The sequence below is a fragment of the Rhodococcus sp. Eu-32 genome (assembly GCF_003336925.1).
In the GTDB taxonomy this organism is placed as follows: Bacteria; Actinomycetota; Actinomycetes; order Mycobacteriales; family Mycobacteriaceae; genus Rhodococcoides; species Rhodococcoides kyotonensis_B.
This window is the reverse complement of the sequence record NZ_QGNK01000008.1, coordinates 173,015-230,685: the sequence shown is the minus strand read 5'-3', so window position 1 is coordinate 230,685 and position 57,671 is coordinate 173,015. Positions and strand designations below refer to the sequence as shown.

49 protein-coding genes and 1 tRNA gene (2 of these 50 running past the window's edge) are annotated in these 57,671 nt (G+C 65.1%); 19 read left to right on the top strand and 31 right to left on the bottom strand.

Translation table 11 applies throughout. The features are described from left to right. The 5 genes from pheS to infC form a co-directional block, all read right to left on the bottom strand. Window positions 1-964, bottom strand: the 5' portion of a protein-coding gene (pheS, locus tag DK926_RS12535; protein ID WP_114330644.1) for a phenylalanine--tRNA ligase subunit alpha. Its footprint begins 107 nt before the window's first position; only the first 964 of its 1,071 coding nucleotides appear in the window; the start codon lies at window positions 962-964; its stop codon lies off the left edge, out of view. A 49-nt stretch (window positions 965-1,013) separates the two neighbouring features. Further along, complete coding sequence (locus DK926_RS12530; protein ID WP_068420868.1) at window positions 1,014-1,838, bottom strand: RNA methyltransferase; 825 nt, start codon at window positions 1,836-1,838, stop codon at window positions 1,014-1,016. 38 nt (window positions 1,839-1,876) lie between these two features. After that, window positions 1,877-2,266, bottom strand: a complete 390-nt coding sequence (gene rplT / locus DK926_RS12525; RefSeq protein ID WP_068420867.1) for a 50S ribosomal protein L20 — start codon at window positions 2,264-2,266, stop codon at window positions 1,877-1,879. 90 nt (window positions 2,267-2,356) lie between these two features. Then, entirely contained in the window at window positions 2,357-2,551 is a 195-nt protein-coding gene (rpmI, locus tag DK926_RS12520) for a 50S ribosomal protein L35 (protein ID WP_068420865.1), read from the bottom strand. An 88-nt stretch (window positions 2,552-2,639) separates the two neighbouring features. Next, entirely contained in the window at window positions 2,640-3,263 is a 624-nt protein-coding gene (gene infC / locus DK926_RS12515; protein ID WP_217266246.1) for a translation initiation factor IF-3, read from the bottom strand. A 467-nt stretch (window positions 3,264-3,730) separates the two neighbouring features. Here infC and DK926_RS12510 point away from each other — a divergent pair, with 467 nt between their 5' ends. Beyond that, complete coding sequence (locus tag DK926_RS12510; RefSeq protein ID WP_114330642.1) at window positions 3,731-4,102, top strand: DUF1844 domain-containing protein; 372 nt, start codon at window positions 3,731-3,733, stop codon at window positions 4,100-4,102. A gap of 64 nt (window positions 4,103-4,166) precedes the next feature. On the opposite strand, the gene uvrA is transcribed toward DK926_RS12510, so the two are convergent. Next, window positions 4,167-7,106 carry an excinuclease ABC subunit UvrA gene (gene uvrA / locus DK926_RS12505; protein WP_114330641.1) on the bottom strand — a complete coding sequence of 980 codons (2,940 nt, stop codon included), beginning with the start codon at window positions 7,104-7,106 and terminating at the stop codon, window positions 4,167-4,169. 242 nt (window positions 7,107-7,348) lie between these two features. Here uvrA and DK926_RS12500 point away from each other — a divergent pair, with 242 nt between their 5' ends. From DK926_RS12500 to DK926_RS12490, 3 genes are all read left to right on the top strand, one after another. After that, the gene (locus tag DK926_RS12500; RefSeq protein ID WP_114330640.1) at window positions 7,349-8,038 is read left to right on the top strand and encodes an MBL fold metallo-hydrolase; all 690 of its coding nucleotides are present in this window, start codon (window positions 7,349-7,351) and stop codon (window positions 8,036-8,038) included. Window positions 8,039-8,168: 130 nt separating this feature from the next. After that, window positions 8,169-9,341 (top strand): DoxX family protein, encoded by a 1,173-nt coding sequence (locus DK926_RS12495; protein WP_114330639.1) that lies wholly within the window; start codon window positions 8,169-8,171, stop codon window positions 9,339-9,341. A 226-nt stretch (window positions 9,342-9,567) separates the two neighbouring features. After that, on the top strand, window positions 9,568-11,802 hold the full coding sequence (locus DK926_RS12490) for an ATP-binding domain-containing protein (RefSeq protein WP_114330684.1): 2,235 nt from the start codon (window positions 9,568-9,570) through the stop codon (window positions 11,800-11,802). A 53-nt stretch (window positions 11,803-11,855) separates the two neighbouring features. On the opposite strand, the gene DK926_RS12485 is transcribed toward DK926_RS12490, so the two are convergent. Continuing rightward, window positions 11,856-12,308, bottom strand: a complete 453-nt coding sequence (locus DK926_RS12485) for a universal stress protein (protein ID WP_068420853.1) — start codon at window positions 12,306-12,308, stop codon at window positions 11,856-11,858. Window positions 12,309-12,491: 183 nt separating this feature from the next. On the opposite strand from DK926_RS12485, the gene DK926_RS12480 reads away from it, so the two are divergent. Continuing rightward, window positions 12,492-15,383: an alpha/beta fold hydrolase gene (locus tag DK926_RS12480; protein WP_114330638.1), complete on the top strand. Its 2,892-nt coding sequence runs from the start codon at window positions 12,492-12,494 to the stop codon at window positions 15,381-15,383. Continuing rightward, window positions 15,380-16,237 carry an ABC transporter permease subunit gene (locus DK926_RS12475; protein ID WP_068420849.1) on the top strand — a complete coding sequence of 286 codons (858 nt, stop codon included), beginning with the start codon at window positions 15,380-15,382 and terminating at the stop codon, window positions 16,235-16,237. The genes DK926_RS12480 and DK926_RS12475 overlap by 4 nt, the downstream gene beginning before the upstream one ends. Window positions 16,238-16,279: 42 nt before the next feature. Here the strand turns inward: DK926_RS12475 and DK926_RS12470 are convergent, their stop codons facing one another. Together DK926_RS12470 and uvrB are read right to left on the bottom strand one after the other, a co-directional pair. Further along, window positions 16,280-17,131 (bottom strand): hypothetical protein, encoded by an 852-nt coding sequence (locus DK926_RS12470; protein ID WP_114330637.1) that lies wholly within the window; start codon window positions 17,129-17,131, stop codon window positions 16,280-16,282. Between the two features lie 28 nt (window positions 17,132-17,159). After that, complete coding sequence (gene uvrB, locus DK926_RS12465) at window positions 17,160-19,325, bottom strand: excinuclease ABC subunit UvrB (RefSeq protein WP_114330636.1); 2,166 nt, start codon at window positions 19,323-19,325, stop codon at window positions 17,160-17,162. Between the two features lie 63 nt (window positions 19,326-19,388). Between uvrB and DK926_RS12460 the strand changes: the two genes are divergently transcribed. After that, window positions 19,389-19,925, top strand: coding sequence for a DUF402 domain-containing protein (locus DK926_RS12460; protein ID WP_114330635.1), 537 nt, complete (start codon window positions 19,389-19,391; stop codon window positions 19,923-19,925). Between the two features lie 3 nt (window positions 19,926-19,928). Here the strand turns inward: DK926_RS12460 and coaE are convergent, their stop codons facing one another. Then, the gene (coaE, locus tag DK926_RS12455; protein ID WP_114330683.1) at window positions 19,929-21,146 is read right to left on the bottom strand and encodes a dephospho-CoA kinase; all 1,218 of its coding nucleotides are present in this window, start codon (window positions 21,144-21,146) and stop codon (window positions 19,929-19,931) included. A gap of 130 nt (window positions 21,147-21,276) precedes the next feature. Between coaE and DK926_RS12450 the strand changes: the two genes are divergently transcribed. After that, window positions 21,277-21,483, top strand: coding sequence for a hypothetical protein (locus DK926_RS12450; RefSeq protein ID WP_068420840.1), 207 nt, complete (start codon window positions 21,277-21,279; stop codon window positions 21,481-21,483). A 229-nt stretch (window positions 21,484-21,712) separates the two neighbouring features. Here DK926_RS12450 and rpsA read toward each other — a convergent pair whose 3' ends face one another. Further along, a complete protein-coding gene (gene rpsA / locus DK926_RS12445) occupies window positions 21,713-23,185 on the bottom strand; it encodes a 30S ribosomal protein S1 (protein WP_114330634.1) in 1,473 nt (490 codons plus the stop codon). 360 nt (window positions 23,186-23,545) lie between these two features. On the opposite strand from rpsA, the gene DK926_RS12435 reads away from it, so the two are divergent. Continuing rightward, window positions 23,546-24,391: a class I SAM-dependent methyltransferase gene (locus DK926_RS12435; RefSeq protein WP_114330632.1), complete on the top strand. Its 846-nt coding sequence runs from the start codon at window positions 23,546-23,548 to the stop codon at window positions 24,389-24,391. On the opposite strand, the gene DK926_RS12430 is transcribed toward DK926_RS12435, so the two are convergent. The 4 genes from DK926_RS12430 to DK926_RS12415 all read right to left on the bottom strand — a co-directional run bounded on the left by DK926_RS12430 (window position 24,388) and on the right by DK926_RS12415 (window position 28,320). Next, a complete protein-coding gene (locus DK926_RS12430; protein ID WP_068420833.1) occupies window positions 24,388-25,149 on the bottom strand; it encodes an amino acid ABC transporter ATP-binding protein in 762 nt (253 codons plus the stop codon). The two genes, DK926_RS12435 and DK926_RS12430, sit on opposite strands and share 4 nt — an antisense overlap. Then, the gene (locus tag DK926_RS12425) at window positions 25,149-26,093 is read right to left on the bottom strand and encodes an amino acid ABC transporter permease (RefSeq protein WP_068420831.1); all 945 of its coding nucleotides are present in this window, start codon (window positions 26,091-26,093) and stop codon (window positions 25,149-25,151) included. Before DK926_RS12425 ends, DK926_RS12430 begins: the two co-directional genes overlap by 1 nt. Window positions 26,094-26,133: 40 nt before the next feature. Continuing rightward, window positions 26,134-26,982, bottom strand: a complete 849-nt coding sequence (locus DK926_RS12420) for an ABC transporter substrate-binding protein (protein WP_068420981.1) — start codon at window positions 26,980-26,982, stop codon at window positions 26,134-26,136. A gap of 231 nt (window positions 26,983-27,213) precedes the next feature. After that, window positions 27,214-28,320, bottom strand: coding sequence for an isocitrate/isopropylmalate dehydrogenase family protein (locus DK926_RS12415; protein ID WP_114330631.1), 1,107 nt, complete (start codon window positions 28,318-28,320; stop codon window positions 27,214-27,216). On the opposite strand from DK926_RS12415, the gene DK926_RS12410 reads away from it, so the two are divergent. From DK926_RS12410 to trxA, 3 genes are all read left to right on the top strand, one after another. Next, window positions 28,319-28,849 carry a 2'-5' RNA ligase family protein gene (locus tag DK926_RS12410; protein ID WP_114330630.1) on the top strand — a complete coding sequence of 177 codons (531 nt, stop codon included), beginning with the start codon at window positions 28,319-28,321 and terminating at the stop codon, window positions 28,847-28,849. The two genes, DK926_RS12415 and DK926_RS12410, sit on opposite strands and share 2 nt — an antisense overlap. Before the next feature lie 187 nt (window positions 28,850-29,036). Further along, window positions 29,037-30,044, top strand: coding sequence for a helix-turn-helix domain-containing protein (locus DK926_RS12405; RefSeq protein ID WP_114330629.1), 1,008 nt, complete (start codon window positions 29,037-29,039; stop codon window positions 30,042-30,044). A 61-nt stretch (window positions 30,045-30,105) separates the two neighbouring features. After that, window positions 30,106-30,483: a thioredoxin gene (gene trxA / locus DK926_RS12400; RefSeq protein WP_114330628.1), complete on the top strand. Its 378-nt coding sequence runs from the start codon at window positions 30,106-30,108 to the stop codon at window positions 30,481-30,483. Between the two features lie 64 nt (window positions 30,484-30,547). Here the strand turns inward: trxA and polA are convergent, their stop codons facing one another. Beyond that, window positions 30,548-33,289 carry a DNA polymerase I gene (gene polA, locus DK926_RS12395; protein ID WP_114330627.1) on the bottom strand — a complete coding sequence of 914 codons (2,742 nt, stop codon included), beginning with the start codon at window positions 33,287-33,289 and terminating at the stop codon, window positions 30,548-30,550. A gap of 304 nt (window positions 33,290-33,593) precedes the next feature. On the opposite strand from polA, the gene DK926_RS12390 reads away from it, so the two are divergent. The 4 genes from DK926_RS12390 to DK926_RS12375 are packed head-to-tail and all read left to right on the top strand — an operon-like array spanning window position 33,594 to window position 37,631. Beyond that, on the top strand, window positions 33,594-34,832 hold the full coding sequence (locus DK926_RS12390; protein ID WP_243636770.1) for a branched-chain amino acid ABC transporter permease: 1,239 nt from the start codon (window positions 33,594-33,596) through the stop codon (window positions 34,830-34,832). A gap of 6 nt (window positions 34,833-34,838) precedes the next feature. Further along, window positions 34,839-35,831, top strand: a complete 993-nt coding sequence (locus DK926_RS12385; protein WP_114330626.1) for a branched-chain amino acid ABC transporter permease — start codon at window positions 34,839-34,841, stop codon at window positions 35,829-35,831. Next, window positions 35,821-36,828, top strand: a complete 1,008-nt coding sequence (locus DK926_RS12380) for an ABC transporter ATP-binding protein (RefSeq protein WP_114330625.1) — start codon at window positions 35,821-35,823, stop codon at window positions 36,826-36,828. Before DK926_RS12385 ends, DK926_RS12380 begins: the two co-directional genes overlap by 11 nt. Further along, window positions 36,825-37,631, top strand: coding sequence for an ABC transporter ATP-binding protein (locus tag DK926_RS12375; RefSeq protein ID WP_068420815.1), 807 nt, complete (start codon window positions 36,825-36,827; stop codon window positions 37,629-37,631). Before DK926_RS12380 ends, DK926_RS12375 begins: the two co-directional genes overlap by 4 nt. Before the next feature lie 259 nt (window positions 37,632-37,890). On the opposite strand, the gene DK926_RS12370 is transcribed toward DK926_RS12375, so the two are convergent. Together DK926_RS12370 and DK926_RS12365 are read right to left on the bottom strand one after the other, a co-directional pair. Then, window positions 37,891-39,231, bottom strand: coding sequence for an ABC transporter substrate-binding protein (locus DK926_RS12370; protein WP_114330624.1), 1,341 nt, complete (start codon window positions 39,229-39,231; stop codon window positions 37,891-37,893). Between the two features lie 170 nt (window positions 39,232-39,401). Further along, a complete protein-coding gene (locus DK926_RS12365; protein ID WP_114330623.1) occupies window positions 39,402-40,019 on the bottom strand; it encodes a response regulator in 618 nt (205 codons plus the stop codon). Between the two features lie 158 nt (window positions 40,020-40,177). On the opposite strand from DK926_RS12365, the gene DK926_RS12360 reads away from it, so the two are divergent. Then, a tRNA-Leu gene (locus tag DK926_RS12360) sits at window positions 40,178-40,254 on the top strand. 50 nt (window positions 40,255-40,304) lie between these two features. Here DK926_RS12360 and DK926_RS12355 read toward each other — a convergent pair. Then, window positions 40,305-41,276 (bottom strand): AraC family transcriptional regulator, encoded by a 972-nt coding sequence (locus tag DK926_RS12355; RefSeq protein ID WP_114330680.1) that lies wholly within the window; start codon window positions 41,274-41,276, stop codon window positions 40,305-40,307. 115 nt (window positions 41,277-41,391) lie between these two features. Between DK926_RS12355 and DK926_RS12350 the strand changes: the two genes are divergently transcribed. Beyond that, entirely contained in the window at window positions 41,392-41,874 is a 483-nt protein-coding gene (locus DK926_RS12350; RefSeq protein ID WP_114330681.1) for an anthrone oxygenase family protein, read from the top strand. Here DK926_RS12350 and DK926_RS26460 read toward each other — a convergent pair. Beyond that, a complete protein-coding gene (locus DK926_RS26460; RefSeq protein WP_125833399.1) occupies window positions 41,871-42,059 on the bottom strand; it encodes a hypothetical protein in 189 nt (62 codons plus the stop codon). The two genes, DK926_RS12350 and DK926_RS26460, sit on opposite strands and share 4 nt — an antisense overlap. Before the next feature lie 84 nt (window positions 42,060-42,143). Between DK926_RS26460 and DK926_RS12345 the strand changes: the two genes are divergently transcribed. Continuing rightward, window positions 42,144-42,641 (top strand): DNA-deoxyinosine glycosylase, encoded by a 498-nt coding sequence (locus DK926_RS12345; protein WP_243636769.1) that lies wholly within the window; start codon window positions 42,144-42,146, stop codon window positions 42,639-42,641. Window positions 42,642-42,643: 2 nt separating this feature from the next. Here DK926_RS12345 and DK926_RS12340 read toward each other — a convergent pair whose 3' ends face one another. The 11 genes from DK926_RS12340 to DK926_RS12290 all read right to left on the bottom strand — a co-directional run. Then, window positions 42,644-43,555: an acyl-CoA thioesterase II gene (locus DK926_RS12340; protein WP_114330621.1), complete on the bottom strand. Its 912-nt coding sequence runs from the start codon at window positions 43,553-43,555 to the stop codon at window positions 42,644-42,646. Further along, entirely contained in the window at window positions 43,556-44,974 is a 1,419-nt protein-coding gene (gene pyk / locus DK926_RS12335) for a pyruvate kinase (RefSeq protein ID WP_114330679.1), read from the bottom strand. Window positions 44,975-45,083: 109 nt separating this feature from the next. Continuing rightward, complete coding sequence (locus DK926_RS12330) at window positions 45,084-46,586, bottom strand: glutamate synthase subunit beta (protein ID WP_068420802.1); 1,503 nt, start codon at window positions 46,584-46,586, stop codon at window positions 45,084-45,086. Further along, on the bottom strand, window positions 46,579-51,162 hold the full coding sequence (gltB, locus tag DK926_RS12325; protein WP_114330620.1) for a glutamate synthase large subunit: 4,584 nt from the start codon (window positions 51,160-51,162) through the stop codon (window positions 46,579-46,581). The genes DK926_RS12330 and gltB overlap by 8 nt, the downstream gene beginning before the upstream one ends. Before the next feature lie 262 nt (window positions 51,163-51,424). Next, window positions 51,425-52,252: a TM2 domain-containing protein gene (locus tag DK926_RS12320; RefSeq protein ID WP_068420798.1), complete on the bottom strand. Its 828-nt coding sequence runs from the start codon at window positions 52,250-52,252 to the stop codon at window positions 51,425-51,427. A gap of 57 nt (window positions 52,253-52,309) precedes the next feature. Further along, on the bottom strand, window positions 52,310-53,257 hold the full coding sequence (gene lgt, locus DK926_RS12315; protein WP_114330619.1) for a prolipoprotein diacylglyceryl transferase: 948 nt from the start codon (window positions 53,255-53,257) through the stop codon (window positions 52,310-52,312). Continuing rightward, on the bottom strand, window positions 53,254-54,054 hold the full coding sequence (gene trpA / locus DK926_RS12310) for a tryptophan synthase subunit alpha (protein ID WP_114330618.1): 801 nt from the start codon (window positions 54,052-54,054) through the stop codon (window positions 53,254-53,256). Before trpA ends, lgt begins: the two co-directional genes overlap by 4 nt. Then, complete coding sequence (gene trpB, locus DK926_RS12305; protein ID WP_114330617.1) at window positions 54,051-55,364, bottom strand: tryptophan synthase subunit beta; 1,314 nt, start codon at window positions 55,362-55,364, stop codon at window positions 54,051-54,053. The genes trpA and trpB overlap by 4 nt, the downstream gene beginning before the upstream one ends. Before the next feature lie 51 nt (window positions 55,365-55,415). Then, window positions 55,416-56,225 carry an indole-3-glycerol phosphate synthase TrpC gene (trpC, locus tag DK926_RS12300; protein WP_068420791.1) on the bottom strand — a complete coding sequence of 270 codons (810 nt, stop codon included), beginning with the start codon at window positions 56,223-56,225 and terminating at the stop codon, window positions 55,416-55,418. Between the two features lie 77 nt (window positions 56,226-56,302). After that, window positions 56,303-56,974: a TIGR02234 family membrane protein gene (locus DK926_RS12295; protein ID WP_068420789.1), complete on the bottom strand. Its 672-nt coding sequence runs from the start codon at window positions 56,972-56,974 to the stop codon at window positions 56,303-56,305. Then, window positions 56,971-57,671, bottom strand: partial view of an anthranilate synthase component I gene (locus DK926_RS12290; protein WP_114330616.1) — the end only. Its footprint extends 871 nt past the window's final position; the window shows 701 of its 1,572 coding nt (coding positions 872-1,572); the start codon falls outside the window, past its right edge — the gene reads right to left on this strand; its stop codon occupies window positions 56,971-56,973. The genes DK926_RS12295 and DK926_RS12290 overlap by 4 nt, the downstream gene beginning before the upstream one ends.

Below are 57,671 nucleotides of genomic sequence, written 5' to 3'. Positions count from 1 at the left end.
CGAACGCGAAGCCCGAGTACACCTCGGGGTCGATTCCACTGGCCTGCAACACCTTCGGATTGACCATGCCGCAGCCGCCCCACTCGACCCAGCCCGGGCCGCCCTTCTTCTTCGGGAACCAGACGTCGACCTCGGCGGACGGCTCGGTGAACGGGAAGTAGTTCGGGCGCATGCGCGTCCGAGTCTCCTCGCCGAACAGTGCCCGTGCGAACGCGTCGAGCGTGCCACGCAGGTTGGCCATCGTCAGACCCTTGTCGATCGCCAGACCCTCGACCTGATGGAATACCGGCGTGTGCGTCGAGTCGAGTTCGTCGGTACGGAACGTACGACCCGGGCACACGATGTAGATCGGAACCTCACGCGACAGCATCGACCGCACCTGAACCGGCGAGGTGTGCGTACGCAGGACCTGACGCGACCCCTCGGGCGCGATGTGGAAGGTGTCCTGCATCGTGCGCGCGGGATGATCGGGCAGGAAGTTGAGGGCGTCGAAGTTGAAGTGCTCGGCCTCGACCTCCGGGCCTTCCTCGACCTCCCACCCCATTCCGACGAACACATCGGCGACCTGGTCGGCGATGATCGTGATCGGGTGGCGAGCACCGGCGGGACGGCGGTTCGACGGCAAGGTCACGTCGATCGTCTCGGCGACGAGGATCGCGGCGTCGCGCTCGGCCAACAGGACCTCGCGGCGCGCGTCGAATGCCTTCTGCACACGATCGCGGGCAACCTTGACGCGCTTGCCCGCCTCCGCTTTCAGATCTCCCGGGATCGACCCGAGTGCGCGCTGCGCCAGGGCAAGAGGAGCACGGTTGCCGATGTGCTCGATCTTCACCGACGTCAGTTCGTCGAGATCCCGCGCGTCGGCGAACGCCTTCTCCGCCTCGTTCGTCGCGGCGTCGAGGGCAGATGCCTCGAGCACACTGGGATCGACGGGCTGGGCGTTTCCGCCTTCTTTCTTCGCCACGAGAGGTGCAACTCCTTGATGGTCTAGGTCGCTCGAGAACGTTTCGATCCTAGGCGAGGTGGCCGGATCGATCACGACGGGACTGCCGCTGGGCGCGTGCGCTCGCATACAGACAGATGGCAGCGGCCGTCGCGAGATTCAAGCTCTCCGCTCGCCCGTGAATCGGGATTCGTACGCGATGGTCGGCGTTCGCCGCGACGGACGGTGCGAGCCCGTGCGCCTCGTTGCCGAACAGCCACGCCGTCGGCCCGCTCAACAACTCGTCGGCATCGTCGAGGTCGACCTCACCGTCGGCGGCGGTCGCCAGAACGGTCAACCCGCGCGCGCGCAGGGCCTCGATACCCGTGTCGATCGAGCGCTCTCGCGCGATCGGCAGGTGGAACAGACTGCCCGCAGACGCGCGGACGCACTTGCCGTTGTGCGGGTCGACCGCGTCGCCGAGCAGCACGACCGCATCGGCACCGACCGCATCGGCGACGCGAACGACGGTTCCCGCGTTCCCGGGCTCGGACACCTCCACCGGGACGGCAACGAGCTGCGGCGTTCCGTCGAGCGCGGTCGGGACGTCGACGTCGATCGTTCGGCACACCGCGACGATGCCGGGCGGCGTGACCGTGTCGGACAGACCTTTCGCGGCTCGTTCGCTGATCGGGTACGTACGCACCCCTGCGGTGGCGGCGGCGTCGAGGACCAGGCGGTTGCGGTCGGCGGAGTCGTCACGGAAGAACAGCTGCTCGACGACCCCGGCCGCGAGCGCTTCGGTGACCGAGTTGCTTCCCTCGGCGAGGAACAGGCCCGTCTTGCGACGCTCGGCCGCACGCAGGAGCTTGACAGCCGAAACGACCCGTGGGGTGCGCTCGGTGAGCGTGTCCACGGGTCGTTTCGGGTCTGGATCGACGTGAGTCAACCTGCTCAGGCTGCTTCTCCGGCAGGAGCGTTGACGTCGGCAGGCAGAGCAGCCTTGGCCACTGCGACCAGGCCGGCGAATGCCGCGGCGTCCGAGACGGCAAGCTCCGCGAGGATCTTGCGGTCGACCTCGACGCCCGCAGCCTTCAGGCCCTGGACGAAGCGGTTGTAGGTGATGTCGTTCGCGCGAGCTGCAGCGTTGATGCGCGTGATCCACAGCTTGCGGAAGTCACCCTTGCGCGCCTTGCGGTCGCGGTAGGCGTAGGTCAGCGAGTGGAGCTGCTGCTCCTTGGCCTTGGTGTACAGACGTGAGCGCTGTCCGCGGTAGCCCTTGGACGCTTCGAGAATCGAACGGCGCTTCTTCTGGGCGTTGACGGCCCTTTTTACGCGTGCCACTGGTGAATCCTGTCGATCTGGGGGCTTCTACGAACCCCGGATGGAAAAAGGGAGGGGCCGACGGCTCGGCCGCCGGCTACGAAGTCCAGATCAGAGGCCGAGCAGGCGCTTGACCCGCGGCTCGTCGGCCTTCGTGACGACTGCGACACCGTCGAGGCGACGAGTCACCTTGGTTGCCTTGTGCTCCAGCAGGTGGCGACGGCCGGCCTTCTGACGCAGGATCTTGCCGCTGCCGGACACCTTGAATCGCTTCTTGGCGCCACTGTGGGTCTTCTGCTTGGGCATGGAGTCCTCGGTTTCTGTAGTGCTCTTCGGTCTTGCTCGGCTGTAACCCTGCCGACCGACGGTCGGCAGGGTTCTTACGTGTTCTGGTCTAGCTTGCAGGCGGCGTGGCCGGGGCGTCGCCGGATGCGGGCTGGGCAGGTGCCGGAGCACGCTGCGCCTGCGGAGCGGCGGCGCTTTCCTGCGCCTTCACTCGGGTCTTGGCGCCCTTGTGAGGAGCCAGAACCATGGTCATGTTGCGGCCGTCCTGCTTTGCGGACGTCTCGACGAATCCCAGATCGGCAACGTCTGCGCCCAGACGCTGCAGCAACCGGAAGCCGAGTTCGGGGCGGGACTGCTCGCGACCACGGAACATGATGGTGACCTTGACCTTCGACCCGGCCTCAAGGAAGCGGATGACGTTGCGCTTCTTGGTCTCGTAGTCGTGGGCGTCGATCTTCGGACGGAGCTTCTGCTCCTTGATCACCGTGAGGGTCTGGTTCTTGCGCGACTCACGCGCCTTCTGCGCTGCCTCGTACTTGAACTTCCCGTAGTCCATGATCTTGCAGACCGGCGGACGTGCGTCGGGAGCCACTTCCACGAGATCGAGGTCGGCTTCGAGAGCCAAGCGGAGTGCATCTTCAACACGCACGATGCCAACCTGTTCACCGCCGGGTCCGACGAGTCGAACCTCGGGAACACGGATGCGATCGTTGATGCGGGTCTCAGTGCTGATGGGGCCTCCTAGGTAGTGCGGTGTGGTGTCGAGCCGACCGCCTGCCTGTCGCACAGCCCGCCTGCCCGGGTCCTTCGACATCTCGCCGTCAGGACACGTCCCCGAAAGGACACTGCCCTCTACAACGAAAAAACCCTGCTCCAGCATTCCGCTGGCGCAGGGCCCGATGTCGACCGGTCGATCACACCCGGCTCACGCCGTATGGATCTTCTCGTACTGGACGAGAAAGCTCGGCCATCCGAGGCAATCGCCTGAATGCTGCGATCGAACTCCGATGTGTCGAGCGACCGGACCGGAAGCAACTATTGTGCTGCATGCCGGTGGGAGTCGGGCTCCACTTGCTGCCTCCGTACGAACGAACTCTTGCGAGTGCGCGCGTCGAAGACGGTCGGTGGAAGACTCTACCAGGGCACCCCGCCCGACGACGAATCGGCAGTGGTCCGTCGGCGCATCTTCGACGGCATGAAATGCTCGAAGACATGACAAGCACCCCCGAATCCGGCAACGACGCCGAGCACGACGTGCGCGAACTCGCCGACGTCCCCGCCGTCGAGGTCATCAGCCGCGCAGCCGTGATGCTCATGAGCTCCGCCGCCGAGAAGCTCGGCTTGTCCGAGGCGGATCCGTCGGAAAGCCCCTACCTGGATCTCGACGAGGCGCGACGCGTCATCACGGCTCTCGCAGGCCTCGTCACTGCGTCCGTCGAATACCTCGGGCCGCACGCAGGACCCATTCGTGAAGGTCTGCAGGCTCTGCAGAAGGCCTTCCGCGAACAATCGGCGCACCCGGACGAGCCGGGCAAGGGCCCGGGCGAGAAGTACACCGGCCCGGTGTACTGACCCCACCAGAGACGACTCCGCCCTCTACACACATGCGTGTAGAGGGCGGAGCGCTCGAACGAGGTCACACCGCAGCGGCTTTGCGGGGACCACGCTTCTTCGCCGGAGCCTTCTTCACCGCAGCCTTCTTCGGCTGAGCCACAGGCTCACGCGTCAGCGCCTCCTGCAGGAACTTGCCCGTGTAGCTCTCGGGCACGGCGGCGACATCCTCCGGATTACCCTGTGCCACAACCATTCCGCCGCCGGAACCACCTTCCGGACCCATGTCGATGATCCAGTCGGACGTCTTGATGACGTCCAGGTTGTGCTCGATGACGATGACGGTGTTGCCCTTGTCGACGAGGCCGTTGACCACACCGAGCAGCTTGCGGATGTCCTCGAAATGCAGACCCGTGGTGGGCTCGTCGAGGATGTACACCGTGCGGCCGGTGGACCGCTTCTGCAACTCGGAAGCGAGCTTGACTCGCTGTGCCTCACCGCCGGACAACGTCGTCGCCGGCTGGCCGAGCCGGACGTACCCGAGCCCGACCTCGACCAAGGTCTTCAAGTAGCGATGGATCGAGCTGATCGGCTCGAAGAACTCGGCGGCTTCCTCGATCGGCATGTCGAGAACTTGAGCGATGGTCTTGCCCTTGTAGTGCACCTCGAGCGTCTCGCGGTTGTACCGGGCGCCCTCGCACACCTCGCACGGCACGTAGACGTCGGGCAGGAAGTTCATCTCGATCTTCAGCGTTCCGTCGCCCGAACACGCCTCGCACCGGCCGCCTTTGACGTTGAACGAGAATCGCCCGGGCTGGTAGCCGCGCACCTTCGCCTCGGTGGTGGCGGCGAACAACGTACGAATCTTGTCGAATACACCGGTGTAGGTGGCCGCGTTGGAGCGCGGCGTCCGGCCGATCGGCGACTGGTCGACCCGCACGAGCTTGTCGAGCTGATCGAGACCGTTGATGCGGGTGTGTCGCCCCGGCACCTGACGCGCACCGTTGAGCTTGTTGGCCATGACGGTCGCGAGGATGTCGTTGACGAGTGTCGACTTGCCGGATCCCGAGACGCCCGTTACGGATGTCAGGACGCCGAGCGGGAAGCTGACGTCGATACCGCGCAGGTTGTGCTCACGCGCACCCACGACGGTGATCTGACGTTTCTTGTCCACGACTCGGCGGAAGTCCGGCAGTGGGATTTCCATCCGACCCGACAGGTAGGCGCCGGTGAGCGACTCCTCGTTGGTCAGCAAGTCCTGGTACGACCCGCTGTGTACCACGCGGCCGCCGTGCTCGCCTGCCATCGGCCCGATGTCGACGACCCAATCGGACGTCCGAATGGTGTCCTCGTCGTGCTCGACGACGATCAGCGTGTTGCCCAGATCGCGCAGACGCGTCAACGTGTCGATGAGGCGACGGTTGTCCCGCTGGTGCAGACCGATGGACGGTTCGTCGAGAACGTACAGAACGCCGACGAGACCGGAACCGATCTGTGTCGCCAATCGGATGCGCTGCGCCTCGCCACCGGACAGTGACCCCGCCGCGCGCGACAGCGACAAGTACTCCAGGCCGACGTCGAGCAGGAAGCCGAGGCGCGCCTGTACTTCCTTCAGCACCTGCCCTGCGATGGCCTCTTCCTTGCTACCGAGGGTCAGGCTGTTCAGGAAGTCCGCGGTCTCGGAAATCGACAACCGACAGACGTCGGCGATGGACTTCGGCCCGAAACCGCCGGCCTCGATGGTGACCGACAGGATCTCCGGGCGCAGACGGTCGCCGCCGCAAACCGGGCACGGCACCTCGCGCATGTAGCCGTCGTACCGCTCCTTCATCTGTTCGGACTCGGTCTGCTCGAGGCGACGGTGCAGGAACGGCATGACGCCTTCGAACTCGGCGTAGTAGGAGCGGGTCCGGCCGTACCGGTTCCGGTACTTGACGTGGACCTGGTGGTCGCTGCCTTCGAGGACGGCTCGCTTCACCTTTGCGGGCAGCTTGTTCCACGGCGTGTTCAGGTCGAAGCCCATGGCGTCGGCCAGACCGGACAGCAGACGTCCGAAATATTCGGATGTCTGGCCCATCGACCACGGAGCGATGGCACCCTCGCCGAGCGACAATTCGGGGTCGGGTACCACCAGATCGGGGTCGACCTCCTTGCGCACGCCCAGTCCGAGGCATTCCCCACATGCGCCGTACGGGGAGTTGAACGAGAACGACCGCGGCTCCAGATCGTCGATGGACAACGGGTGCGCGTTGGGGCACGCGAGCTTCTCGGAGAACCGACGTTCACGATCGAGGGCGTTCTCGTCGCGGTCGACGAAGTCGAGGACGACGATGCCGTCGGCAAGGCGCAGGGCGGTCTCGACGGAGTCGGTCAGACGCTGCTTGGAACTGGCCTTGACCGTGAGGCGGTCGACGACGACCTCGATGTCGTGCTTCTCCTGCTTCTTGAGCTTCGGCGGGTCGGTCAACTGGTGCACGACACCGTCGACGCGGATACGCGAGTATCCCTGGGTGTTCAGCGACTCGAACAGGTCGACGAATTCGCCCTTGCGGGTGCGCACGACGGGTGCCAGGACCTGGAACTTGGTGCCCTCCTCCATCGCCAGCACCTGATCGACGATCTGCTGCGGCGTCTGCTTGGCGATCTTCTCGCCGCACACCGGGCAGTGGGCCGTGCCTGCACGCGCGTACAGAAGGCGCAGGTAGTCGTAGACCTCGGTGATCGTGCCCACGGTCGATCGAGGGTTCCGGTTGGTCGACTTCTGGTCGATCGACACGGCCGGCGACAGACCCTCGATGAAGTCGACGTCCGGTTTGTCCATCTGACCGAGGAACTGGCGCGCGTAGGCGGACAAGGACTCCACATAGCGACGCTGGCCCTCGGCGAAGATGGTGTCGAACGCGAGCGACGACTTACCCGATCCGGACAGGCCCGTGAAGACGACGAGGCTGTCGCGTGGGAGGTCGATGTCGACTCCCCGCAGGTTGTGTTCGCGCGCACCCCGTACTACCAGGCGATCCGCCACTGTGTTCCCTTCTTTGTCGAACGAGCTGGCCTACCGACGTTCGTACCCGAACAGTCGAACCGAAACTCATGTAAAGCCTGCGCGAGGTATGACCTCACGCAGAAGCAATGCTAGGCCGACCCACCGACAAGTTCGGTGGACCGCTCGACCTACCTGGCTCTTCTCGCCACCCGCTGCCCGCCCGAACCGGCTCCCGAGGGGCGGGGCGGCGACGCGTCGAGGGCGACGGTAGCGTCCACCAAATGGACGAGCACCTCATGGTCATCGACGACCATTACACCGGCGCAGTGTCGCAGGAATCTGCCCCGCAACGGCGCACGATCACGGGTGGCACCATCACCAAGATTTCGGTCGGCCCGATGGACAACAACGCCTACCTCATCGTTTGTTCCGAGACGGGCCAGTCCCTGCTCATCGACGCGGCCAACGACGCAACGCGTTTGTCTCAGCTGATCGACGAGAACGCCCCGACCCTGGCGCTCATCGTCACGACTCACCAGCACGCCGACCACTGGCAGGCATTGGAAGACATCGCCGGAGGCACCGCGTCGCCCACCGCCGCGCACAGTCTCGACGCCGAACCACTGCCGGTCGCTCCCGACCGACTGCTGGCCGACGGAGACACCGTCGAGGTGGGCGAACTCACTTTCGACGTCATTCATCTCAGTGGTCACACACCCGGATCGATCGCCCTCGCGCTGACCGATTCGAAGTCCGGTGTCACGCACCTGTTCACCGGCGACTCCCTGTTCCCGGGTGGCGTCGGCAAGACGTCCGATCCCGAGAAATTCACCTCCCTGCTGAACGACGTCAGCACGAAGTTGTTCGACGAATACGGCGACGACACCGTCGTCTATCCGGGCCACGGCAAGGACACGACGCTCGGCGCCGAGCGTCCGCACCTGGACGAATGGCGCCAGCGCGGCTGGTGAAACACGCTCGCGCTTGAACTCCGGAACTCCCGGGTATGGATACGGTGGATCGACGCGGGTCGACGGGGGCGAGCTCCTGTCGGACGCGTCGTACATCGACGTTGTCCACGAACTACGCAGGAGGCTGTCAATGCTCGTCCGCCGAATCGCCCGTCCGCTGATGTCGACCATCTTCATCGCGGGAGGCATCGACGCGCTCCGGAATCCCGCTGGGAAAGCCAAGGCCGCGGCACCGTTGATCTCCCAGGGACAGGACGCGCTGCCGGACAGCGTCACCTCCAACGTTCCCGACGATCCCGAGACGCTGGTCCGTATCAACGGCGCGATCCAGGTCGGTGGCGGGCTGCTGCTCGCGACCGGCAAGGCGCCGCGTATCGCGTCGCTGGCTCTCGCCGGCAGCCTCGTTCCGACGACGGTCGCCGGTCACGCGTTCTGGAACGAGACCGACCCCGCGGCGAAGGCCGCTCAGCGCACCCAGTTCTTCAAGAACGTCAGCCTCCTCGGCGGACTTCTGATCGCCGCGGTCGACACCGAGGGCAAGCCGTCGCTCGCGTGGCGCGGCCGTCGTGCGGCTCGCAAGGCATCGGAGTCGATCTCGTCGGCACTCCCCGGCTCGCACGACACCGCCGACCGCCTCGGCACCGCATCCGATCGCGTCAAGGAACTCGCTTCGGTCGCGGCTGCTCGCAGTGCGAGCTTCGCAGATTCGGCGCAGCCGGTCGTCTCGCACTGGGCCGACGTCGCCGCCGAGAAGAGCTCGCAGTTCGCCGACACCGCGCAGCCGGTCGTCTCGCACTGGGCCGACGTCGCCGCCGAGAAGAGCTCGGAGCTCGCCGACACCGCGCAGCCCGTCCTGTCCCGATGGGCACACAAGGCAGCCGACCGTAGTTCCGAGATCGCCGACGTCGCTCAGAAGCGCGGATCCAAGCTGGCCGACAAGGCGGCCGACCGCAGTTCGGAGCTCGCGGAGATTGCGCAGAAGCGCGGATCGAAGCTCGCCGACCGGGCGGCCGATCGCGGATCCGATCTGGCCGACCTCGCTCAGAAGCGCGGATCGACGCTGGCCGACAAGGCACAGAAGCGTGGCTCCGAGCTGGCCGAGTTGGCGCAGGACCGCGGCAGCAAGTGGGTCGACATCGCCGCCGACCGCACCGAGGGCCTCAGCAAGCGCGCACGCAAGCAGGCCGAGAAGCAGAGCCGCGATTTCGACAAGGCAACCGAGAAGGCTCGCGCGAAGCTGGAGAAGAAGGTCGAGAAGGCTCGCAAGGACCTCGACAAGCGCGTGCAGAAGTTCTCCAAGTAGCACCTGGAGTTTCACCACCTGATCGATCGGGCCCCGTCCTGAACTGCGGTTCTGCGGCGGGGCCCGTTCACGTCGTAGACTGCTTGGGCGAATTTCGCGCCATCGAATTCTTCTGCCGAACTCCCGAGGAGACCCTTTGCCGGACGACGGCCACCCTTCCTCCGACCCCACGACCGTCACCGAGGAAGCACCGAGCGAGCAGGATCGTGAGCAGGCGTACGTCACGATGCTGTACGACCAGCTCGACGCACTGCGCAGGTACGCGCAGAATCGACTGAGCACCGTTCTTCTCGAAACCGGCGGCACCCCGCAGGCTCGGAGCGAACGAGAGTCGTTCAGTCAGCTCTACAACGACGACATCGCCAAGTACGACGCCGCCGAGAACGGTCTGTGCTTCGGCCGCATCGATCTGCAGCCGTCGGGCGACGACAACCCCGTCCGGTACATCGGCCGTGTCGGCATCCTCGACGAGGCCAACGACTACGAGACCCTGCTGCTGGACTGGCGTGCTCCGATGGCACGTCCGTTCTATCTCGCGACGACGGCGGCACCGGAGGATGTCGTCCGGCGCAGACACATCCGCAGTCGGAGCCGACGCGTCACCTCCATCGCCGACGAGTACCTCGATCTCGCGGCCGCGAAAGATGCAGGCCTCGATGCGTCGGCCACCGGCGTCGCTGGTGAGAGCGCTCTGTTGTCGGCTCTCGACGCGGCCCGCACCGGGCACATGAACGACATCGTCGAGACCATCCAGAGCGAACAGGACGCGATCATCCGCTCCGAGCATCGCAGCGTTCTGGTGGTTCAGGGTGGTCCGGGTACCGGCAAGACCGCCGTCGCGCTGCACCGCGCCGCGTACCTTCTGTACACCTACCGACAGCAGCTCGCGAAGAGCGGTGTGTTGATCATCGGACCGAACGCCACGTTCCTCGACTACATCGGGCAGGTTCTCCCGTCACTCGGTGAGACCGGTGTCCTGCTGTCGACGGTCGGAAACCTGTACCCGGGAGTGCGTGCGACGCTGGAGGATTCGATCACCGCGGCGCAGCTGAAGGGCTCGACCGACATGATCGCGGTGCTCACGAAAGCGGTACGCGATCGTCAGGAAGTTCCTTCCGCGCCGAAACGCCTGCGTTTCGACACGTACGAGATCGTACTCGACAAGAAGATCGTCACCCGGGCGCGAGGTCGCGCCCGGTCGTCGCGGCGGCCGCACAATCTCGCGCGTCCGCTGTTCGTCTCGTCCGTCATCGATCAGCTTGCGCAGCAGCTTGCAGACACGTTGGGCCAGAACCTCGTCGACGGCGGTAGCCTCCTCAGCCGCCACGACATCGCCGACATGCGCGACGAGATGCGCGACGACGCCGACGTGATGGCCGCGATCGACGAGTTGTGGCCGGATCTGTCCCCGCAGCAGGTGTTGTTGGAACTCTTCGCTTCCGAAGAACGGCTGGCGTCCGCGGCCCCGAACCTCACCGACGACGAACGGCAGGCGCTTCTGCGCGTCGGCAGACGGTTCAGCACGGGCGACGCTCCCCTGCTCGACGAACTGGCCGAGCTTCTCGGCATCGACGACGCCGCCGAACGCGAGCGCGCAAACCGGCAGTGGCGCAATCAGATTGCGGACGCGCAGGGCGCACTGGACATCCTCACCGGTTCGGCACCGCAGGATCTGGAGGACGAACTCGACCCCGAGATCCTCATGGCCTACGACCTGATCGACGCCAGTCAGCTTGCGCAGCGCCAGGATTCAGGTGCTCGGCTGACCACCGCGGAGCGCGCGGCTGGCGACCGAACCTGGACGTACGGGCATGTCATCGTCGACGAAGCGCAGGAACTGTCGGACATGGCGTGGCGAATGGTCATGCGCCGGATACCGAATCGATGGATGACCCTCGTCGGCGACGTCGCGCAGACAGGCGACCCGGCCGGAACGACGTCGTGGAGCGAAGTACTGGAACCGTATGTCGCACAACGGTGGAAGCGTACGGAACTGACCGTCAACTACCGCACGCCGTCGGAAATCATGACGGTGGCGCGTGACGTGCTCGCCTCGATCGACCCCGTGCAGGCGGTTCCCCGCTCGGTCCGCGACTCGGGTCGGCATCCGTGGTCGCTGCACGTGAACCCCGACGACTTGACGGACGTCGTGAAGGCACGCGTCGACGAGCATCCGCGGCCAGGTCTGAGCGCCGTACTCGTACCGCACACGCTCGTCGACGCGTTCTCGTCCTTGAAGTCCGAGTACGTGACGGTGTCGACGGTGAAGGACGCGAAAGGCCTAGAGTTCGACTCGGTGCTCATCGTCGAACCCGCGGCCATCGTCACCGAATCACCACGTGGAATGGGTGATCTCTACGTCGCGCTGACCCGTGCGACTCAGCGTCTCGGCGTCGTCCACACGGAACCGTTGCCGGACGAACTCGCCGCGCTGCAGCCCTTCGACGCAGCCGTGTCCTGACACGAGAACGGCACGGTGAGCGTGTGCTCACCGTGCCGTTCTCGGGCAGGACGTCAGCGAACGGTGTGCACGATCAGCACGTCCGACGTCGACTTGCGGGCAGCGTCCGACGGAACGGATCCGAGCAGACGACCCGTCAACGAGTTCAGACCACGGTTACCGACGACCAGCAGGTCTGCCTTCACGTCGTCGACCAACTGCAGCAGTGACTCGACCGGGGAACCGACGATGGCACGCTCCTCGATCGACTTCGCGCCCGCCTTCGTCGCATGCTCCCGTGCGGTGCGGAGAATGTCGTGAGTAGGAGCCGAACCGGTGATCTGGTAGGCGTCCTCGCGCAGGGCGTCGGCGGCCTGTGACGTCTCCTTCGGATCCGCCGGGTAGTAGGCGCAGGCGATGACGAGTTTCGCGTCGGCGTCACCTGCCAGTGCGGCAGCCTTCTCCACGGCCCGCAACGACGATTCGGAGCCATCGGTTCCGACGACTACGGTGCGGTAGGCACTCATTCATTCCTCCAGTTGTAGGTTGCGTCACATGCCGTGTGGCGCTTCGTTCCTGCTGTTTCGTGGTCTGTCACAGGCCCCGACGTGCAGGCCCCGCGATGTCTGCGATGACACTATCTGTATCCGGCTTTCCTGAGGCGAACTTCGCCGACAACACGAGTCGGTGGTCTCACCTAGATTGGTTTCATGCAGATCCCCCGGCCGCGACGGTCATCGAGGGCCGTCCTTCTCGCGGCCCTGACGATTGCCGCCGTGGTAGGCATTGCCGTCATCTTCGTCGTACGCCCCTTCGACTCGGCACCGGACATCGCCACCCTCGACACGACGGTGACCGTACCGGAGAGCCCGGGCTCCCCCGAGTCCGTCGACATCGACACGCGTCTCTACGTTCCCGAATCGACTCCCGCACCTGCAGTCCTTCTGGCGCACGGGTTCGGCGGCGACAAATTCTCGGTCGACGGGCAGGCTCGCGCCCTCGCCGAGGACGGTTTCACCGTGTTGACCTACAGCGCACGAGGGTTCGGGACGAGCACCGGGACCATCTCACTGAACGATCCGGACCGCGAAGTCGCCGACGGGCGGGCACTGATCGACTGGCTCGCCGACCGACCCGAGGTGCAACTGGACGGACCGGGAGACCCACGCGTCGGCGTCGCAGGGGGGTCGTACGGCGGCGCGCTCGCGCTGAGCGTCGGCGGCACCGACCCGCGTGTCGACGCGGTGGCGTCCGCCATCACCTGGAACGACTTGGGACAGGCGCTCTTTCCCAATTACGGCGTGACGTCCGACGCCGGTCGCGATGCTCTGGGTGCCATCACCACCCCGGCCGGGTCCGTGTACGGCGGGCCAGGAGTACTCAAACGTGGCTGGGCCGGAGTGTTTTTCGGCGCGGGCAGCGCATCGGGTGCGTCCGACAACTCGTCCACCACACCCCCGGAAGCGGCAGGCGGTGCACCCGGTTGTGGCCGCTTCGCGCCCGAATTCTGCGCAGCCTACGGCGAATCGGCTGTCACCGGTGTGCCGTCGCCCGAGCTTCTCGCGCTGCTGACCGCTCACTCTCCCGCCGCGGTCGCGTCGAACATCACGGCGCCGACGCTCCTCGTCCAAGGTGTGCAGGACACGTTGTTCGGCCTCGATCAGGCCGACGCCACCGCGCGTCAGATCGCCGACGCGGGAGGCGATGTCGAGGTGCGCTGGTTCGGCGGCGGCCACGACGCCGGCGGCACCAACGGCAGCGCCGACAACGCGATGAAGGACTTCCTCGACGCGCACCTTCGCGGCGAGACGGATTCGGCGGTTGCGCCCTTCGCGTACACGCTCGAAGGGTCGGCGGCTGGGCAGCAGAGGTCGCGTGACCGGCGAATGACCGCGGCCGACTACCCCGGCTTGGCGTCGGATCAGCCGTCGTCCACCGAGGAGGTACCGGTTCCGCTGTCGCCGTCCGGTTCCGCCGATACGACGACCGGGGAACAGACGATCATCCGCCCACCGGGCGCATCCCCGTCGGCGATCTCGTCGGTCCCTGGCCTCGGTTCGGTCCTGTCGACGCTGACGGCGACCACCGCGGGAGCACAACTGGCAGCCGACATTCCCGGTCAATCGGCAACGTTCACCAGCGAACCGCTCACCGCCCCGCTGTCGGTGACGGGTGCATCGCGCGTGAACCTCCGAGTCGGCGCATTCGCCGGGCCGCAGGAAGCCGTTCTCTTCGTCAAGTTCTACGACGTCGGGCCGGACGGTCGAAGAACCCTTCCCGGAGGAGCGGTCGCGCCGATTCGGTTGCCCGACACGGTGAACGACGGGCCGATTCCGGTGACCGTGACACTGCCAGGCATCAGCTACGTGGTTCCGGAAGGGCATCGCGTCGAGGTCTCGGTGTCGACGACGGATCAGGCGTACGCCGTTCCGCTGCAGCCTGCCCAGTTCGTCGTCGCGCTCGACGAACCGGTGCTCACCGTGCCCATGGTCGACGGTGTCGCACGCGGGAACAGTTCGGTTCCGATCGCTCCACTCGTCGGCATCGGGGCGATCGCGGTCGCCGTCGCGACTCTCGTTGCAGTCAATGTGATTCGGTCGCGCCGTCGCCTCGTGGCCGAGGTCGACGAGTCGCTGGTCGATACTCCCCTCGTCATCACCGATCTGGCCAAGACCTACTCCAACGGCTTCAAAGCCGTCGACGGAGTCAGCTTCGCGATCCAGCAGGGACAGGTGCTGGGACTTCTTGGCCCCAACGGTGCGGGCAAGACGACGACGCTTCGCATGCTCATGGGGCTGATCACGCCATCAAGCGGTGAGATCAGAGTCTTCGGACACAAGGTTTCCCCCGGCGCTCCTGTGCTGTCGCGACTGGGATCGTTCGTCGAGGGGTCCGGCTTCCTGCCGCACCTCAGCGGTATCGAAAATCTCCGTCTGTACTGGCAGGCGACCGGACGTCCGCTGGAAGAAGCGCACCTCGACGAGGCGCTGGAGATCGCCGACCTGGGCGCTGCCGTCGAACGCAAGGTCAAGTCCTACAGCCAGGGAATGCGACAGCGCCTCGCGATCGCCCAAGCGATGTTGGGGCTGCCGGATCTGATGGTTCTGGACGAACCGACCAACGGTCTCGACCCGCCGCAGATCCGAGCGATGCGGGACGTTCTGATCGACTACGCGCGCACGGGTCGAACGGTGCTCGTGTCGAGCCATCTGTTGGCCGAGGTCGAGCAGACGTGTACGCACGTCGTGGTGATGAACCGAGGTTCGGTGATCAGCACGGGAACCGTCAAGGAACTGACGGCCTCGGGCGGACTGACGGACATTCGCGTCAGCGACCCCGAACGCGGAGCCGAGGTGGTGGCCGAGACGGGCCACACGCCCGAGGTGACCGACGACGGCACACTCCGCGTGGACCTGGGAACCACGGATCCCGGCGTCGTCGTCCAGGCCTTGGTGGATGCAGGACTCGACGTGCGCGGTGTGTCTCAGTCCACCCGGCTCGAGGACGTGTTCCTCGAACTCGTCCACGGTGACTCCCCCGCGAACGCGACTGCCGCGGTCACCGATTCCGAACCCGTGGCCTCGACGAAGGGCGACCGATGAGCACGACGCACACCGACGGGCGCGCCCCGGGGTATCAGGCGGGACGGACGCTGCCGTTCCGCACCGAGCTGCGACGCCAATTGGGCCGTCGGCGAACACAACTCGCCATCGGCTTCCTCGCGTTGCTCCCGGTGATCCTGGCGATCGCGTTCGCCATCGGGCGGTCGTCCGACGACGCGGACGCCGGCGGTCTGATCGAACTCGGCACACGCGGTGGCGTCAACTTCACCGTGTTCACCCTGTTCATGTCGGTCGGATTCCTGCTGATCGTCGTCGTCGCGCTGTTCTTCGGCGACTCGGTGGCCAGCGAGGCGTCGTGGTCGTCACTGCGGTACCTCCTCGCCATTCCGGTACCGCGCACGCGCCTGCTGTTGCAGAAGGCGTTGGTGTCGGCCACGTTGTCGATCGTCGCGATCCTGGTGTTGGTGGCCGTGTCGTTGGCGTTGGGCACTGCGTTGTACGGCGCCGAACCCCTGGTGACGCCGTTCGGGGACGGTCTCCCGTACGTCGACGCTCTGGGCAGGCTCATGATCGCCATCGTGTACATCGCGGTGAACCTGCTGTGGGTCGCGGGGCTGGCGATGCTGCTGTCCGTGCTCACCGACGCACCTCTCGGAGCCGTCGGCGGGGCTGTGATGACGTCGATCCTGACGCAGATCCTCGACCAGATCACCGCATTGGGATCGCTGCGCAACTACCTGCCCGGACACTACTTCAGCGCGTGGACCGACACGTTGTCGCCGACGATCGAATGGAACGACATGCTCGTCGGTGCGTTTTCGGCTCTCGCCTACGCAACCGTGTTCGGAATCGTCGCGTGGCGGCGCTTCTCCACAAAGGACATCACGAGCTGACACTCGTTCGTGCGCCGGTTCGTCGCGGCGCACGAACGAGTGTCACTTGCCGAAGACGCCGGGCGGGAACACACCCTGTTCGACGACGGCATCACGCCACGGCGTCGCGAGTTCGACGAGCCTCGCCGCGCCGTCCTCACCTAATGCTGCCCACGGCGCGAGAGCCAGATCGTCGGTGATGTCCTCGACGACGGTACGCAGATCGTGGCCATGTTCGGTGAGGGTCCCGTTCGAATCCAGGATCTCGCGGTCCCGCAGTGCGTCGACGCCGTCGTTCCACTGTTCCTCGGACCAGCCACGACGTTTCCGAGCGAACTCCTTCTCGAAACCCTTGCCCGTCGCCGTGTGTGAGATCAGCGCCTCGATTCCGTTCAGCCCCGCTGTCTGCAGGGCTGCGATGTGGCCGTCGCCGCGATACTCCCGCAGCAGCGTCAACGCGTGCCACAGTCGAAGGTGCGGAACCTCCGGCCACTCGAGCTCCGCGTACGCGGAGTACAGCGGCCGGCCGTCGTTGCCGGGGATCTGGCTCGCGGCGATGGATGCCAGTTCGGCGGCCTCTGCCATCTCGGCCGAACGCAGTACCTCAGCTCCCAACAGACGCTCGTACGCGGCGTCGAGAGTTCTGTACCGGATCTCGATGATCTTCTCCGGCGACAGGACCGACCAGGCGGCCGGGACCAACGGCTCGATCAGTTCCCGATTGAAGCTGTAGAACGTCGCCGCGACGACGCCTGCACCGACCGGACCGAGGGGCGCCGCTCGGCCGGCGAAGTAGGGTGCCCGACCCTCCAAGCCCGCCTCGGTCAGCGCGTCCTGGGTTTCGGGGACGAAGTAGGTGAGCGAATGAAGAAGTTCGAGTGCGCGTGCACTCCGGCCTGCGTTCGATGCGTCCATTCCTGAACCGTATCGAACGCCGATGCCGCTACTTCAGTCCCGCCGCGTCCATTCCGCGCAGCTCCTTCTTGAGATCCTGGATCTCGTCGCGCAAGCGTCCCGCCAGTTCGAATTGCAGTTCACGAGCAGCGTTCATCATCTGGTCGGTGAGGTTCTTGACGAGCTCGGCGAGCTCGGCGCGCGGCATGGACTTCACGTCCTGACCCTCGTACACGCCGGAACTGACTGCTGCGCGGCCCTTCTCGCCCTGCGCGCGACGGCCACGGCTGGCGTTACGTCCCGAACCACCGATCTCGACGGACTCTGCCGTGTCGTCGGCCTCTTCGTAGACCTGGTCGAGGATGTCGGCGATCTTCTTGCGCAATGGCTGCGGGTCGACGCCCTTCTCCTTGTTGTACGCGATCTGCTTCTCGCGTCGACGCTCGGTTTCCTCGATGGCGTACTTCATCGAGTCGGTCATCTTGTCCGCGTACATGTGGACCTCGCCGGACACGTTACGAGCTGCACGACCGATGGTCTGGATCAAGCTCGTGCCGCTGCGGAGGAAGCCCTCCTTGTCGGCGTCCAGGATGGCGACGAGAGAGACCTCGGGTAGGTCGAGACCCTCACGCAGCAGGTTGATGCCGACGAGCACGTCGTACTCACCGAGACGTAGTTGGCGCAACAGCTCGACGCGGCGCAACGTATCGATGTCCGAGTGCAGATACCGGACTCGAATGCCCAGTTCGAGCAGGTAGTCGGTGAGATCCTCGGACATCTTCTTCGTCAGCGTGGTGACCAGAACGCGCTCGTCCTTCTCGGTACGTTCGCGTATCTCGTGCACGAGGTCGTCGATCTGCCCCTTGGTCGGCTTGACGACGACCTTCGGATCGACGAGACCGGTCGGGCGGATGACCTGTTCGACGAACTCACCACCCGTCTGACCCAGCTCGTATTTGCCGGGCGTCGCGGACAGGTAGACGGTTTGTCCGATGCGCTGCGTGAACTCCTCCCACGTCAGCGGCCGGTTGTCGGTGGCCGACGGCAGGCGGAAGCCGAACTCCACCAGGTTGCGCTTGCGGGACATGTCCCCCTCGTACATCGCACCGATCTGCGGCACGGTGACGTGCGACTCGTCGATGACCAAGAGGAAGTCCTCGGGGAAGTAGTCGATGAGCGTGGCCGGAGCACTGCCGGGACCACGCCCGTCGATGTGACGCGAGTAGTTCTCGATACCGGAGCAGAACCCGACCTGCTTGATCATCTCCAGGTCGTACTCGGTGCGCATACGCAGGCGCTGCGCTTCGAGGAGCTTGCCCTTGCCCTCCAGTTCCGCGAGCCGTTCTTCGAGCTCTGCCTCGATGTTCTTGACGGCCTTCTCCATGCGCTCGGGACCCGCGACGTAGTGCGTCGCCGGGAAGATGCGCACGGAATCGACCTGGCGCACGATGTCACCGGTCAGAGGATGCAGGTAGTAGAGCGCCTCGATCTCGTCGCCGAAGAACTCGATGCGAACCGCCAGCTCCTCGTACGACGGGATGATCTCGACGGTGTCACCGCGGACGCGGAACGACCCACGGGTGAACGACATGTCGTTGCGGGTGTACTGGACGTCGACCAGAAGCCGCAGCAGGGCATCGCGTGGAACCTCGACGTTCACTTCCAGATGGATCGAACGGTCGACGTACGATTGCGGCGTACCGAGACCGTAGATGCACGACACCGATGCGACCACGACGACGTCACGTCGGGACAACAGGTTTGCCGTTGCCGAGTGGCGAAGGCGCTCGACGTCGTCGTTGATCGACGAGTCCTTCTCGATGTACGTGTCGGTCTGCGCGATGTACGCCTCGGGTTGGTAGTAGTCGTAGTACGACACGAAGTACTCGACCGCGTTGTTGGGCAGCATGTCACGCAACTCGTTGGCCAACTGCGCTGCGAGGGTCTTGTTGGGCGCCATGACCAGTGTCGGACGTTGCATCCGCTCGATGAGCCACGCCGTCGTCGCGGACTTACCCGTGCCGGTGGCACCGAGCAGAACCACGTCCTTCTCGTCGGCCTTGAGGCGTCGTTCAAGATCGGCAATGGCGGTGGGCTGGTCGCCTGCCGGCTTGTGTTCGCTGACGACCTCGAACGCAGGACCCGTCCGCTCGATGTCGCCGACCGGACGGAACTCGGAGTGAGCCACCACGGGATGTTCGGATGCAAACGCCATGCTTCCAGGGTAGACGCGACCACCGACAGATTCCCCGCGCGAAGACAGGTACCTTGATCACCCATGGACGCCCCCGCCTCCGCGCCCCACTCCCACGTCCATTCTCCCAAGGTCGAGTACTTCGACATTCCGGGCATGACCAACACGGACCCCAAGGGTTTCGTACGCCCGGTCGACGAATACCGCGTCGAACCGTGGGGTCTGTACATGGCCCGACCGTCGGATCACGCGCAATTCGACTATCTGCAGTCGTGGCTGCTCCCCGACCTCGGGCTGCGCGCGTCGATCTTCCACTACGTCGCGGACCACCGACGGGATCAGAACTACTACGTCGACGTCGGCGAGTTCGTGGCCGGAGACGTCTGGACGTCCACCGACCACTACCTCGATGTCGTCGTGCGTACCGGGCGAGGATTCGATCTTCTCGACGTCGACGAGCTTCTGGACGCTCGTTGCGCCGGACTGCTCGACGGCGCCACGTCCGAGCGCGCGATGCACCGTGCAGTCACAGCGGTCGACGGGCTGGCCCGCTTCGACTACGACCTCGACGCGTGGCTCGCGTCACTGGGAATGTCGACGACCTGGCGACCGTACGACTGACGCTCAGGCCTTCCAACCGGTCTCGTCGGCCCACGTCCACGCGCGCGTGTAGGCACCGTCGAACCACGGCGCCTTGACGCTCTCGTACTTCTCGACCGCGTCCGCCGGGTCGTCGACCTCGGCTGCGGCCGCCTGGGCCGTGCGCTTGACGGCACCGTATTCGGCGGCCGCGTCGGCGTCCGCGCGCAGCCAGTCGCGGAACACGAGGGCGAATTGCTGTGCGGGCCAACCGTCGACCCTGATGTGCACCGCGGCCGGTCGTCCCGGGTCCGCGCTACCGTGAATTCGCTTGCCCCACACGGCCGGATCGGCCTCTCCCCCGATGCCGTACCCGGGCTCGGGATCGTCGAACGTGATCTCCTCGATACGCGGAAAACCGATGCGCCGCAACGACTCCGCGAGCGAATCGGCGTCGTCCAGGGTGGCGACGGTGATCTGGATGTCGAGCACGTCGCGGGCGTCGACACCCGGGACAGCGGTCGATCCGATGTGATCGATTCTCGCAGCGGCACTTCCACACACCAACGCGAGTCGCGCCACGAGACGCTCGGCCTGCGCCCCCCATGTCGGATCGGCGTCGACAAGGACGGGAGGTGTGGCGACGGTGACGCCGTCGCGAATGTTCTTCTCGAACGGCACGAGTCGGTCGCTCCACAGCGCGCGAACATTCGCCTCGATCGCTCCCATCGCACCGCTGTTGTCGATCCAGATGTCGGCGGCGGCACGACGGTCGTCGTCCGACGCCTGTGCTGCGATCCGAGCACGCGCGTCGTCCTCGGGCATGTTTCGTTGATGCACGAGCCGATGGACCCGCTCCTCCGCGTCGACATAGACGACGGCGACGAGTTGGAACAACGCGCCCATCTTGCCTTCGACCAACAAGGGGATGTCCTGGACGACGATCGCATCCTGCGGCGCACCGTCGACGAGTTCCGCGGTGCGCGCACCCACGAGCGGATGGACGATCGAGTTCAGGGTCGCGCGCGTTTCGTCGGTGGCAAATGCCTTCGACGCCAAGGCCGGCCGGTCCAACGCGCCGTCGGGCAACAGGATGTCGTCGCCGAAGGCCTCGACGAGTTTCGCGAGTCCGGGAGTGCCGGGTTCGACGACTTCCCGCGCGATCACGTCGGCGTCGACGATCACTCCGCCCAACTCGGACAGAATCTTCGACACGGTGGACTTTCCAGCTCCGATGCCTCCGGTGAGGCCCAGTCTCAACATGGTGACCAGTCTGTCATCGAACACGCCGGAGCACACCGGCCCCAAATACACCAGGTTTACCGATCGGTCCGTTATCTTCGTCGTGCGAGATAAGTATTTGCCGACCCGCTGCTAGCGAAAAGGATGTTCGATGCGAAGCAATCAGATCCACCAGGGTCGGCACCGTCTCGGCATGGAGTCGGGAGTTCACGTCATTCTGATTCCCGAAGTTGCCTTGGCGTTGGCCGATCATCGGCGTAACTGGTTCACCACCCTGCTCAGTCCGGCACGCCACAGCTTCGCTTCGATGCGCAAGCGGACCGCCGTCGCTCAGTGGAGCCCCGCCGTCGCAGGTTGAGCCGACCGTCGAATACGACGATGGACCCGAATCCTTACGGATCGGGTCCATTTTTGTGTGTGCAACCGCGTGAATGCGCCATACATACGACTGGACAACTTCTTGCGGTCCATTCATGCGTCGCCATCGCCATCGGCATCGGCATCGGCATCGGACAGACGAAAGCCCCGGCTCTCCGAAGAGAACCGGGGCTTCCCAGCGTCACACCCTCACGGGCGAGCGTCTGTTATCAGGCGTTGCCCGACAGCTTCTCGCGCAGCGCAGCGAGCTGAGCGTCGCTGGCCAGCGATCCACCGGACGATGCCGGAGCGGATGCTGCAGCAGCATCGCCTTCGGCGTCCGACTGACCCGACTCGGAGGAGTAGTTGGTGTTGGCGGCTTCTGCAGCCTCGTCCTTCGCCGTCTTCTCCATCTGAGCGGTGTGCATCTTGTGGCGACGCTCCGCCTCGGCGTAGCGGCCTTCCCACTCTTCACGCTGCTTCTCGTAGCCTTCGAGCCATTCGTTGGTCTCGGAGTCGAAGCCCTCGGGGAAGATGTAGTTGCCCTGCTCGTCGTACGAGTCGGCCATGCCGTACTTGGACGGATCGAACTCTTCCGCGTAGTCCTCGTTGGCCTGCTTGAGGCTCAGCGAGATACGACGACGCTCGAGATCGATGTCGATGACCTTGACGAGTGCGTCGTCGCCGACACCCACGACCTGGTCCGGAACCTCCACGTGGCGCTCGGCCAGCTCGGAGATGTGCACGAGGCCCTCGATGCCCTCTTCGACGCGAACGAACGCACCGAACGGAACGAGCTTGGTGACCTTACCGGGAACGATCTGGCCGATCGCGTGCGTACGAGCGAACTGACGCCACGGATCTTCCTGAGTTGCCTTGAGCGACAGCGAAACACGCTCGCGGTCCAGGTCGACGTCGAGAACCTCGACGGTGACCTCGGTACCGACCTCGACAACCTCGGAGGGGTGGTCGATGTGCTTCCAGGACAGCTCGGACACGTGAACGAGTCCGTCGACGCCGCCCAGGTCCACGAATGCACCGAAGTTGACGATGGAGGACACGAAGCCCTTGCGGACCTGTCCCTTCTGCAGCTGGTGCAGGAACTCGCTGCGCACCTCGGACTGCGTCTGCTCGAGCCATGCACGGCGCGACAGGACCACGTTGTTGCGGTTCTTGTCGAGCTCGATGATCTTGGCTTCGATCTCCTTGCCGACGTACGGCTGGAGGTCGCGAACGCGACGCATCTCGACGAGCGATGCGGGCAGGAAGCCACGCAGACCGATGTCGAGGATGAGGCCACCCTTGACGACCTCGATGACGGTGCCCTTGACGGCCTCGTCCTTCTCCTTGAGCTCTTCGATCGTGCCCCAGGCGCGCTCGTACTGTGCACGCTTCTTGGACAGGATCAGGCGGCCTTCCTTGTCCTCCTTGGTGAGAACGAGAGCTTCGACCTCATCGCCGACGGAGACGACCTCGTTGGGGTCGACGTCGTGCTTGATGGAGAGCTCACGGGAAGGGATGACGCCTTCGGTCTTGTAACCGATGTCGAGCAGAACCTCGTCACGATCGACCTTGACGATGGTGCCTTCGACGATGTCACCATCGTTGAAGTACTTGATCGTGGCGTCGATTGCGGCGAGAAAATCCTCTGCGGAGCCGATGTCGTTGACGGCTACCTGCGGCGAGGTTGTGGTTGAGGGCATGTGTTGAGTTGCTCCGGACGGGTTGGGTATCGGTTGATGGATGTTCGGTCGGACGGTGAAGCCGATGGAGAACGAGCAGAGCCGGTACCGAAGTATCGGACGACGGTGTACAACAACGAGCACACCGATTTCGTTCCGCCGCACGACGAGCGAGCCTCACCCACGGAAGACAACCCGGTGAGCGACAGACCCTTCGATCCCGCGCAGCACGAACACACTCGCGCTCCATAGGGTACGCGATCGCGTCACAGCTGGGCAAACCTGGCAGGGGCCGTCGCAAACCTGGCAGGGGCCGTTGCAAACCTGGCAGGGGCCGTTGCAAACCTGGCGGGGACCTCGGTTCGACTAACGTGACCATGCGTGACCGACAGTCTTCACTCCTCACCCACACCCCAGCCACCTGGTACACCGGGTCGCGCCCGGCTGTCGTCCGCCGCCAGCGATCGAGCCAGCCGTTCGTGGTGGGATTCCGACGCCGACGAGTATCACCGAACACACGGTGAATTCTTGGGGGTGAGCACGGAACGCGGAGAATTCGTGTGGTGCCCGGAAGGCCTGCACGAAGGCGACGCACACCTGCTGGGCGACGTCGCCGACAAGGACGTTCTCGAAGTGGGCTGCGGGTCGGCACCGTGCTCGCGATGGCTCGGCAGCCAGGGAGCTCGCGCCGTGGGACTGGACATCTCGGGCGGCATGCTCCGCAAGGGCTTGGAGTCGATGGCACTCGGCGGTGACCGTGTTCCGCTGATCCAGGCAAGTGCCGAATCCCTGCCGTTCGCCGACGAGAGTTTCGACATCGTCTGTTCCGCGTTCGGGGCGGTTCCCTTCGTCGCCGACTCCGCGAACGTGATGGTCGAGATCGCCCGCGTCCTCCGGCCCGGCGGGAGTTGGGTGTTCGCCGTCAACCACCCGATGCGGTGGATCTTTCCCGACGACCCGGGGCCCGCGGGGCTGACCGCGACGATTCCGTACTTCGATCGCACGCCCTACGTCGAATTCGACGACGAGGGGACGCCGACGTACGTCGAACACCATCGGACGATCGGCGATCGGGTACGCGAGATAGTCGCCGCAGGCCTGGAACTGCGGGACATCGTCGAACCGGACTGGCCGGAGTGGCTGGACCGCGAGTGGGGTCAGTGGAGTCCACTACGCGGCCAGCTCTTCCCCGGCACGGCGATCTTCAGCTGCGTGAAGCCTCGCTAAAGCAATTTCGACAGGAACGCTTTGGTGCGTTCGTGCTGCGGATTCGCCAGCAGCGACCGCGGCTCCCCCGATTCGACGACGACACCCTGATCCATGAAGACCAGCTGATCGGCAACCTCGCGAGCGAATCCCATCTCGTGGGTGACGACGACCATCGTCATGCCGTCCTTGGCGAGCTCGCGCATCACTCCGAGGACCTCACCGACGAGCTCCGGATCGAGCGCGGACGTCGGCTCGTCGAACAACATGAGCTTCGGATCCATGGCAAGTGCTCGCGCGATCGCGACACGCTGCTGCTGGCCACCGGACAGCTGCGCCGGATAGGCCGTCGCCTTGTCGGCGAGACCGACACGGTCGAGCAACTCCTTCGCCCGTGTGACGGCGTCGGACTTCTTCATCTTCTTCACCTGGGTCGGCGCCTCGATGACGTTCTCGAGAGCCGTTCGGTGTGGGAAGAGATTGAAGTGCTGGAACACCATCCCGATGTCGCGACGCTGTTTCGCAGCCTGCTTGGGGTGCAGCTCGTAGAGCTTGCCGCCCTTCTCCTGATACCCGACCAGCTCGCCGTCGACGTACAGCCGACCGGCGTTGACCTGCTCGAGGTGGTTGATGCAGCGAAGGAACGTCGACTTGCCGGAGCCCGACGGTCCGACGAGGCAGAGCACCTGGCCGCGGTCGATCTCGAGCGAGATGCCCTTGAGTACCTTCAGCGCCCCGAAATTCTTGTGGACGCGGTCGGCCTTGATCATCGGAGACATCAGATGCCCTTGTTGTCGTGGGTACGTGCGTCCACGGCCTGCGCGTCGGCGAGGGCCCGAAGCTGACGGCCGGTCAGCTGTCGTGACGCACCCTTGGAGTAGTACCGCTCCAGATAGAACTGCCCGACCATGAGAATGCTCGTGATCACGAGGTACCAGGTGGCAGCGACCAACAGCAGCGGAATGGGCTCGAAGTTCGCCCCGGAGATGTCCCTGGCACGGCCGTAGACCTCTCCGGTGAACGGCACCGCGACGACGAGAGACGTCGTCTTCAGCATGCTGATGACTTCGTTACCGGTCGGCGGGATGATGACGCGCATCGCCTGCGGCAACACGGTACGACGCATCGTCTGCGGCCACGACATGCCCAGCGCGACGGAGGCCTCCATCTGCCCTTCGCCGACGGAGTTGATACCGGCCCGAACGATCTCGGCCATGTAGGCGGCTTCGTTCAGGGCCAACCCGATGACCGCGAACCAGAACGCGTTGTAGATGGCCTGCAGATCGAACTCGGCGAACTGGACGGTGAACGGAATGCCCAGTGCCACGTTCTTGTAGATCGACGGAATCAATCCCCAGAACACGAGCTGCACGTACACCGGCGTGCCACGAAAGATCCACAGGTAGATCCAGGCGGCGCTGCGCAGCACGGGGTTCGGCGACAACCGCATGACCGCGAGCAGCACGCCGAGAAGAATGGCGGCGATCATCGAGTACACGGTCAATTGCAGCGTGTTCCACACGCCCTCGCCGATTCGGCTGTCGAACAGATAACGCCCGTACGTCCCCCAGCCGTACGCCGGGTTGGTCGCGGCGCCGTAGGCGAACAGCCCGAACAGCACGACGACCACCACCGCGGCGATCCAGCGTCCGGGATGCCGCAGCGGGATCGCTTTGATGGGCTCGGGCTCGGTGCCCGTGCTCAACGAGGCGGAGTCGGACACACCGAACCCTTCCGTCGGACGACGTCGTCTGACACCGACATCAGCTCACTGCGCCGTTGATCTGCGACTGCTCGATCACGCCTGCCTCGACGCCCCAGTTCTCGGCGATGGTCTGGTACTGACCGTTGTCGATCAGGTGTTGGACCGCCTGCTGCAGCGTCGCGGCGAGGGGCGAACCCTTGGCGACCGGGTAGCCGTACGGCGCGGAATCGAACACCTCACCGGCAGGTTCGAGCTTGTCGCCGGTCTGCTTGATGGCGTACGCCGTCACGGGCGAGTCCGCCGACATCGCGTCGACTCGTCCGAGAACCAGCGCCTGCGCTGCATCGTCCTGGCTGTCGAACTTGACGATCTCGATCGCAGGCTTGCCTGCTGCGACACATGCTTCGCTCTTCGCGGGAACTTCTTCCTGATCCTGGATGGTCGTGGTCTGCACGGCGACCTTCAGACCACACGCGTTCGCCGGATCCACGCTGCCGCCGGACTGCTGCGCCCACTGCGTGCCCGCGTTGAAGTAGGTCGCGAAGTCGACCGTCGCCTCGCGCTCCTTGGTGTCGGTGAACGACGACATTCCGACGTCGTAGGTTCCGGCCTGGATCGACGGGATGATGCGGTCGAAGTCCGCTTCCTCGTACTGCGCCGTCACGCCGAGGACGCCGGCGACGGCATTCATCAGGTCGACGTCGAAGCCGATGATCTTGCCCGACGCATCCTTGAATTCGTTGGGCGAGTACGGCACGTTGACGCCGACGACCAACGTGCCCGAGTCGACGTTCTTCTGCGGGAGCGTCGCCGCGATGTCGTCGACCTTGTCGACCTCGACGGCAGTGGTCTCCTCCGCTGCGGGGGCACCCCCGTCCTCGGTGTTCTGGGCACATGCGGTGAGCATCAGCGCGCCTGCGCCGGACAGTGCGATCAGAAGCCGAGCCGGCTTCGAGAAAGATCGTGTAACCACGAGAGGTCCTCCAAGAGTCGAAACGACACCACCATCTCTCGGTGCTGCCAGACGTTGAACGTACGCGACCGAATGCCACGTTGCCGCACCGGTAACCGAACAGTAATGCCGCGTGTCCAGTCGAAGACGGAATTTCCCGGTACGCGAGTTCGAAACCGTGACGGCTCAGGTCCTGAGTGTTCTCGCGACGACGGTTTCGGTGAACTCGCTGGTCGACGCGCGTCCGCCGAGGTCCGCCGTCGCGACGCCCGACTCGAGTGCACCGGTGACGGCGTGCCGAATCCGCAGTGCGGCACCCGCGCACTTCTGGCCGTGCCCGTGGGCGGCGAGCCAGTCGAGCATCATCGCGGCCGACAGGAACAGCGCGGTGGGGTTGGCACGGTTCTTGCCCGCGATGTCGGGCGCGGATCCGTGGGCTGCCTGGGCCATCGCCTTTGCCTCGGAGGTGTTCAACGACGGCGCCATGCCCAGCGAACCGGACAGTTCACCGGCCAGATCGGACAGGATGTCGCCGAACATGTTCTCCGCGACGATCACGTCGAAATCCTGACCGCGTCGGACGAGATGAGCAGTCAGCGCGTCGACGTGTTCTTGATCGACGGTGACGTCGGTAAACTCCTGCGCGACGGACGTGCACACGTCGCGGAACAGACCTGTCGTCAGCGACAGCACGTTGGTCTTGTGCACGATGGTGACGTTCTTCCGTCGAGAGCGGGCGAGCGTGAACGCCTCCCGCGCGATGCGCTCGCACGCGGTTCGGGTGAAGACACCGACCGCGAGTGCGACATCCGGGGTCGGCATGAACTCGCCCCCGCCGACGTGCATGTTCCGGTCCGCGTAGAACCCCTCGGTGTTCTCACGGACCACGACGAGATCCATGTTCGGCGAGACCGCCCGTACACCGGGGTGGGCCACCGCAGGTCGAATGTTCGCGAACAGGTCGAACGTCTTTCGCACGACACCGCCAGGTGTGAGCTGCGACCGGAACGGCTCCGGGTACGACGCGCTGTCGTGTGGGCCCAGGATCCAGGCGGGCAGCGTCGCCAGCTCGTCGAGCGTCGACTGCGGGACGGGCGAGCCGTGTGCGTCGATGGCGTCGCGACCGAGGGCGAGTTCGACCCACTCGATCGAGAGATGTTCGGCCTGGGCCGCGGCGTCGACGACGCGCACCGTCGCCGGCACGATTTCGTGCCCGATCCCGTCGCCGACCATCGACCCGATACGAACCGTGTGTGCCTGACTGTCAGTCATGTCAGTCATCATGGCTGACATGGTGCAGTCGGTAGAACTCCTCCTCGACGACGAGCTCGACGATGCGGTCCGGCGCGAGTGGCAACTGCTGTTCGACGCCGGTCTGCCCAGTCAGGCGCGGCACCGAGGCGCGTCGAATCGTCCGCATGTCACCCTTACGGTCGCCGACGACTTCACGGACTTGGATGCGCGAATCGGGACCCTGCCCGTTTCGCTGTTTCCGATCCGGCTCGGGCCTCTGGTCGTGTTCCGCGGGCGGCACGCGACGCTCGCCCGTCTGGTGATCCCGTCCGCCGAACTGCTCGACGCGCACACCGCCGTCGCGTCGCTGGTCGGCACCGCGCGAGGTGTCAGGCCGCACACCGCGCCTGGACACTGGACGCCCCACGTCACGCTTGCTCGCCGAATGACCGACGACGAGCTGGGGTCGGCCATCGAACTACTGCATTCGGAACCTGGAATTCTCGTCGGCGAGACCTCAGCGCTTCGGCGGTGGGACGGCGACGGCAAGGTCGAGAGGCTCGTCGGCCACGCGGCTCAGAACCCGTAGTCGCCGAACTGGCTCTTCTGCCTGTGCGTATCGGGCGCGAATCCGCCGACCACGGCCAGGTGCATGACGGCCAGAACTGCCAGAATCAACATTGCGATTGTCATGCCCTCGAGCCTGCTACCAGCAGCTTTCTCACAACAGTGGCAGATACGACACAGTTACGCGATTTCCTGCCATACTGACGGGCATGTTGAAACGAGTCGTCGTTCCACTCATGCCGTTGATCGAACAATTCGAGTTGGGCGTCGCGTGCGAGGTCTTCGGGTTCGATCGATCCGACGAAGGCCTGCCGACATACGACTTCTCGTTGATCGCCGGAGTCGATCGACCGATCAGGTCGCGTTTCGGCTACACCATCGACGTTCCGTACGACCTGTCACAACTCGACGACGCCGACCTCATCATCATCCCCGCGGGTGGCACCCACCTCTCGGACGACGGGTGTTCGATGTGCTCGAGCGACTTCGACGAATCCGTCGAGCCGTTGCTCGTGAAGCTGCGCGCCGCGGTCGCACGGGGAGCCAAGGTCGCAAGCCTGTGCAACGGCGCGTTCGTGCTCGGCAAAGCCGGTTTGCTCGACGGTCGACGATGCACGACGCACTGGCGCCATTCCGCACGGCTCGCAGCGGATTATCCGCTCGCCGAAGTGGACCCCGACGTTCTGTACGTCGACGACGGAAACGTCCTGACCAGCGCCGGTACTGCGGCCGGTATCGATCTGTGCCTGCATATCGTCCGCAAGGAGCAGGGAAGCGTCGTCGCGAACGGTATCGCCCGACGCATGGTCGTCCCGCCGCATCGGGACGGTGGCCAAGCGCAGTTCGTCACCTCCCCCCTGCCGACCGTCGAAGTCGAGACACTCGCCCCGCTGCTCGACTGGATGACCGAGAACCTCGACACCGAATTGTCCGTGCAGAAGCTGTCGGCGCGCGTGAACATGTCCACCCGAACCTTCGCACGACGCTTCCAGGCCGAGACCGGTACGACGCCTGCGCGGTGGCTCAACGACCAACGCGTACTCGCGGCACAGCAGCTTCTGGAGAACTCCGATCTGTCGATGGACGTCATCGCCGAACGCGTCGGGTTCGGCAACGCCGCCGTCCTTCGTCAGCACTTCGTTCGCGTGCGCTGCACGACCCCCAACGCCTACCGTCGGACCTTTCGGACAGCTCCGCTCGTCGGTGCCGCGGAATGATTTCGGTACCGTCGCGCGTTGAACGCGGCAGAAGGTCATCGATACCGACGAAAGGGCAGGCGTGGCAACACAGACTTTGACTCAGCAGAATTTCGACGACATCGTCGGAGGTAACGACGTGGTCCTCGTCGACTTCTGGGCGTCCTGGTGTGGACCGTGCCGTCAGTTCGCTCCGACGTTCGAGAAGTCCTCCGAAGCGCACCCCGACGTAGTGCACGCGAAGGTGGACACCGAGGCCGAGCAGGGGCTCGCTGCAGCGGCGAACATTCAGTCGATTCCGACCATCATGGCTTTCCGCGAGGGTGTGCTCGTGTTCGCGCAGCCTGGTGCGCTGCCGGCATCCGCACTGGAGGACCTGGTCGGCCAGGTAAAGGCTCTCGACATGGACGAGGTGCGTAAGCAGATCGCCGATCAGAACGCTGGAGCCGACACGCAGTAAGCAGGACTGAACGACAAGAGGCCCGGTCGCACACGCGACCGGGCCTCTTGCTATTGGGAAACTCCTAATGCGCCGCCTTGTCCCAGCTGGCGCCGGTGCCGACCGACACCTCGAGCGGGACCGACAGATCGATGGCCGACGACATCTTGTCGCGCACCAGCGCCTCGACCTCCTCGCGTTCGGACTCGACGACCTCGAGGACGAGTTCGTCGTGGACCTGCAGCAGCATGCGCGAACGCAGCCCGGCTTCCGCCAACGCCGTGTGCGTGTCGATCATGGCGACCTTGATGATGTCGGCAGCAGTGCCCTGAATGGGGGCGTTCAGCGCAGCACGCTCGGCGACCTCGCGGCGCTGCCTGTTGTCGCTGGTCAGATCCGGAAGGTAACGACGCCGACCGTACAACGTCGATGTGTAGCCGACCTTCCGCGACTCCTCGACGACGTTGCGCAGATAGTCACGCACACCACCGAAGCGCGAGAAGTAGGCCTCCATCTGCTCCTTGGCCTCGTCGGTCGAGATCTTGAGCTGCGCGGCCAGACCGAACGCGCTCAACCCGTAGGCCAGGCCGTACGACATCGCCTTGACGCGGCGACGGAGTTCCGGTGTGACGTCCTCGATCGGTACACCGAATGCGCGCGCACCGACGAAGCTGTGCAGATCCTCACCGGTGTTGAACGCCTCGATCAGCCCCTCGTCACCGGACAGGTGAGCCATGATGCGCATCTCGATCTGGCTGTAGTCCGCGGTGAGCAGCGTGTCGTAGCCGTCGCCGACGACGAAGCCGTCACGGATGTGCCGTCCCGCGTCGTTACGAACCGGGATGTTCTGCAGATTCGGCTCGGTCGAGGACAACCGCCCGGTCGCCGCGACGGTCTGGTTGAAGGTGGTGTGGATGCGGCCGTCGTCGGCCACGGATTTGAGTAGACCGTCGACGGTGACCTTCATCCGAGTCGCGTCTCGATGGTCGAGCAGGAACTTCAGGAACGGGTGCTCGGTCTTCTCGAATAGACCCTGCAAGGCGTCGGCGTCGGTGGTGTAACCGGTCTTGGTCTTCTTCGTCTTCGGCATGTCGAGCTCCTCGAACAGCACGACCTGCAGCTGCTTCGGCGACCCCAGGTTGATCTGCTTGCCGATGACCTCGTACGCCGAATTGGCCGCGTCGGCGACCTGAGACGCGAACTGGCTCTGCAGCTCACCGAGATGGTTGTTGTCGACGGCGATACCGGTTGCCTCGAGGTCGGCAAGCACCGACAGCAGAGGCAACTCCATGTCGGTCAACAACGCGCTCGACTCGATGCTCGCCAACTCGTCGTCGAGCGTCGCGGCGAGATCGAGGACCGCCTGAGCACGCAGAATCTCGCCCTCGGCCACGGCGGCGGCCGCGACGTCCTCGGTGTCGAGCAGCGACATCTGGCCCTCGACGGAATCCTCGGCGCGCAGTTCGCGCTTGAGGTACCGCAGGCAGAGGTCGTCGAGGTTGAAGCTGCGCTGACCTGGACGCACCAGGTACGCCGCGAGCGCGGTGTCGCTCGTCAGCCCGCCGAGCGTCCACCCGCGGCCGCGCAGCGCATGGATGGCCCACTTCGCCTCGTGCAGCGCCTTGGGCTGACCGTCGTCGGCGAGCCAGGCAGCCAACGCCTTCTCGTCCGACTCGTCCAGCGAAGCGGTGTCCACGAATCCGCCTTCACCATCGGATGCAGCGATGGCGATGGACAACGCGTCGCTGTCGAACGGACGACGTGGACCGACCACCGAGAGCCCGTGGCGCTGCCCGGACGACGCATGCGTCGTCAGCCACTCGGCGAGCTCACCCGGGGCGATCGCGCCGCCGCGGACGTCGAACCCTTCCTCCGCTTCGGGTTCTGCCGACGCCAACGTGTCGAACAGGCGGTCGCGCAGCACGCGAAACTCGAGGTCGTCGAACAAGCCGTGAATCTTTTCGCGATCCCACGGCGCGAGCTCCAACTGATCGGGCGTGTACGGCAGTGGGACGTCGCGCACCATCTCGGTGAGTTCCCGGTTGAGCACCACACTCGACAAGTTGGCACGCAGCGCATCGCCGACCTTGCCCTTGACCTTGTCGACGTTGGTGACCAATTCTTCGAGGGATCCGTACTGGACGATCCACTTGGTCGCGGTCTTCTCACCGACGCCAGGAATGCCGGGGAGGTTGTCGCTCGGGTCGCCGCGCAGTGCCGCGAAATCCGGGTACTGCGACGGCGTCAGCCCGTACTTCTCGGTGACGGCAGCGGGCGTGAACCGCGTGAGATCCGAGACGCCCTTGCGCGGGTACAACACCGTCACGTTGTCGGTCACCAACTGCAGCGAGTCGCGGTCACCGGTAACGACGAGCACCTTGTATCCGAGCGCCTCGGCCTGCGTCGTCAGTGTGGCGATGATGTCGTCGGCCTCGAAGCCCGCCTCTGCCATGACCGGAATGCCCATCGCACCGAGGACGTCCTTGGTGATGTCGACCTGGCCGGCGAACTCGTCGGGCGTCTTGCTGCGGTTGGCCTTGTAGTCCGGAAATCGCTCGGCGCGGAACGTCTGCCGCGACACGTCGAACGCGGCGGCGATGTGCGTCGGCTTCTCGTCACGCAACAGGTTGATCAGCATCGACGTGAACCCGTAGACGGCGTTGGTGGACTGCCCACTGGTGGTCTTGAAGTTCTCCACCGGCAGCGCGAAGAACGCCCGAAAGGCGATGGAGTGCCCGTCGATGAGCAGCAACGTCGGCTGCTCGCCATCTGCGGACGTACCGGTCGAGGATGCGGAGGATGCACGTGCGTCGGTTACGGGGCTCACGGTTACTCAGTCTAGGTACGGGCACCGACAGGACGTAAACGGATCTCGAGGCACGCCTTCGACGTGCGGCCAAGTAGTTCGAAACGCAAAAGATACAAGCCGGAAATTCAACTCGCCGGTTTCGGGCGGTCCGGACGGTTAGAGTCCGAGAATTGCAAGCTCCAGTCGGCCGATACTGGCCGGCTCTTACACCGTCCGGAGGACGTGCGTGGCTCCAAGTGTGCGATGGAACCGAAGATCGACTCGACCACGGCGCCACCGCCGACATTCGTCCCGAATACTCGTTCTCTCACTTCTCGCCGCCGTGTTCGCGGTGGCGTTCGGCGGTTCCGCGCTCGCGCAGGAGCCGCCGCCTGCTCCGGCGAACGCCGTCGCCGTCAGCGGCAGCCTGAACAACGGCGGAGAGAGACTGGTCGGCGTGGACGTCCGGGCGGTCGACGCGTCGGGCGCCGAGGCGGGCCGCACGACGTCGGAGGACGGCGGTCGCTGGACACTCGAATTGTCGCCCGGCACATACACGTTCGAGGTCGTCACAGATACGCTGCCCGACGACGTCAGCGTCCAGGGCTCGGTCGAACGCGACGTCCAAGCGGGCCGAGCGAACACCGTCATCTTCTCGTTCGGCGAGGCGCGTACCTCGAACGAGGTCCCGTTCTACGAGAACTTCATCCGAACGACGGTCGACGGCTTTCGATTCGGCCTCGTGATCGCACTGGCGGCCGTGGGCCTGAGCCTCATCTTCGGGACGACGGGACTGACCAACTTCGCGCACGGCGAGTTGGTCACGCTGGGCGCCGTCGCAGCCTGGGTCTTCAACGTGTCCATGGGTATTCAGCTCATCTGGGCGACGCTTCTGGCGATCGTCGTCGGAATAGCGATCGGGTGGCTGGCCAACTCTGCCATCTGGAGACCACTACGAAAACGTAAAACAGGCTTGATCGCACAGTTGGTGGTGTCCATCGGCCTCGCCATCGCACTGCGGTATCTGATTCTGATCTTCTTCTCCGACCGTTCGGAGCCCTTCGACGACTATCAGGCGCAGACGCAGAACGAATGGGGGCCGTTCGCGATCACGAACGTGGGCCTCGCCTGCATCGTCATCAGCATCGTCGTCCTCGTCGGTGTCGCAGTGATGTTGCAGCGCACCCGAATCGGCAAGGCAATGCGCGCCGTGGCCGACAATCGCGACCTCGCTGCGTCGTCGGGTATCGACGTCGAACGCGTCGTCACCTTCGTCTGGTGTCTGGGCGGTGGGTTGGCCGCCCTCGGCGGTGTCCTGTTCGGGCTGTCGGAACTCGGAGGCCGGGTCCAATGGGAGATGGGCTTCAAACTGCTGCTGCTCATGTTCGCCGGAATCACCCTCGGCGGCTTGGGAACCGCATACGGAGCGCTCCTCGGCTGCGTGATCGTCGGACTGCTCGTTCAGTGGTCGACGATGATCATCAATCCCGATCTCAAGTACATCGGAGGACTGCTCGTCTTGATTCTCATCCTCGTGGTCAGGCCCCAGGGCATCCTCGGTTCGCGGCAAAGGATCGGGTGATACGACATGGATGTTCTCGGAGCACTTCAAGTCTCGCTCGCACAGCTGATCGGGCCGTCGGCCATCTTCTACGCGCTGCTCGCGATCGGACTGAACCTGCACTTCGGCTACGCCGGTCTGCTGAACTTCGGTCAGATCGGATTCGCGTTGCTCGGCGGATACGGCGTCGGCATCATGACGATCACCTATCAGCAGCCGCTGTGGTTGGGAATTCTCGTCGGCCTCGGAGCGGCGGGACTTCTCGCACTCGTGCTCGGCATCCCGACCCTCAGGCTGCGAGCCGACTATCTGGCCGTCGTGACGATCGCCGCGTCGGAGATTCTGCGTCTCGTGTTCCGTTCGACGGCAACCGATTCCGTGACGAAGTCGACGAACGGCATCTTCGGCTTCGCCGATCCGTTCACCTCGCTCAGTCCGTTCGACTCCGGTAAGCAGTACTCGTTCCTCGGGGTCAAGTTCTACGGCGACGACCTGTGGGCCATGGTCGTCGGATGGTCGCTCGTCCTGCTGCTGTGCGGTCTGGTGTACCTGCTGACGCACAGCCCGTGGGGCCGCGTCCTCAAAGCCGTGCGCGAGGACGAGGACGCCGCGCGGTCTCTGGGCAAGAACGTCTTCGTCTACAAGATGCAGGCCCTCGTGCTCGGCGGTGTCATCGGTGGCATGGGCGGCGTGTTCAACGCCCTGCAGACCAAGTCCATCAACCCCGACTTCTACTCGACGGCACAGACCTTCTTCGCGTTCGGCGCGTTGATCCTCGGCGGCGCTGCGACGGTCTTCGGCCCGGTGCTCGGCGCGATGCTGTTCTGGTTCCTGCTGTCGATTCCCGACGCTCTACTGCGTCAAGCCATCGCAGGCCCGGATCCGCTGTTGAACCTCACCGAACAACAAGTCGGCGCAACACGTTTCGTGTTGTTGGGCATCCTGATCGCGGTACTGATGGTCTTCCGACCCCAGGGTATCCTCGGCAACAAGCGAGAGGTCCAGATCGATGCCCGATAAGACTGTGCTCAGCAAGGAGCAACGCGCCGCTCTCTTCGCGGGCGTTCCCGGTGTTCCGGGCGCACCGAAGCCGGATCCGACACTCGTCGTCGACGGCGTCTCGCGCACGTTCGGCGGACTCAAGGCCGTCGACGTCGCCCATCTCGAAATCCAACGAGGGTGCATCACGGGGCTCATCGGTCCGAACGGGGCAGGCAAGACGACTTTGTTCAACCTGCTCACCGGATTCGACCGACCGGACACGGGAACGTGGTCGATGGACGGGAAATCACTCGGCCGCATGCACCCGCATCAGGTCGCACGGCAGGGCGTCGTGCGCACGTTCCAGCTGACCAAGGCGTTGTCGAAGCTGTCCGTTCTCGACAACGTTAAGTTGGGGGCCACCGGCCAGCGCGGTGAGCGAATCCTGAACACTCTCCTGCCCTGGACCTGGAAGGCCCAGGAGAGGGAAATCACCGAGCGCGCGAACGAGTTGCTCAGTCGCTTCAAACTCGACGCCAAAGCAGACGACCTCGCCGGCTCGCTGTCGGGTGGTCAGCGCAAGCTGCTCGAGATGGCACGCGCACTGATGACCGACCCGGCGGTGGTCATGTTGGACGAGCCGATGGCGGGCGTCAATCCTGCTCTGACACAGAGCTTGTTGAGCCACATCAAGTCTCTGCGCGACGACGGCATGACCGTCGTGTTCGTCGAGCACGACATGGACGTCATCCGTGACATCAGCGACTGGGTCGTCGTCATGGCTCAGGGCAGCGTGATCGCCGAATCGACGCCGGAGGAACTGTCCAACAACGGCGCCGTCGTCGACGCCTACCTCGGCAGTCACCACGACCAAGCGCTCGAGTTCGACGAGAACGGTGATCCGGTCGGTGCCACAGCACGATTGGCCGAAGCACTCGAACAAGCCGAAGCGGAAGAGCTCGAAGCAGGCGGCGACCTGTCCGAACCGGAATTCGTGGCCGACTCCCCCACGGCGACAAAGGAGGACGGGCGATGAGCGAAGCGAACACAGGAAACCTGACACCAGCGGAATTCGCGGCGACGCCGGAAGAACACGCCAGGCTCGCCGAGGGGGCACTGGTCCGCGCCGACAACCTGGTGGCAGGCTACATCCCCGGGGTCAACATCCTGAACGAATGCAATTTCTTTCTTCGTGACGGTGAGATCGTCGGCATCATCGGCCCTAACGGCGCTGGCAAGTCGACACTGCTGAAAACCCTGTTCGGCCTGATCCCCGTCCGTCAGGGTTCGGTGAAGCTGCGCGGCGACAACATCACGTCGGCCCAGGCGCACGTCCTGGTCACCAAAGGCGTCGGCTACGTTCCGCAGACGCAGAACGTGTTCCCGTCGCTCACCATCGAAGAGAACCTCGAGATGGGAATCTACCTGCGTCCCAAGAAGTTTGCGGAAAGATTCGCGTTCGTGAGCGAGCTGTTCCCACTCCTGGGTGAACGCAGGAAGGTCAAGGCAGGCGCACTGTCCGGCGGCGAGAGGCAGATGGTCGCGATGGGCCGTGCGTTGATGATGGAACCGTCGGTCCTTCTGCTCGACGAGCCGTCGGCCGGCCTGTCCCCGATGTTCCAGGACGAGGTGTTCATCCGCTGCAAGAAGATCAACGCGACGGGTGTCTCGATCATCATGGTCGAACAGAACGCCCGCCGATGCTTGCAGATCTGCGACCGCGGATACGTGCTCGATCAGGGTCGAAACGCCTACACCGACACCGGAACCAACCTCATGAACGACCCGAAGGTCATCGAGTTGTACCTCGGCACGCTCGCGGGGAGTAAAGAGAAGTAGGTGCGCGTGCTGGGGGGTGACCGAATGTCACCTTCGGTCACTCGGGGCCGGCTCACCGGACCGAGGGCGCCCCTTGGTCACTCAGAGTGAGCGAGGGCGTCATTCGGTCACCCAGGCCCACCGCCCCCCGGACCGAAGGCGCCCCTTGCTCACTCAGAGTGAGCGAGGGCGTCATTCGGTCACCCAGGCCCACCGCGCCGAACACCAACGAGCCCCGACCCGCTGAGCGGAACGGGGCTCGTTCACATCCGGTCGAGCATCACTCCCCGACGACGATGTATCCCCCTGTCGTGAGGGTGTTCTCGGGGCCGAAGACGAGCTTGCCGTAGGACCCGGTGGCGGGCTCACCCGAGTCGCTGAAGTTCAGCGCGCCGGTGATGCCGTCGTAGTCGATGTCCGTTCCGGCCTGGACCAGCGGCAGGCACTGCGCGAAGCTGGTGCACTTCTCGCCGTCCTTGGTGACGCTGTTGATGTTGGCCGCGATGTCCGTTCCCGCAGTCGATTTCGCCTGTTCCGCCGCGAGCGCCGAGATGACGACGGCGTCGTAGGACTCACCGGAGTAGTTGAAGTCGACCAGCGCAGGGTTGAGCGCCTTCAGACGGTCCTGGAATTCGGTGCCGACGTCGGTGAGCGGCGTCGTGCCTTTCATCGTGTCCAGCAACGGCTTTGCGACGGCCTCGCCCAGTGCGTTACCCATGTTGCCGTCGACACCGTAGACCAGAGTGCCGTCGGACGGGCCGATGCCGACCTCGTGCATACGGGTGATGATCTTCGCCGACTCCTCGAAGCCGATGACCGCAACCGCGTCGGGCGCGAAGTTCTTCACGTCGTCGACCTCGGCGTTGAAGGACTGCGCATTGGGGTCGTAGATGATCTTCTGGATCTGATCCGACGGGATGCCCGCGTCCTGAAGATTGTCGACGGTGTTCTGCGCGAGACCGGTGCCGTACGGGTCGTTCAGCGCGAGGATGGACACACGCTGAGCGCCGTCCTCGGCGATGAGCTGCGACAACGCCTGTGCCTGTAGGACATCCGTCGGTGCGGTACGGAAGTACTGCCCCTTGTCCGGGTAGCAGACGAACTGGTCGGAGGTGTTGGCCGGCGAGAACTGCACGACGCCTGCGCTGGCGATCTTGTCGATCACCTTGAGCGACACCGACGACGACGCTGCTCCGACGATGACGTCGGCGCCACCGGCGAGTAGGCGGTCGACGGTGACGTTCGCGGTGTCCGTCGTGGTGTCGCCGGAGTCACCGGGGATCAACTGAACCGGCTGACCGAGTACGCCCCCTGCGGCGTTGACGTCGTTGATCGCGAGCTGAACACCGGCGACTTCGGGCGGGCCGAGAAAGGCGAGGGTACCGGTTTCGGGGAGCAACGTGCCGACGACGAGAGGCGTCGTGACCGGGGTGGCACCGGCGGTGGCCTGTTCCGGTGTGCAATCGGTGGACACCGTCGTCTCCGCGGCTGCCGATCCGCCACCGCTGGCGGAATTGGCACTGTCCTCCGAGCTGGAATCGTCACTCGAGGAACAGCCGAACAGTGCCAATGACGCAGCACTCAGAACCGCAGCCGTGCGGACGTAGGTCCGTTTTGCCATCGGGGGTCTCCTTGATTGCTCATCGATGAAGCGCACGTGAAATATGTGCCTCGTGTGGGATCAGACGCTATCTGCCCGAAGCGATGTGCGATCGGTGAGAAGAAGGCTCGTGACCTGACTGTGACCTCAGCTGCCGAAGATTTACGTGGCCGTAGCGTTCGGGGGCGCTGTCACGCCTCCGCGGGTGGATCGAGCGTCTCGATGATGACCTCGGCAACGGCCTTCATCGTCGTTCGTCTGTCCATGGCCGCGCGCTGAATCCACTTGAACGCCTGCGGCTCTGTCAGGGACTGCGACTCCATGAGCTTGCCCTTCGCACGCTCGATCAGCTTGCGCGTCTCGAGACGTTCCTGCAGATCCGCGATTTCGCTTTCGAGGGACGAGATCTCGGTGTAGCGGCTTGCCGCGAGTTCGACGGCCGGCATCAAATCGGCTTTGGAGAACGGCTTCACGAGGTAGGCCATCGCGCCCGCGTCGCGCGCTTTCTCCACCAACTCGCGCTGACTGAATGCGGTGAGAATCACGACCGGCGCGATGCGCTTCTCCGCAATCTCCGACGCGGCGTCGATGCCGTCACGCCGAGGCATCTTCACATCCATGATCACCAGATCCGGACGGAGTTCGATTGCCAGATCGACGGCCTGCTGCCCGTCGGCGGCCTCTCCGACGACCTCGTAGCCCTCCTCGCGCAGCATCTCCACCAGATCCAGGCGGATCAGCGATTCGTCCTCGGCAACCACGACACGGAGAGCGGGCCTGCCGCCCTCCTGCGTAACAGGAGCATTCATGAGTAACAGTCTCCTTCGACAAGTCATCGACCAGCGCAAACCGATCGCACGCGCGTGCACGGACGATGCTTCCATCCGGCCGTGAGAGCATTTGAAGGGTACCGGTGGTTGACCCCGTCGGCGCATCTTCTAAAGTAGTGAACCGCAAGACAACGCCAGCCCCCGTATCCCAATTGGCAGAGGAAACGGATTCAAAACCCGTACAGTGTCAGTTCGAGTCTGACCGGGGGCACCACATCTCGAAAAGGCAAGACAGCAGCGACAAATCGAGACAACAGCGAGAAATCAGAAGATCGAGGTCGTCTCGACGCGTCGCCGCACACGACCAGGCGGCACACCGATTACGCGTTTGAATGCCCGCGCGAAGGCCGCGTCCGAGTCGTAGCCCGATCGCTTCGCCAATTCCGCCACGGTCACGTCGCCCGAGCGCAGCAGATCGTGTGCCACCTGCATTCGCCAGCGGGCGAGGTATTTCATCGGTGTCTCCCCCACCAACGCGGTGAATCTCGCCGCGAACGCCGAGCGCGACATCGTCACGGAGGCAGCAAGCGACGCGACGGTCCATTGCGTGTCCGGGCTGCGGTGCAACGATGCCAGCGCCGGTCCGATGCCCGGGTCCTGCAACGCGCCGAGCCAGCCGGTCCTGGCTGCGGGGTCGTGTTCGATCCACGATCGCAACGCCTGGATGACCAGAATGTCCGAGAGCCGCGTGATGACGGCTTCCCCACCGGGCCGTAGTGTGCGTGCCTCGTCGGCGACGAGACCGAGCGTGCTGTGCATCCAGGACAGATGCGGCGACGGCACGGATTCCACGACGATCAGCGGCGGCAGCGAGCGGATCAAGTGCACCGCCGACGGATGATCGAGTCGAACGGCCCCACAGATCATCGTCGTCGAAACACCGCCGCCTCCATGGCGTATGACGGCGTAACGATCACTGACGTAGTCGTGCGGTAAGTCGTAGACGACCGGGGCGGATGCACCTGCGTGGTCGTCGCTGGCCAGTGTGTGTCCCAAACCGTGTGGCACGAGCGCGAATTCGCCAGGAACGAGGTACCTGGTCGCGGCGCCGTCGACGTCGAGTCTGCACCGGCCGTCGGTGACGACGTGGAACCACATGCAGTCGTCCATTCGCGGCATCTCGAGCCCCCACGGCTCGGACAACTCCGACCGGCAATAGAAGGCACCCGTCATACGCAGGAAGTGCAGAGCTTCGCCGAGGGCATCCGGCGTCGCCCACGGGTCCGGTCCTCGCATGCACCGATGATACGACCGAGCTGGACGAACGGGCATGAAATAGCGATGAACAGTCATGGAAAGTCCATGGATCGGCGTCGATGCTGAGTATCACCACACGACGAAGGAGCTCCCGATGATCGAACGCATTGCATCGGTGTCGACGACGATCGCAGCCGTCGGCTGCGGCATCACAGCAGGGGTACTCCTCGCCTTCTCGGTGAGCGTCATACCGGCGCTGCGATCGCAACCTCAGGATGCAGCTGTGTCGTCGATGCAACAAATGAACGTCGAGATCGTCTCTCCCGTCTTCATGACCGTGTTCTTCGGGAGTGCAGCCGCAGCTGTGGTCGCGGTGATGACGTCGTGGATGTCGCCGTCCGCCGGCAACCGGATTCTCGTGACCACAGGCGCGGCGTTGTTCGTGATCGGATGTGTCGTCGTCACGAGCGCGATCAACGTTCCGATGAACGACGCACTGGCGGCCGCCGACCCCCACTCGGCGGCCGGACTGCGTACGTGGAGCGACTATCTCACGCGCTGGACACGTTGGAACGATGCGCGAACCGTGACCGCGATCGCGGCGTGCGCGGCGTTGACGGTCGCCGCGCACCGCTAGATCTCCGGGTCGGCTGCCGCCTTGCGCCTCGACTCGATCTCGTTCTCGAACGCCGCGATCAAGCGGTCGGCCTCCGCCAGCGCTGCGTCGTCGGCGCCTTCGTCCATCGACTGGTCGCGGCCACGGCGCAGCACAGCCAGTTCGGCGTCGAGTTCATGGTTGTCGAGTACTCGTGGATCCAACATGGGCTCCATTGTCCGCCCTTCACAGGCGAACTCGCATCCTTTCGTGACGTGTCCCCGACTTTCGTCGTGTGTCACTGTGGAGCGGTGACCACCGTGCACAGTTTCCCGCCGATCATCGATCGTTCCGCGCACACGTTGATCCTGGGCTCGATGCCCGGCGTCGCCTCCCTGACGGCGAATCAGTACTACGCCCATCCGCGAAACGCGTTCTGGCCGATCATGGGAGACCTCTTCGAGGCGGGACCGTCGGTCCCGTACGAGGAACGAACGACGGTGCTGCAGTCCCACGGGATCGCTGTATGGGATGTGTTGAAACTGTGTACGCGTCTCGGCAGTCTCGATTCGGCGATCGAGGAATCGTCCATCGTCGTCAACGACATCGACACGCTGATTCGCGAACATCCGACGATCGAACGCATCTTCTTCAACGGGGCCAAAGCCGAAGCCAGCTTCCTCCGGTACGTGACAACCCCGCAGAGTCCGATCGCACTGGTACGGCTGCCGTCGACGAGCCCGGCGCACGCGTCGATGACGTACGAACGCAAGCTCGACGCGTGGAGGGCCGTCGTCGATCGAGGATGAAACTACTTTCTCGGGAAGTGCCGAATCAGGCCTTCCTGCACGACGGTTGCGAGTAATACTCCGTCGGTCGAGAAGAAGCGGCCGGTCGCGAGACCGCGCGAACCCGCGGCCACAGGCGATTCCGTGGCGTAGAGGGCCCATTCGTCGAAACGAAACGGACGGTGGAACCAGATGGAATGGTTGACCGTCGCCGCGACGATACGGTCGAGTCCCCACGACAATCCGTGGGTGGTGAGGATCGAATCGAGCACCGTGGTGTCCGACGCGTACCCCATGGTCGCCGCGTGGAAGATCGGATCGTCGGGCAGCTCCCCGTCCGCCTTCATCCAGACGCGATTGTGCGTGAGCTTCTCCCCCGTGGTCTGCAGAATCCAGGCGGGGTCGTTGGCGTAACGCATGTCGATGGGCTTGAGCGCGTCGACGAACATCTGCAGTCGATCCTCGTACCCGACGAAGTGATCGCCCAACGGCGGCAACGTGTCCGGGTACGGCACCTCGGGCAACTCGACGCTGTGCTCGAGCCCCTTGCCGAAATCCTGGAACGCCGCGAGCATCACGAAGATCTCGTCGCCGTCCTGCAGCGCGGTGACTTGACGGTTCGCGAAGGCGCGCCCGTCACGGTGACGCTCGACGCGATACTCGATCGGCTTCTTGACGTCACCGCCTCGAATGAAGTGCGCATTGATGGCATGCACGTCACGTGACGTACCGGACACCGTGCGCCCGGCGGCGATCAGCGCCTGAGACACCATCTGTCCGCCGAAGGTCCGGCTGCCCACCTGGCGAGGATGATCCCCCCGGAACGTGTCCTCGCCGATCTCCTGGAGCTCGAGCAACTCGAGGAGCGTTTGTAGATCCGTCTTGTCATCGGTCGCCGCTGTGGCTGCAGCGCCGGTTCCCCCCGCATCGGTCACTTACCGGTCCTCTTCTCCAATTCGGTGCACGTGGATCAAGTTGGTCGAGCCTACTGTGCCCGGAGGAGCTCCGGCTACGATCACGACCTGATCGCCCTTGCTGTATCGACCCAGCTCCAGCAGCGCCTTGTCGACCTCGATCACCATCGCGTCGGTCGTCGCGACCTCGGGGACCAGAAAGGTCTCGGTGCCCCAGCTCAGCGCGAGCTGCGACCGGACCTCGGGGATCGAGGTGAACGCGAGCAGCGGAAGCGACGTGTGCAGACGCGCGAGACGACGCACGGTGTCACCGGACTGCGTGAAGGCGACCAGAGCCTTCGCGTCGAGACGCTCGCCGATGTCGCGTGCAGCGTAGGAGATGACACCACGCTTGGTACGCGGAACGTGAGTCAGCGGCGGAACCGGCTCGCCCTCGCTCTCGACGGTCTCGACGATCCGAGCCATCGTGCGGACGGTCTCCATGACGTACTTACCGACGGAGGTCTCACCGGACAACATCACGGCGTCGGTGCCGTCGAGCACGGCGTTCGCGACGTCCGACGCCTCCGCGCGGGTGGGCCGCGAATTCTCGATCATCGACTCGAGCATCTGCGTCGCGACGATGACCGGCTTCGCGTTGGCACGTGCGATCTGGATGGCGCGCTTCTGCACCAGCGGAACCTGCTCGAGCGGCAGCTCGACGCCGAGATCGCCACGCGCGACCATGATGGCGTCGAACGCGAGCACGATGGCTTCGAGATTGTCGACGGCCTCTGGCTTCTCCAGTTTCGCGATGACCGGAACGCGTCGGCCGACGCGATCCATCACCGCGTGCACCAGTTCGACGTCGGCGGGCGAGCGCACGAAAGACAGTGCGATGAAGTCGACGCCGAGACCGAGCGCGAACTCGAGGTCCGCAATGTCCTTCTCGGACAGGGCAGGCACCGACACGTTCATACCGGGCAGCGAGACACCCTTGTTGTTGCTGACGGGTCCGCCCTCGGTGACGCGGCACAGCACGTCGTTGCCCTCGACGCCGGTGACGACGAGTCCGACCTTGCCGTCGTCGACCAGCAGCCGGTCGCCTTCCTTGGCGTCCTGAGCGAGTTCCTTGTAGGTCGTCGACACGCGGTCGTGGGTGCCTTCGCACTCCTCGACGGTGATGCGCACCAATTCGCCGTTGGCCCACGTGGTCTTGCCTTCGGCGAAACGGCCGAGGCGGATCTTCGGTCCCTGCAGATCGGCGAGGATGCCGACGGCTTTGCCCGTGGCATTCGAAGCGGCACGGACTCTTTCGTAGTTTGCCTGATGATCCGGGTGATCGCCGTGGCTGAAATTCAGTCGGGCGACATCCATTCCACTCTCGACGAGTTCACGGATTCGATCACTGGTAGCGGTGGCGGGTCCAAGGGTGCAAACGATCTTCGTACGTCGGCTCACGACCACGAGCCTAGACGGTGGCTCCTGCCTTCTCCATGGCAGAGGGGTCCGACGCGATTCTACCCGTCGGTAACATCGCGTCGGACCTGTTCAAAACACCTGGATCAATTCAGACCACGGCCAGCGGCAAAGCAGTCGGGTGCACCGGAGACGGCAGATCCGACCGGCCCGTCAGGTATGCGTCGACGCCATGTGCCGCCGACCGGCCTTCCGCGATGGCCCACACGACCAACGACGCTCCTCGGTGCGCGTCGCCGCACACGAAGACACCGGGCGCCGTCGTCTGCCAGTCCGGGCCACACGACAGCGCGCCGCGACGGGTCAGGGTCAGTCCGTAGTCGTCGAGCAGCGGCCCGTGCTCGACGCCCTCGAACCCGATGGCGAACAGCGCGAGGTCGCACGGCAACTCGACCTCCTCGCCGATCGGGGTGATGACGCGTCGGCCGTCCGCATCGCGCTGGACTTCGACCTCGGCGAGCACCATGGCGCGTACGTGACCGTTCTCGTCGCCCAGGAAACGCTGCACGGCAACCTGGTGCCGTACGACGCCGCCCTCGGCGTGAGCCGGCGACGTCCGAAGGACCAGCGGCCACGACGGCCACGGCGAGCGCTCGTCGCGGATCTCGGGAAGCGCCTGGTTGTAATCCAACTGGGTCACCGACGCAGCACCCTGCCGGTGCGCGGTACCGAGACAGTCGGCCCCGGTGTCACCGCCGCCGATGATGACGACGTGCTTGTCCTTCGCGGAGATCGATGTAGGGCCGTCGCCCTCGCATTCCTTGTTGGCCGGCACGAGATGCTCCATGGCCAAGTGGATTCCGGCCAGAGAGCGTCCCTCGACCTCGGTGTTGTCCCGAGCGCGCAGCGCTCCGACCGCGAGCACGACCGCGTCGAACTTCTCCCGCAACTGCTCGACGGTGAAGTCGACACCCACTTCGCAGTCGGTGACGAAATGCGTTCCCTCGGCACGCATCTGCATCAGTCGCTGGTCCAGCACGGATTTTTCCAGCTTGAATTCGGGGATGCCGTAGCGCAGCAGGCCGCCGAGACGGTCGTCGCGTTCGTAGACGGTCACGTCGTGGCCGGCGCGCGTGAGTTGCTGCGCTGCAGCAAGTCCCGCCGGACCGGAACCGACGACGGCGACACGCTTTCCCGTGTTGATCGTCGGAGGCTGGGGCACGACCGAGCCTGCGTCCCACGCGAGATCGGCGATGGTCTGCTCGACACGCTTGATCGTCACGCTACCGCCGGTGTCGCTCTCGGCGATCGACAGCACGCACGCCGCCTCGCAGGGCGCGGGGCAGACGCGTCCGGTGAACTCGGGGAAGTTGTTCGTCGCGTGCAGTCGGTCGCTCGCAGCGTCCCACCGGTCCCGTCGCACGAGATCGTTCCACTCCGGAATCAGGTTGCCCAGCGGACAGCCCGCAGTTCCCGAGTGGCAGAACGGAATACCGCAATCCATGCAGCGACGGGCCTGGTCCGACACCTCTGCGGCGCGCTCGGACGCGGGCTGGTGCGAGTAGACCTCGTTCCAGTCCTTGACGCGTTCGGTGATCGGCCGCTTGGCGGCTTCCTGCTTGACGACGTTGAGGAATCCTCTGGGATCAGCCACGTGCTGCCTCCATGATTGCTGAGTCGACGTCGCGCCCCTCGGCGCGCGCCATCCTCGTCGCCTCCAGCACACGCTGGTAGTCGACGGGCATGATCTTCGTGAACAGTGCGGACCGCCGAGGCCAGTCCGCGAGGAGCGAGGCCGCGACGGTGGATCCGGTCCACTTCAAGTGGTTCTCCACCGTCTCGCGCAGCCACGCGAAGTCGTCGGGGTCAGGAGTCTGCAACGTCACCATGTCCATGTTGACGTCGCTCGCATCCAAGCCGAGGACGTAGGCGATACCGCCCGACATTCCGGCAGCCATGTTTCGCCCGGTCGGGCCGAGGACGACGACGCGTCCTCCGGTCATGTACTCGAACGCGTGGTCTCCGACGCCCTCGTTGACGGCCGTCGCACCCGAGTTGCGCACCGCGAACCGTTCGCCGACGCGGCCGCGCAGGAACACCTCACCCGACGTCGCGCCGTAGAGAAGTGTGTTGCCTGCGATGACGTTGTCCTCCGGGACGAAGGAGACGTCCTCGGCGGGACGCACGACGACGCGGCCGCCGGACAGTCCCTTGCCGACGTAGTCGTTCGCGTCGCCGATCAGATCGATCGTGACACCTGCGGGCAGGAAGGCGCCGAGCGACTGCCCGGCCGAACCGGTCAGCTGCACTCGAATGGTGTCGTCCGGCAGACCCCGTCCACCGAACCGACGCGTGACCTCGGAGCCGAGAAGTGTTCCGACCGTGCGGTTCACGTTGCGTACCGGTAGTTCGAGCGTGACCGGGTGAGCATCCTGGAGCGCACCCTCGGCGAGCTGAACGAGCGTGCGGTCGAGGGCGAAGTCCAGACCGTGATCCTGGCCGCGCAACCGTCGACGCTGCGTCAGCGGAGCTCCGTGCTGGTCGGTCGGCATCGCGAAGATCGGTGACAGGTCGAGTCCCTGGCTCTTCCAGTGCGCGATGCCTGCTGACGTCTCGAGCGCATCCGCGCGTCCGACGGCCTCGTCGATGCTGCGGAAGCCCAACTTCGCCAGGTACTGCCTGACGTCTTCCGCAACGAAACGGAAGAAGTCCTCGAGAAACTCGGGCTTGCCGTTGAAACGCTTGCGCAGGTCAGGGTTCTGCGTCGCGACGCCGACCGGGCAGGTGTCGAGGTGGCACACGCGCATCATGATGCAGCCGGACACGATCAACGGCGCAGTCGAGAAACCGAACTCCTCGGCACCGAGAAGCGCCGCCACGATGACGTCGCGCCCCGTCCGCAGACCGCCGTCGCACTGCACGGTGATGCGGTCACGAAGTCCGTTGAGCACCAACGTCTGCTGCGCGTCGGCGAGACCGATCTCCCACGGCGCACCAGCGTGCTTGAGCGAGGTCAGCGGCGCAGCGCCGGTACCGCCGTCGTAACCCGAGATCAGGACGACGTCGGCATGCGCCTTGCTCACACCCGTCGCGACCGTGCCGACCCCGACCGAGCTGACGAGCTTGACGTGAACGCGCGCATTCTCGTTCGCGTTCTTCAGATCGTGGATCAGCTGAGCGAGGTCCTCGATCGAGTAGATGTCGTGGTGCGGCGGCGGCGAGATCAGCCCGACGCCCGGCGTCGAGTGCCGCGTCTTGGCCACCCACGGGTAGACTTTGTAGCCCGGAAGCTGGCCTCCCTCACCGGGTTTCGCACCCTGCGCCATCTTGATCTGGATGTCCGACGCGTTCACGAGGTAATCGCTCGTGACACCGAAACGTCCGCTGGCGACCTGCTTGACGGCGCTGCGACGCGTCGGATCGTACAACCGGTCGGTGTCCTCGCCGCCCTCTCCCGAGTTGGAGCGTCCGCCGAGATTGTTCATCGCGACTGCCATCGCCTCGTGCGCCTCGGCCGAGATGGATCCGTAGCTCATCGCACCCGTGTTGAACCGGGTCACGATGGACTCGACCGGCTCGACCTCCTCCAGCGGAACAGGCGGGCGAATGCCCTCCTTCAGCTCGAACAGCCCGCGCAGCGCGCCGCCCTCACGTGCCAGACGATCGACCTCGTCGCTGTACTTCTGGAAGACGTCGAAGCGTCCGGTACGCGTCGCGTGCTGCAGCAGGAACACCGTCTCGGGCGTGAACAGGTGCAGCTCACCCTCGCGACGGAACTGGTACTCGCCGCCGATCTCGAGACGACGGTGCACGCGGTCGGTCGGATTCTCCGGATACGCGCGGCGGTGCCGCAGCTTGACCTCTTCGGCCAGCACGTCGAGGCCCACACCACCGAGCTTGCTGACGGTGCCCTTGAAGTACTCGCGCACGACGTCCTTGTCGAGGCCGATGGCCTCGAAAACCTGTGCGCCCGTATAGGATCCGACGGTCGAGATGCCCATCTTGGACATCACCTTCAGCACGCCCTTGCCGAGTCCGTACAGGTAGTTGCGCACCGCCACGGACGATTCGACGCCCGTCAGCTCGCCTTCGCCGACGAGGTCCTCGATGGACTCCATGGCGAGGTACGGGTTGACCGCCGCGGCGCCGTAGCCGATGAGCAGCGCGAGATGGTGTACCTCGCGGGCGTCGCCGGACTCGACGACGAGTGCGACCTTGGTGCGCTCCTTCGTGCGGACGAGATGATGGTGCACCGCCGCGGTCGCGAGCAGGGACGGAATCGGCGCATGCGTGTGGTCCGAATCGCGGTCGGAGATGATCAGCGTGCGGAACCCGGCTGCGATGGCCTTGCTCGCGCGGCGTCGCAGACTCTCGATGGCCTCGGCCAGTCCTTCTCCCCCGCGTTCCACCTCGTACAGCCCGCGCAGCACGGTGGCAGCGAGGCCGGGGTGATCGCCGTCGTGGTTGATGTGGATGATCTTGTTGAGCTCGTCGTTGTCGAGAACCGGCCACGGCAACACGATCTGGCGGCACGACGCGGCCGTCGGCTCCAGCAAGTTCTGCTCCGGGCCCATGACGCGGGACAGCGACGTGACGATTTCTTCACGGATCGAGTCGAGCGGGGGGTTGGTGACCTGCGCGAACAGTTCGACGAAGTAGTCGTACAGCAACCGGGACCGCTGCGACATGACGGCGGCGGGAGTGTCGGTTCCCATGGAGCCCAACGGTTCTCCGCCCGACGCAGCCATCGGCGACAGAACGACCCGCAGGTCTTCCTCGGTGTAGCCGAACGCGATCTGACGGCGCACGACCGACTCGTGGTTGTACTGGATGTGGGCGCGCTCCGGCAGACTCTTGATCTCGAGCAGTCCCGCGTGCAGCCATTCCTGATACGGGTGCTCGCCCGCGAGCTGCTGCTTGATCTCGGCGTCGGGCACGATGCGACCCGCCGCGGTGTCGACGAGGAACATCTTGCCCGGTTCGAGGCGGCCCTTCGCAACGACCTCGGACTGCGGAACCTCGAGGACGCCCGCCTCACTGGCGAGGATGATGCGTCCGTCGACCGTCTGCCACCATCGTCCGGGGCGCAGACCGTTGCGATCGAGCACGGCACCGACGTAGGAACCGTCGGTGAACGTGACGCAGGCGGGACCGTCCCACGGCTCCATGATCGACGCGTGGAACTGGTAGAACGCCCGTACGTCGGGGTCCATGTTGCGGTGGTTCTCCCACGGCTCGGGCAGCATCATCATGACGACGTGCGGCACGCTGCGGCCACCGAGATGCAGGAGTTCGAGCACCTCGTCGAGGGACACGGAGTCCGAACCATCGGGGTTGCAGATGGGATACAGACGTTCGAGGTCGCCAGGGATGATGGCGCTGCTCAGCATCGCCTCACGTGCCCGCATGCGGTTGCGGTTGCCCATGACGGTGTTGATCTCACCGTTGTGCGCGACGTAGCGGTGCGGGTGAGCAAGAGGCCACGACGGGAACGTGTTGGTCGAGAATCGGCTGTGCACGATCGCAATCGCGCTCTTGCACAACGGGTTCCGAAGGTCGGGGAAGAACATGGGCAGCTGCATCGTGGTGAGCATGCCCTTGTAGACGATGGTCCGGCTGGACAGCGACGGAAAGAACAGTCCGGTACCGGCCGCGGCGATCTCAGGCGTGACGCGCTCCGCGCGCTTGCGCACCGCGTAGACCTGACGGTCGAGCTCGAGGCCGCCGAGCCGAACGCCGTCGACCTCAGGCGCTGCCACGAACAGGTAGGACATGTGCGGCATGCAGCCGAGCGCTGTCAGACCGATGTCCGCGCCGTCGGGATCGACCTGAACTTCGCGCCACCCGAGTACGTCGAGACCCTCTTCGTGGGCGATCGCTTCGACGCGCGCCACGGCGTCGGCGCGTTCGCGAATGCCCTGCGGCAGGAAGCAGATTCCGGCGGCGTACGTGTTGGTGCCGTCCGCCAGCGCTTCGGGCAGCGGGAAGTCGACCAGAGACTCGAGGAGTTCGACGGGAAGCTGCAACAGGATGCCCGCGCCGTCACCGCTGTTGGGTTCCGCACCGGCCGCGCCTCGATGTTCGAGGTTCTCGAGCGCCAGAACTCCATCGGCGACGATGCTGTGCGACCGACGTCCGGCCACGTCGGCGATCATGGCGACGCCGCACGAGTCCTTCTCCTGGGCAGGGTCGTACAGACCTTGCTCTGCCGGCAACTGTGAGAACAGCATTCTCGTCTCCTCCACCTGTGCCAGGGAGACACCGTGAAAATGCTGTGCGCCGCATCGGCGGCGTTCTTTCCTCGGCGACTCCGCCAGCGAATGAGCTCTGGTGACAACGATACGGGTCACGCGAGAACTCGCTCGTGCTGAAATTCGGGTTCTACCGGGACAACTCTGGCCCGCGAAGGGGTCCGGCCGGGGCCGAACGAAACGAGCCTACCAGTAGCCCTTGACAGCTCGACAATTCCAGGGCTATTGGTCTCGACCGACGCTAATCGCGCAGTGGCCGACCGTGCTGGTCGCGGACACTGCCGGTGAGCATCATGATGCCGTCGATCAACGGCCAGATGCCACCGATGCCACAGGTCAACCAGGTGACGGCGATCTGCGCGATCGCGATTCCCGGCTGATTGAGATAGAACCGACCGGCACCGAAGGCACCGAGCAGGATTTCGAGAAGGCCGGCCGTCACCTTGGACTTGTCCGACAGCGGCTCACCCGTCATCGGGTGACGCCCGAACGGTGCCGACGGATCGACGCCGTAGCCACCCTGGAACCCGCCGTAGGGCTGTGGCGCGTAGCCCTGGGGTCCGTACCCGGGAGGGGGCGGCGGCGCGTATCCCGCGTCGGGAGTCGGCTGCGCGAACTGCTGGTAGCCGGGGTCCGGCGGCCCGTACACCGGTCCCCCGTGGTTCGGGTCACCGTAGTTGGGCGCGCCGTACGTGGGAGCACCGTACGGCTGAGTTCCGTAGTCGGTTCCGTACGCGTTCGGGTCGTACGACGGTGTCGCCGAGGGCTTGTCGAGATTCACACCCGGCGCGTCGGGCTCACTCGGCGGCGGGTAGCTCGGGCTTGCTCCCCATCCTGGACCGTTGCCGACGCCGGAGTGGACGTCCCATCCCGGACCCGAGCCGGAGCCCGACCCCGTCGCACCGGTGACCGGCCCGATCTCCGACGTGGCGGGCGGCTCCGACAACGATGCTTCCGCGGTCGCGTCGTAGTCGAACGGTGCACCGAACTCCGGCGGAGTGGACGGACGTTCCGCGTCGCTGCGGGATCCGCTCGTCGTCTCGTCTCGGTTCTTCTCGGGCTCGGTCACCGTGCGCTCCTCGTTCAGGTCGGCAGCTGATGCGGAGAGTCTGCCATGTGAGTCGGTTCAGTTCTCGGGTGTGCGTTCCGCGGCGTCGTCGACTGTTTCGTCGGTCGCCGCGTTCTCCTCCTCGGCGCCCTTGGACACCAGAGTCGACGGCTCCTCGCGCCCCTTCTTCGCCAGGACGACGTACGCCACCGCGAGCACGAAGACGATGGCCGAGGTGAACGAGTTGATGCGAATGCCTGCGATGTGCGTCGCGTAGTCGTCTCGCATGAGCTCGACCCAGAATCGACCTGCACAGTACCCGGCGACGTAGAGTGCGAACAGGCGTCCGTGGCCGATGGAGAACCGCTTGTCCACGATGACGAGAACCACGACGACCGCGAGGCTCGACAGGAGCTCGTACAGGAACGTCGGGTGGACGACCCTCTCGACGAGTCCCGTCGACACACCGGACAGCGAATCGATGCGGCCGTTCGCGTCGGCGCGTTCGTAGATTTCCAGACCCCACGGCACCGTGGTCTCGCGGCCGTACAGCTCCTGGTTGAAGTAGTTGCCGATGCGGCCGATCGCCTGTGCCAGCAGGATCGGGGGTGCCACGGCGTCGCCGAACGCGGGCAGCGGAATACCGCGCCTGCGGCACGCGATCCAGGCGCCGACGCCACCGAGCAGTACGGCGCCCCAGATTCCGAGGCCACCCTCCCAGACCTTCAGCGCTCGAATCGGGTCACCGCCCGCACCGAAGTACGTGGTCCAGTCCGTGGCGACGTGGTAGAGCCGCCCGCCGATCAGGCCGAACGGGACGGCCCACACCGCGACGTCGAGAACCGTTCCCTTGGTTCCTCCGCGAGCGACCCAGCGACGGTCACCCCAGATGATCGCGACGACGATGCCGAGAATGATGAACAGCGCGTAGGCCCGCAATGCGAGCGGACCCACGTACCAGACGCCCTGTGGCGGGCTGGGAATGTAGGCAAGGACAGAGGTCGACGACGCAAGGGCGGAAGTCACGACGACACGTTAGCCGAACGGACGCCCTCGGCGAGTTCGCTCGTGAGCGAGGCGACAGCATCCAGTCCGTTGTCGACCGCGCTGACCAGAGCGGAACCGACGATGACCGCGTCGGCGTAGCGGGCGATCTCGGCGGCCTGCGCACCCGAACGCACACCGAGTCCGACGCCGATCGGAATGTCGGAGTGAGCGCGGATGCGCTTCGTCAGTTCGGGAGCGGCCGACGACACGGCGTCGCGTGCGCCGGTCACGCCCATCGTCGAGGCGGCGTAGACGAAACCACTGCTCAATTCGACCGTGCTGGCGAGACGCTCCTCCGTGGACGACGGCGCGACGAGGAAGATGCGATCGAGATCGTGTGTCTTCGACGCCTCCAGCCACTCCCCTGCTTCGTCGGGAATGAGGTCGGGAGTGATGATGCCGAGTCCGCCTGCGTTCGCGAGATCCCGCGCGAACCGATCGATTCCGTAGCGCAGCACCAGATTCCAGTACGTCATGACGACCGCGCTACCACCCGCCGCCGACACCTTCTCGACGACCGTGAAGACGTCCTTGACCTTGACACCCGCGCGCAATGCCGTGTCGGCGGCCGCCTGGATGGTCGGGCCGTCCATGACCGGGTCGGAATACGGGATGCCGACCTCGACGATGTCGCAACCGGACTTCACCATGGTCTCGAGAACCTCGATCGACCCTTCGACCGTCGGGAAACCGGCCGGCAGGTAACCGACGAGCGCCGCGCGGTTCTCGGCGCGAGTCTTCTCGAATGTTGCTGCGAGCCTTGAACGTTCGATCATTCCTGCGCACCCTTCTCGGCGTCCACGTGTGCTTCGCCATCGCTGTCGACCAGCCCGAACCATTCGGCTGCGGTGTCGACGTCCTTGTCGCCGCGGCCGGACAGGTTCACGAGCACGATCTTGCCTTCGCCCAGTTCCTTGCCGAGCTTGAGCGCACCGGCGACCGCGTGCGCCGACTCGATGGCCGGGATGATGCCCTCGGTCCGGCTGAGCAGCTTGAAGGCATCCATCGCTTCGGTGTCGGTGATCCCGCGGTACTCCGCGCGTCCGAGATCGTTGAGATGCGAGTGCTCCGGGCCGACGCCCGGGTAGTCCAGACCTGCCGAGATCGAGTGCGACTCGATGGTCTGGCCGTCCTCGTCCTGCAGCAGGTAGGAGTACGCGCCGTGCAGGGCTCCCGGGGTGCCGCCGCTGATCGTGGCTGCGTGACGACCCGTCTCGACGCCGTCACCCGCGGCCTCGAAGCCCACGAGACGAACCGACGGATCGTCGATGAACGCGTGGAAGATGCCGATCGCGTTCGAGCCGCCGCCGACGCACGCGGCGATGGCGTCGGGAAGCCGTCCCGTCGACGCCTGAACCTGTTGGCGCGCTTCGAGTCCGATGATGCGCTGGAAGTCGCGGACCATCAGCGGGAACGGGTGCGGTCCGGCGACCGTGCCGAAGCAGTAGTAGGTGTCGTGAGCGTTGGTGACCCAGTCGCGCAGTGCTTCGTTGATCGCGTCCTTCAGTGTGCGCGAACCCGACTTGACCGCAACGACACTGGACCCGAGCAGCCGCATCCGGGCGACGTTCAGTGCCTGACGCTCGGTGTCGACCTCGCCCATGTACACGACACAGTCGAGTCCGAGCAGGGCGCATGCGGTAGCCGTCGCGACACCGTGCTGGCCTGCACCCGTCTCGGCGATAACGCGTGTCTTGCCCATCCGCTTGGCGAGCAGAACCTGGCCGAGGACGTTGTTGATCTTGTGAGAACCAGTGTGGTTGAGGTCTTCTCGCTTCAGAAGGATCCGCGCGCCACCCGCATGCTCCGACAGCCGCGTCGCCTCGAACACCGGCGACGGACGGCCCGTGTAGTCGCGCTGCAGTCGATCGAGCTCGGCGAGGAATTCGTTGTCGCTGCGCACCTTGTCGTACTCGGCGGAGACTTCCTCGATGACGCCCATGAGCGCCTCGGGAACGAACCGTCCACCGTAGACACCGAAATGCCCGCCGACGTCGGGATTGTGCTGACTACGGTCGGTGACACCCGCGCTGGTCTCCGGGAGGTCACCGCCCTTGAAACGAGGGCTCTGAAGGTTGCTGCTCACCCGTCCAGTCTGCCCCAGCCGTCACCGGCGGCAGCGTTCGGGTCTACCGTTTCAGCGGGCAGGCTTGGGGCAGGAAGGGTGGGTTCCCGCGGTGACCAGATCGGAGACCGCGGTACGAGGATCGCCGCTGGTGACGAGCCCCTCGCCGACGAGCACCGCGTCGGCACCCGCGCCCGCGTACGCGAGAAGATCCGCCGTGCCCCTGACGCCCGATTCGGCGACGCGGATGACTTCGCTCGGCAGTCCGGGAGCGATGCGCGAGAACGCGTCGCGATCGATTTCCAACGTCTTCAAGTCACGCGCGTTGATGCCGATGACGCGTGCACCCGCTTCGAGCGCACGATCCGCTTCGGCTTCGGTGTGCACCTCGACGAGGGCGGTCATGCCGAGCGACTCGGTGCGATCGAGGAGCGAGGTGAGCGCATGCTGGTCGAGTGCGGCGACGATCAACAGGATGACGTCGGCGCCGTGGGCCCGAGCCTCGTGGATCTGATACGGACCGACGATGAAGTCCTTGCGCAGCACCGGAATACTGACGGCCTTGCGCACCGCGTCCAGGTCGGCGAGCGAACCGTGGAATCGACGCTCCTCGGTGAGAACGCTGATGACGCGCGCGCCACCCTGCTCGTAGGCCTGAGCAAGAACCGCAGGATCACCGATCTCGGCGAGGGCGCCCTTCGACGGGCTCGCGCGCTTGACCTCGGCGATGACGCCGATGCCGTCCTCGTGCAATGCAGCGGTCGCGTCCAGTGCCGCAGGCGCCTTCAGCGCAGCGGCCTTCACGGAAGCGAAGTCGACAATGGATTCTCGCGCTGCGACGTCGGCACGCACACCGTCCAGAATCGAATCGAGAACAGTCATGGTGGCCCGAGTCCTTTCCCATCGGTGACCTGATGTGAGGAAGCTCATCGAGGTCTTCCCTAGCGTAGAGGGCGGTTTCAGTGATCGTTCCTCGGGGTCCTATCGGTCGGATCCTCCCCCGCATCGAGCGCGTCCCACAGCATCCGCTCGGTCAAGTCATCCCCCTCACCGTTCGCGTCGGCGCGTTCCGACGCAGTCCTCGCGCGCTCGGCGGCCTCGTCGCGCCGCGCGGCAGGAGCGTCGTACTTCGACGACAATACCTTCCGAGAGGTTGGTTTTCGTAGCAGAACGATCGCGGCGACCAGAGCGCACACGGCCCCGATCAGCGCCAGCGCTGCCGGGAGCAGAGAGGTCTGCGTCGACGTCACCTCGGCGCGGGTCGGAAGTTCGGCGACGCTCGACGCCTCGTCCGCCGACACGTCACCGAACAATGCGCCGACTGCCGGAACGGCAGCGGCGACGGCGACGAGAGCGACGAGAACCGCCAGAACCCGTGACGCCCACCCCTTGACGGCGAATTGCGCGGCCACCGCCGCGACGAGCGCAAGCGCCAGAGGGGTCGACGCGGCCGCCCACGTGCTACCGAGGAGTTCGGTCGTGCGGGCCTCGCCCAGACCGTCCGACGAGGTGACCGTCACCCACGTCATTCGCGAGCTGCCCCACAGGCACGCAGCACCGACGAGCAGAAGAACCACCGACACGGCCGTCGCGCGGGCTCCCGTGCCTCGTCGCTGCGTCGCCGACGTCACGGGTGATCGCCTCTCACGGCTCGGAGCGATTCGGCGGCGGCCACCGCGCCCAGAACGGCCATCGCCTTGTTCTTGGCCTCGGTGTCCTCGTATTCGGCCACCGAATCGGCGACGACGCCTGCCCCCGCCTGCACGTACGCGGTGCCGTCCTTCATCAGGGCCGTGCGAATGGCGATCGCAGTGTCCGCATCGCCCGAGAAATCGAGATATCCGACGATGCCGCCGTAGATTCCGCGTCGGGTCGGCTCCAGCTCGTCGATCAGTTCCATCGCGCGCACCTTGGGCGCACCGGACAGTGTTCCGGCCGGGAAACACGCCTTGACGGCGTCGAGCGCCTGCCGTCCGTCGGCGAGATGTCCGGTCACGGTGGACACGAGGTGCATGACGTGGCTGTAACGCTCGATGTGTCGATAGTCGTTGACGCGCACCGTCCCGGGCGTGCAGACGCGGCCCAGGTCGTTGCGTCCCAGATCCACGAGCATGAGGTGCTCGGCGTTCTCCTTCTCGTCGGCGAGCAGGTCCTTCTCGAGCAGGACGTCCTCTTCCTCCGACTTACCGCGCCACCTGGTGCCTGCGATGGGATGCGTCGTCGCGACACCGTCGACGACGGTGACGAGCGCTTCCGGGCTCGACCCGACGATCGAGAACGCCGTCTCGCCGTCTGCGCCCGGCACGTGCATCAAGTACATGTACGGAC

Coding starts and splice junctions, on each gene's coding strand:
- coaE (WP_114330683.1), bottom strand. CDS start 21,146: ATGTTGAGACTGGGCCTCACCGGAGGCATCGGAGCTGGAAAGTCCACC.
- DK926_RS12365 (WP_114330623.1), bottom strand. CDS start 40,019: ATGAATGCTCCTGTTACGCAGGAGGGCGGCAGGCCCGCTCTCCGTGTC.
- uvrB (WP_114330636.1), bottom strand. CDS start 19,325: ATGGCGTTTGCATCCGAACATCCCGTGGTGGCTCACTCCGAGTTCCGT.
- DK926_RS12495 (WP_114330639.1), top strand. CDS start 8,169: ATGCTCGTCCGCCGAATCGCCCGTCCGCTGATGTCGACCATCTTCATC.
- DK926_RS12375 (WP_068420815.1), top strand. CDS start 36,825: ATGAGCGAAGCGAACACAGGAAACCTGACACCAGCGGAATTCGCGGCG.
- DK926_RS12405 (WP_114330629.1), top strand. CDS start 29,037: ATGTTGAAACGAGTCGTCGTTCCACTCATGCCGTTGATCGAACAATTC.
- rpsA (WP_114330634.1), bottom strand. CDS start 23,185: ATGCCCTCAACCACAACCTCGCCGCAGGTAGCCGTCAACGACATCGGC.
- trpA (WP_114330618.1), bottom strand. CDS start 54,054: ATGATCGAACGTTCAAGGCTCGCAGCAACATTCGAGAAGACTCGCGCC.
- DK926_RS12370 (WP_114330624.1), bottom strand. CDS start 39,231: ATGGCAAAACGGACCTACGTCCGCACGGCTGCGGTTCTGAGTGCTGCG.
- DK926_RS12430 (WP_068420833.1), bottom strand. CDS start 25,149: ATGTCTCCGATGATCAAGGCCGACCGCGTCCACAAGAATTTCGGGGCG.
- DK926_RS12380 (WP_114330625.1), top strand. CDS start 35,821: ATGCCCGATAAGACTGTGCTCAGCAAGGAGCAACGCGCCGCTCTCTTC.
- DK926_RS12490 (WP_114330684.1), top strand. CDS start 9,568: ATGCTGTACGACCAGCTCGACGCACTGCGCAGGTACGCGCAGAATCGA.
- DK926_RS26460 (WP_125833399.1), bottom strand. CDS start 42,059: ATGTTGGATCCACGAGTACTCGACAACCATGAACTCGACGCCGAACTG.
- trpC (WP_068420791.1), bottom strand. CDS start 56,225: ATGACTGTTCTCGATTCGATTCTGGACGGTGTGCGTGCCGACGTCGCA.
- DK926_RS12385 (WP_114330626.1), top strand. CDS start 34,839: ATGGATGTTCTCGGAGCACTTCAAGTCTCGCTCGCACAGCTGATCGGG.
- DK926_RS12415 (WP_114330631.1), bottom strand. CDS start 28,320: ATGTCAGCCATGATGACTGACATGACTGACAGTCAGGCACACACGGTT.
- DK926_RS12460 (WP_114330635.1), top strand. CDS start 19,389: ATGGACGCCCCCGCCTCCGCGCCCCACTCCCACGTCCATTCTCCCAAG.
- DK926_RS12450 (WP_068420840.1), top strand. CDS start 21,277: ATGCGAAGCAATCAGATCCACCAGGGTCGGCACCGTCTCGGCATGGAG.
- DK926_RS12480 (WP_114330638.1), top strand. CDS start 12,492: ATGCAGATCCCCCGGCCGCGACGGTCATCGAGGGCCGTCCTTCTCGCG.
- DK926_RS12485 (WP_068420853.1), bottom strand. CDS start 12,308: ATGAGTGCCTACCGCACCGTAGTCGTCGGAACCGATGGCTCCGAATCG.
- DK926_RS12500 (WP_114330640.1), top strand. CDS start 7,349: ATGGACGAGCACCTCATGGTCATCGACGACCATTACACCGGCGCAGTG.
- DK926_RS12470 (WP_114330637.1), bottom strand. CDS start 17,131: ATGGACGCATCGAACGCAGGCCGGAGTGCACGCGCACTCGAACTTCTT.
- gltB (WP_114330620.1), bottom strand. CDS start 51,162: ATGCTGTTCTCACAGTTGCCGGCAGAGCAAGGTCTGTACGACCCTGCC.
- DK926_RS12510 (WP_114330642.1), top strand. CDS start 3,731: ATGCTCGAAGACATGACAAGCACCCCCGAATCCGGCAACGACGCCGAG.
- DK926_RS12355 (WP_114330680.1), bottom strand. CDS start 41,276: ATGCGAGGACCGGACCCGTGGGCGACGCCGGATGCCCTCGGCGAAGCT.
- DK926_RS12420 (WP_068420981.1), bottom strand. CDS start 26,982: ATGCTCACCGCATGTGCCCAGAACACCGAGGACGGGGGTGCCCCCGCA.
- DK926_RS12350 (WP_114330681.1), top strand. CDS start 41,392: ATGATCGAACGCATTGCATCGGTGTCGACGACGATCGCAGCCGTCGGC.
- rpmI (WP_068420865.1), bottom strand. CDS start 2,551: ATGCCCAAGCAGAAGACCCACAGTGGCGCCAAGAAGCGATTCAAGGTG.
- DK926_RS12475 (WP_068420849.1), top strand. CDS start 15,380: ATGAGCACGACGCACACCGACGGGCGCGCCCCGGGGTATCAGGCGGGA.
- DK926_RS12410 (WP_114330630.1), top strand. CDS start 28,319: ATGGTGCAGTCGGTAGAACTCCTCCTCGACGACGAGCTCGACGATGCG.